A 47,985-nucleotide genomic window follows, 5' to 3' on the forward strand; every position below is an offset into this window, starting at 1 on the left:
GGTTCCCCAATTGCCCTAATACGCTTTCGGGTAAATCCAGAGGGTTTTGGGTAATGAAATAAATCCCCACGCCTTTAGAACGGATCAAACGGACCACTTGCTCAATTTTTTGTTGCAAAGCGGGACTAGCATTATCAAACAGTAAATGCGCTTCATCGAAGAAGAATACCAATTTTGGCTTGTCCATATCGCCGACTTCAGGCAACTGTTCAAATAGTTCAGACATCATCCAGAGCAGGAAGGTCGCATAAAGCTTTGGTGTGTTCATCAACTTATCAGCGGCTAGGAGATTGATATAGCCATGACCATTGGTGTCAGTTTGGATGAAATCGAGAATATTCAGGCTTGGTTCGCCAAAAAACTGTTCGCCACCTTGATCACCTAATGCCAGCAAGTTACGTTGTATTGCACCCAGACTGGCAGGAGAAAGATTGCCGTATTCAGCCTTGAGACTGGCTGCATTTTCACTGACATAGGTCAGCATTGCTTTTAGGTCTTTAAAGTCAATCAGGAGCAGACCTTGATCATCGGCAACACGAAACACCGCGGATAGCACACCTTCTTGGGTGTCATTCAGATTCAGCATTTGTGCTAATAATAATGGGCCAATTTCCGAAATGGTGGTACGAATTGGGTGGCCTTGTTGCCCAAATAAATCCCAGAAAATAACAGGGGATGCGGCAAAAGGAACTGCATCCAGTTGTAAGCTTTTTAGGCGCTCATCAAATTTTGGATTACTGCTACCAGCTTTGGCCAAACTGGAAACATCACCTTTGGCATCGGCAAGAAACACAGGTACACCAATACGGGAAAAACTCTCGGCCATCACTTTGAGGGTGACGGTTTTACCTGTTCCAGTTGCACCGGCAATCAAGCCGTGTCGGTTGGCAAATTTAGAATGTAAAACAATCTCTTGTGTTGTATCTGTGGTTTTTTTAGCAATAACGATTGGCGTACTCATTCTTCACCTGTTTTTAATCTCAATCGAGCTGTTTTAATCCGTTTTGGATATCTTGAATTAAATCTTCTGGATGTTCTAGTCCTATACAGAAGCGAACCAATAAACCTTGTTGTAAATGTGTATTTTCCAGTGCACGCATTTGTTTGAGGTCATACAGCATGACCAAGCTGACGGGACCACCCCAACTAAAGCCTAGTTTAAACAGGTTAAGACTATCGCAGAATTTGCGAACCGCATTGAGATCATATTCAGGTTTGAAAATAACGCTGACTAAGCCTGCACTTTTTCCTGTGCTACAAATTTCTGACCAAAATGAATGACCAGCAGCATCAGGATCGCTTGGATGCAGAACTTGGGTAAATTGAGGTTGTTGTTTGAGCCAGTCGAGTAGGGTCAGGGCGCTTTGTGCTTGTTGCTCATAGCGTAAAGACATATGCGCCAAACTACGTTGAATTTGCGCTGCATCATCACCCGAAATTGAAATGCCTTGAATCGCATGCATACGGAACAATTTGTGATGTAAGGCTTGCTCGTGGGTCACCACTGACCCCATGAGGATATCACCACCACCGCTTGGGTATTTGGTGAGTGCATGTACCGTGATGTCGACGGCCAAATGTTCATCTGAAAAATCAAAGGCATTAAACGCCAAGCCAGCACCCCATGTGTTATCCAATGCAGTGAGTACGTTGGCTTGCTGGGCTTTTTTAACCAAATTCTTGAGATCAGGAAACTCGAGTGTGACCGAGCCTGCTGCTTCGAGCCAGATCAGTTTGGCTTTTTCAGTGGGCTGAAAGCTGTTGGCATCAATTGGATTATAAATTTCAACGGTAATGCCATAGCGATCTTGTAGATTGTTTAAGTGTTCTAGATTGGGACCATAAATATTATCGGCGACCCAGACCTCATCACCTGAGCTTAAAAGTGCACTATTCACGAGATTAATCGCGGATAAGCCGCTTGGTGCAAGCAGGCAATAACGGCCGCCTTCAATTTGGGCAATATTATCGCCTAAGGTAAAGGTGGTCGGTGTACCATGCGTGCCATAGCTATAATCGTAAGCATCGCTCCAATGGCGATCAAAAAGGTGCGCAGTGCTTTTAAAAATAATCGTCGATGCACGAAATAAGGGAGGTTGGATGGTTTCAATATATTGAGGGGCTTGTCGTGGTGCATGAATCAGATTGGTCTGTGCTTTATTGTGTGTTGTCATAGGGCAAAATCAAATCAATATAATAAGTTAGGTTAAGAGAAAAGCGCGAAAGCTGCTAGCGCTTTGCTGTTTTTGTACAGAATCGGTACAGATTAAAGTCATTGGTCAAAACTGGCTTTATTTTTGCTAAGACTAAGTATCATTCTAACGATAATAGGTTTTAGCGCATGAAGTCGCATTTAAGAGTACATTATTTTCAGCATATTGCTGGTGAAGGTTTTGGCAGTTGCTATGATTATTTGAAAGCACACAAAGCAAAAATTACCGCAACGGAGTTTTTTGCCTTGCCTGTTGATTTACCTTTGGAATTAGAAGCCCTACCACGTGTAGATGAGGTTGATCTACTGATCATTATGGGGGGCACCATGAGTGTCAATGATGAGGCAAATTATCCTTGGTTAAGGCTGGAAAAAAGATGGTTACGCCGTTATCTGGCTGCTGGAAAACCTGCGATTGGTCTATGTTTAGGTGGACAGTTGATTGCCAATGCCTTGGGGGCTGCTGTGAGTCGCAATCAGTATCAGGAGTTGGGGTGGATGGATGTTGGGCGTGCTTCGCATGTACCCGAAGAGTATTTTCAGATCCCAGAGCAGTTAAATATTTTACAATGGCATAGTGAGACCTTTGAAATCCCGAAAGGTGGGATTCGTTTGGCTGAGAATAAGGTATGTCGGAATCAGATGTATCAAATTGGACGTAATGTTTTAGGATTTCAATTTCATCCTGAAATGACACCGCATGCACTAGCCCTGCTGATTGAAAATGAAGAGGATATGGCAGTATTCAAGGGAGAGTACGTCCAGCCGATGTCCGAATTAAAAAGAACCTTAAAGAGTAAATTTGAACAAGGAAATCGTTTGCTCAATCAGGCAATTGATTATGTGGTGAGCGCTTAGTAAACAGGAATTTTATTAAAAAAAGAAAAGAAGAATTGCATAAGACTTAAACAATCGTTATAATGGGCGACCCTCAAATGGAGGGCGTTCACTACGAAGAAAGTAGTCAACGCATTACAGTCGTGGCATCGATCACGACCATAGTGATTTTCACTGCCCTTGACACTTACCAAAAGGTGAGGTGCGTCATGGGTGATTCTTTATATATTTGGCTTGGAGTTTACTGGTATGTCTAACCAGAGAATTCGTATCCGTTTGAAGTCTTTTGATCATCGTCTGATTGATCAATCTGCTCAAGAGATCGTAGAAACCGCTAAGCGTACTGGCGCACAAGTGTGTGGTCCAATCCCGATGCCTACTCGCATCGAACGCTTCAACGTTCTTACTTCACCACACGTCAACAAAGACGCTCGTGACCAGTATGAAATCCGCACTTATAAACGTTTGATCGACATCGTTCAACCAACAGATAAAACTGTTGATGCATTGATGAAGTTAGATCTTGCTGCTGGTGTAGATGTTCAGATCGCTTTGGGTTAAGGCTTTCGGTTAATTAGCTTAATTTATAAGTTAATTAGGCCGCTTTATTAGAGGTTTATGCACATGGCTATTGGTTTAGTCGGTCGCAAATGTGGTATGACTCGCGTCTTTACAGATGCTGGTGTATCTGTACCTGTTACAGTTATCGAAGTCGATCCAAACCGCATTACGCAAATCAAAACACTTGAAACTGATGGTTATCAAGCAATTCAAGTAACTACTGGTGAACGTCGCGAATCGCGCGTAACTAACGCTCAGAAAGGTCACTTCGCGAAAGCGGGTGTTGCTGCTGGTCGTTTAGTTAAAGAGTTCCGTGTTACTGAAGCTGAGCTTGAAGGCCGTGAAGTTGGTGCTTCTATCGGTGTTGATTTGTTCACAGTTGGTCAAATTGTTGACGTAACTGGTCAATCAAAAGGTAAAGGCTTCCAAGGTGGTGTTAAGCGTTGGAATTTCCGTACGCAAGATGCTACTCATGGTAACTCTGTATCTCACCGTGTATTAGGTTCTACAGGTCAAAACCAGACTCCTGGTCGCGTGTTCAAAGGCAAGAAAATGGCTGGTCACTTAGGTGACGAACGCGTAACAGTTCAAGGTCTTGAAATCGTATCTATTGACGCTGAACGTTCTGTTTTAGTTGTTAAGGGTGCTATTCCTGGTTCAACTGGCGGTGACGTTATCGTACGTCCTACCATCAAGGCCTGAGGGGAAATACTGTGAATTTAAAAACTGTTTCCGGCTCTGCTGTTGAATTGTCTGAAGTTGCTTTCGGACGTGAATTTAACGAAGCTCTTGTACACCAAGTTGTTACAGCTTACTTAGCTGGTGGTCGTCAAGGTACTCGTGCTCACAAATCACGTGCAGATGTTTCTGGCGGTGGTAAAAAGCCATTCCGTCAAAAAGGTACTGGTCGCGCTCGTGCGGGTTCTATTCGTAGCCCGATCTGGGTTGGTGGTGGTAAAACTTTTGCTGCTCGTCCACAAGATTGGTCTCAAAAAGTAAACCGTAAGATGTATCGCGGTGCAATGCAATGTATCTTAGCTGAACTTGTTCGCCAAGATCGTCTTGTATTAGTTGAAGAGTTTGCTGTTGCAGCTCCAAAAACTAAAGACTTGCTTGCAAAACTTACAGACTTGAATGCAACTCGCGCATTGATCATTACAGATGCTGTAGATGAGAACTTGTATCTCGCAGCTCGCAACCTTCCACACGTTGATGTGGTTGATGCTACTGCTATTGATCCTGTTAGCTTGATCGCATTTGATAAAGTTGTAATGTCTGTAGCTGCTGCTAAGAAAATTGAGGTAGAACTCGGATGAACAACGAACGTATCTATCAAGTCCTATTAGGACCAGTATTCTCAGAAAAAGCACAAGTTTTAGGTGATACTGCTGGTGTTCAAGTGTTCAAAGTTGCATTAAATGCAAACAAACTTGAAATCAAAAAGGCAGTTGAGCAACTCTTCGGTGTTGAAGTTGTAAAAATCAATACAACGATCACTAAAGGTAAAACAAAACGCTTTGGTAAAACATTAGGACGTCGTTCTGATGTGAAAAAAGCATACGTCACCCTGAAAGCTGGCCAAGATGTAGAAATGGCTGACTTGGGCGATACCGCTGAAAACGCAGCGGAATAAGGACGAGAATTATGCCAATTCAAAAATGTAAGCCAACGTCTCCAGGACGTCGCTTTGTAGAGAAAGTGGTTCATGACCATCTTCACAAAGGCGCGCCTTATGCACCGTTGGTAGAAGCTAAAAAACGTACTGGTGGTCGTAATAACAATGGTCACATCACTACACGTCACGTGGGTGGTGGTCATAAGCAAAACTACCGTATTGTTGACTTTAAACGTAACAAAGATGGTATTCCAGCGACTGTAGAGCGCATCGAATACGATCCTAACCGTACAGCTCATATTGCTTTATTGAAATATGCTGACGGTGAACGTCGTTACATCATTGCACCTAAAGGCTTACGCGCTGGTGATAAAGTTCAATCTGGTAACGATGCTCCAATTCGTCCAGGTAACTGCTTGCCACTTCGCAACATGCCAATCGGTTCTACCCTTCATAACCTTGAACTTAAAATCGGTAAAGGTGCTCAATTAGCACGTTCTGCTGGTACTTCAGTTCAGTTATTGGGTCGTGATGGTTCTTACGCTATCGTTCGTTTACGTTCTGGTGAAATGCGTAAAGTCCATGTTGAATGTCGCGCTGTAATTGGTGAAGTTTCTAACCAAGAAAGCAACCTTCGTTCATTGGGTAAAGCTGGTGCTGCGCGCTGGCGTGGTGTTCGTCCTACCGTTCGTGGTATGGCGATGAACCCAGTAGATCACCCGCATGGTGGTGGTGAAGGGCGTAGCAAAGGTATTCAACCTGTAAGCCCATGGGGTCAAAAAGCTAAAGGGTACAAGACACGTACCAATAAGCGTACGACTAAGATGATTATTCGCGACCGTCGCGTCAAGTAAGGGAATCTGAATAATGCCTCGTTCATTAAAAAAAGGTCCATTCGTCGACGCGCATTTGTTCGCTAAGGTTGAAGCTGCGATTGCTGCTAACAACCGTAAGCCGATCAAAACATGGTCACGTCGTTCAATGATCCTTCCAGACTTTGTTGGTTTAACAATTTCTGTTCACAATGGCCGTAACCACGTTCCAGTAATTGTTACTGAACACATGGTTGGTCATAAATTGGGTGAATTCGCGCCAACTCGTACCTATCGTGGTCACGGTGTTGATAAGAAGTCTAAACGTTAATAGGTGCTATGATGGAAGTAACTGCTAAATTACGCGGTGCCGCTATCTCGGCACAAAAAGCACGTTTAGTTGCTGATTTGATCCGTGGTAAGTCGGTTGCACGTGCGATAGACATTTTAAACTTCAGCAACAAGAAAGCAGCTGTGCTTGTTAAAAAAGCACTTGAATCTGCAATCGCGAATGCTGAACACAACAACAGCTTAGATGTTGATGACCTTAAAGTAACTACGATTTACGTTGATGAAGGCATGAGCCTTAAACGTATCATGCCACGTGCTAAAGGCCGTGCAGATCGTATTACTAAGCGTACTTGTCACATCACCGTTAAGGTAGGGGTTTGATATGGGTCAGAAGGTTCATCCAATCGGTATCCGCCTAGGTGTTGTGAAACGCCATAACGCTAACTGGTATGCGAGTCCGAAACAATACGCTGAATACTTGCTTAAAGATCTTCAAGTTCGTGAGTTTTTAATCAAAAAACTTAAAAACGCGATGATCAGCAATATTCTTATCGAACGTCCTACAGGCGCTGCTAAAGTAACAATTAGCACTGCTCGTCCTGGTATCGTTATCGGTAAAAAAGGCGAAGATATTGAGAAATTACAGCGCGAACTCACCAACATTATGGGTGTTCCAGCTCAAGTTAGCATCAATGAAATTGATCGCCCTGACTTGGACGCACGTTTAGTTGCTGAAGCAATTGCTTCTCAATTAGAAAAGCGTGTTATGTTCCGTCGTGCTATGAAGCGTGCGGTTCAAAACACAATGCGTGCTGGCGCTAAAGGTATCAAAGTTGAAGTTTCTGGCCGTTTAGGTGGTGCAGAGATCGCTCGTACTGAGTGGTATCGTGAAGGTCGTGTACCTTTGCATACACTTCGTGCTGACATCGACTATGCTACTATGCGTGCAGAAACAACATACGGTACGATCGGTGTTAAAGTTTGGATTTTCCGTGGCGAGATCTTAGGTGGCATGAAACAAGTCATGAACCCTGCTCCTGCTGAAGAGCGTCCAGCTAAACGCGGTCGTGGTCGTGGTGAAGGTCAAGAGCGTCGTGGTCGTCGCGGTGACCGTGCTGCTGACAAGGGAGAATAATCCATGTTGCAACCTAAACGTACCAAATTCCGTAAAGTGCACAAAGGCCGTAACACTGGTCTAGCGCATCGTGGTAGTACAGTATCATTTGGTTCGATTGCAATTAAAGCAACTGAACGTGGTCGTATGACTGCGCGTCAGATTGAAGCTGCACGTCGTACCATTAGCCGTCGTATCAAACGTGGTGGTAAAATCTTCATCCGCGTATTCCCAGACAAACCAATTACCGAAAAACCATTAGAAGTTCGTATGGGTAAAGGTAAGGGTAGCGTGGAATACTGGGTTTGTCAGATCCAGCCAGGTAAGATCCTGTACGAAATTGAAGGTGTTAGCGATGAGTTAGCGCGTGAAGCTTTTGCTTTAGCTGCTGCTAAACTCCCGTTTAAAACCACTATCGTGACTCGGACGGTGATGTAATGAAAACTAAAGATCTACGTGAAAAGTCGGTAGAAGAGTTGAAAGCTTTGCTTGATGAGCAACAGCTTAACCAATTCCGTCTTCGTATGGCGAAAGCAACTGGTCAATTAGGCAAATCGCATGAAGTGCAAATTGCTCGTAAGACAATTGCTCGTATTAAGACACTCCTTACCGAAAAACAGGGGAACGGACAATGAGTGAAAAAACAGTCCGCACGTTAACCGGCAAAGTCGTAAGCGACAAAATGGACAAGTCTATTGTTGTGCTTATTGAACGCCGCGTTCAACACCCGTTGTATGGCAAATCAATCCGCCGTTCAACTAAATTACACGCTCATGATGAGAACAATGTTGCTAAATTAGGCGACTTGGTAACCATCAAAGAAAGCCGCCCAATTTCTAAAACTAAAGCTTGGACTTTAGTGGAAGTAGTTGAAGCTGCTGCTGAGTAATTAGACGTTCTTGTTGCATCATCGGACAATTTCGAGTACTCTTTGAGCCTTTCGAAATTGTGACCGGTGATGCTCGGTTTTGGAGTAGGGCAATGATTCAAACCGAAAGTATGCTCGACGTAGCAGACAACAGTGGTGCACGCCGCGTACAATGTATTAAAGTACTTGGTGGTTCACACCGTCGTTATGCTTCAGTTGGCGATATTATTAAAGTTACTGTAAAAGAAGCAATTCCACGCGCACGTGTTAAAAAAGGTGACGTGATGAATGCTGTAGTTGTTCGTACAAAATTCGGCATCCGTCGTCCAGACGGTTCAGTTATTCGTTTCGACGATAACGCAGCTGTTATTTTGAACAACAACAAAGCTCCGATTGCGACTCGTATCTTCGGACCAGTGACTCGTGAACTTCGTACTGAACAGTTCATGAAAATCATTTCATTGGCTCCTGAAGTTCTATAAGAGGCAATCATGGCTAAGATTAAAAAAGGCGATCAAGTAATTGTGATCGCAGGTAAAGAAAAAGGCAAACAAGGTATCGTTTTGTCTGTTTCTGAAGATCGAGTTAAGGTCGAAGGCCTTAACTTAGTGAAGAAGCATCAAAAGCCAAACCGTGTAACTGGCGCTGAAGGCGGTATCGTTACTCAAGAGGCTACGCTTCATATTTCAAACGTGGCAATTTTTAATGCTACAACCCAAAAGGCTGACCGTATTGGTTACCAAGTGATTGATGGCGCGAAAACTCGTGTTTATAAATCAAATGGTGAATCAGTGGCGGTAGCGAAGTAATAGGTTGAATAGGCAATGGCCAGACTTAAAGCACGTTACAACGACGAACTTAAAGCAAAGTTACAAGAAGAACTTGGCGTTAAGAATGTGATGGATATTCCTCGCATCACAAAAATCACTCTTAACATGGGTGTAGGCGCAGCTGCAACTGATAAGAAATTATTAGATGGCGCTGTTGCTGATATGCAACTCATTGCTGGTCAAAAACCAGTTGTGACACTTGCTCGTAAATCAATCGCTGGTTTCAAAATCCGTGATGGTTGGCCGATTGGTTGTAAAGTTACTTTACGCGGCGACCAAATGTACGAATTCTTGGATCGTTTGATCTCGATCGCAATCCCTCGTATCCGTGACTTCCGTGGTTTCTCTGCGAAATCATTTGATGGTCGTGGTAACTACTCTATGGGTTTAAAAGAGCAAATCGTTTTCCCTGAAATCGATTTTGACAAGATTGATCGTATCCGTGGTTTAGACATCACGATTACGACAACTGCTCGTAGCGATGACGAAGGCCGTGCGCTTATGCGTGCATTCGGCTTCCCGTTCAAATAAGAGGTCGATATGGCTAAGAAAGGTATGATTAATCGCGAATTGAAACGCGAAAAGACAGTTGCTAAATACGCTGCAAAACGTGCTGAATTAAAAGCAACGATTGCAAATGTAAACGCAAGTGACGAAGAACGTTTCGAAGCGACATTAAAGTTACAGGCATTGCCACGTAACGCATCTCCAGTACGTCTTCGTAACCGTTGTGGTTTAACTGGTCGTCCTCATGGTTACTTCCGTAAGTTCGGTTTAAGCCGTAACAAATTACGTGACACAGTAATGCAGGGTGATGTACCAGGCGTTGTTAAGGCAAGCTGGTAAGGAGCGACTAAATGAGTATGCAAGATACCGTTGCCGACATGTTAACACGTGTTCGTAACGCACAAATGGCGAAGAAACAAACTGTTTCTATGCCTTCTTCTAAGTTGAAAGTTGCAATTGCAAACGTACTTCAACAAGAAGGTTATATTTCAGATGTAGCAGTTGCTCAAGAAGAGACAAAAGCTACTCTGACAATTACTTTAAAATATTTCGAAGGCAAGCCTGTTATCGAAACCGTTAAGCGCGTAAGCCGTCCAGGTCTACGTCAATATCGCGGTAAAGATAAAATTCCTAGCGTTAAGCAAGGTTTAGGTATTGCAATTGTTTCTACAAGCAAAGGCATCATGACTGATCGCGCTGCACGTGCTGCGGGCATCGGTGGTGAAGTTATTGCTTTTGTTTCTTAATAGGTGATTCCTCATGTCTCGTGTGGCTAAAGCCCCAGTAGCTGTACCTAACGGTGTAACAGTTACTCAGAACGGCCGGCAGGTCGAAGTGAAAGGCAGCAAAGGTACATTGTCTTTCAACCTGCATGCGCTGGTCGAGCTAAAACAGGAAGAAGGTAAACTTCAACTTGCTCCAGCTAAAGAGTCGAAAGACGCTTGGATGCAGGCTGGTACTGCTCGCGCTGTATTGAACAACCTTGTAAAAGGTGTTAGCGAAGGCTTCGAACGTAAGTTACAGCTTGTTGGTGTTGGTTATAAAGCTGCGGTTAAGGGTACTTCTGTAAACCTTAACCTTGGTTACTCACACCCGATTGACTACGCTTTACCTGAAGGTGTAACAGCGGAAACTCCAACTGCTACTGAAATCATTTTGAAATCAGCAAACAAGCAGTTGTTAGGTCAAGTGGCAGCGGAAATCCGTGCATACCGTGCTCCTGAACCATATAAAGGTAAAGGTGTTCGTTATTCGGATGAAGTTATTCTTCGTAAAGAAGCTAAGAAGAAATAAGGCGCGAGGTTCTTATGAACGAAAAGAAACAAACCCGTTTGCGTCGTGCGAAAAGCACACGCTTGCACATTCGTGCATTGGGTGCGACTCGTTTGTGTGTAAACCGCACGCCGCGTCACATCTATGCGCAAGTTATTTCAGCAGATGGTGGCAAAGTTTTAGCGCAAGCTTCAACTTTAGATGCATCTTTGCGTAGTGGTACTACTGGTAACGTGGAAGCGGCTACGAAAGTTGGTGCTTTGATCGCAGAACGTGCTAAAGCAGCTGGTGTTACCAAAGTTGCATTTGACCGTTCTGGTTTTAAATATCATGGTCGTATCAAAGCCTTGGCTGATGCTGCTCGTGAAGGCGGCTTGGAGTTCTAATCATGGCGAAAGTTGAACAAAACGAAGGTCTCGTTGAAAAGCTGGTTGCCGTTGATCGTGTAGCCAAGGTTGTTAAAGGTGGTCGTATCTTCTCTTTCACAGCATTAACTGTTGTGGGCGATGGTAATGGTCGTGTAGGTTTTGGTCGTGGTAAAGCACGTGAAGTTCCAGCTGCTATTTCTAAAGCACTTGAAGCTGCTCGTCGTAACATGATCACTGTAGACCTTGCTGGTACTACTTTACAACACCCTGTGAATGCTCGTCATGGCGCAAGCCGTGTATACATGCAACCTGCTTCAGAAGGTACTGGCGTAATTGCTGGTGGCGCTATGCGTGCTGTTCTTGAAGCTGCAGGTGTACATAACGTACTTGCTAAATGTTATGGTTCTACAAATGCTGCTAACGTAGTAAACGCAACTTTCAAAGGTTTGCGTGATATGACTTCTCCTGAGAAAGTCGCTGCGAAACGTGGTCTTTCAGTAGAACAAATTCAAGGGTAATCAATCATGAAAACGATTAAAGTTACCCAGACTAAATCTTCATCGCATCGTTTAAAAAATCATAAACTTTGCCTTCAAGGTTTAGGTCTGCGTCGTATTGGTCATACTGTAGAAGTGCAAGATACGCCTTCTAACCGTGGTATGGTCAACAAAGTTTACTATATGGTTAGTGTAGAGGAATAAGCCATGACTCTGCGTTTAAATGAACTTGCACCTGCAGAAGGTGCTAAGCGTGAACACCGTCGTTTAGGCCGTGGTATCGGTTCTGGCGTTGGTAAGACTGGTGGCCGTGGTGTCAAAGGTCAAAACTCACGTAAAAGTGGTGGTACTCGTCCAGGCTTTGAAGGCGGTCAAACTGCGTTATATCGTCGTTTGCCTAAATTCGGTTTCACTAGCCAAATCGCTTTGAAAACTGCTGAAGTACGTTTGTCTGAGCTCAATAAAGTTGAAGGTGATGTTGTTAGCCTTGAAACTTTAAAAGCTGCGAATGTTGTTCGTCGTGACCAAATTCGTGCTCGCATCGTTCTTTCTGGTGAAATCACTCGCGCATTCACTGTTAAAGGTGTTGTGTTGACTAAAGGCGCTAAAGCTGCTGTTGAAGCTGCTGGCGGTAAAGTCGAGGAGTAATCTCGAGTGTCTATGACTCCTAGTTCTTCAGGTCATGTCAACATGATGAAAGGCCAACCGTTTCATGTGAAATACCGTGAAATTATTCGTCGATTAATGTTCTTGATTGGCGCGTTATTGGTCTTTCGACTAGGAGCGCATATTCCGTTGCCGGGGATTGATAACGTAGCGCTAGCACAGTTTTTTAAAGCTAATGAAGGTACCTTCTTAGGTTTATTTAACATGTTCTCTGGTGGTGCGTTAGAACGCATGTCGATTCTAGCGTTAGGGATTATGCCGTACATTTCTGCATCGATTATCGTGCAGTTAATGTCGACCGTCGTTCCTTCGCTAGAAGCTTTGAAAAAAGAAGGCGAGCAAGGCAAACGTAAGATCAATCAATATACGCGTTACGGCACCTTATTTCTTGCACTCGTGCAAGGCGTAGGGATGTGTGCTGGCTTGATCAGTCAAGGTATTACCTTAACTTCAGGCTTGGCATTCTACGTTCCAGCAGTAACTTCGTTAGTTGCAGGAACAATGTTCTTGATGTGGTTGGGCGAGCAAATTACCGAACGTGGTGTTGGTAATGGTATCTCGATGATCATTTTCGCAGGGATCGTGGCAGGTTTGCCAAATCTTGTGATTCAGTCGTTTACGTCTGTACAGAATGGTCAGGGTAGTTTAATTGGTTTAGCTGTATTCGGTTTACTCTCATTAGCCGTTTTAGCTGCGATCGTGTTTATTGAAAAAGCACAACGTCGTATTCCAGTGAACTACGCACAAAAACAGCAAGGTCGTCGTGTATTTACTGCACAGCAAACACATTTGCCGTTAAAAATTAACATGGCAGGTGTTATTCCAGCGATTTTTGCAAGCTCATTGTTATTATTTCCAGCGAGCTTGGGACAATGGTTAGGAAGTGCTGATCCAAATGCAGGGATTGTGAAGCGCAGCCTACAAGATCTGGCATTGGTGTTATCGCCTGGACAGCCGTTGTATCTAATGCTCTTTGGCGCGTTAATTATCTTCTTCTGTTATTTCTATACGGCGCTTGTATTTAGCCCGAAAGAAGTCTCAGAGAATTTAAAACGTAGCGGGGCATATGTACCTGGTATCCGTCCAGGTGAGCAAACGGCTCGTTATTTAGATCACATCCTTAACCGTTTGACCTTCATCGGTGCAATCTACATTACCGTGGTATGTTTAATGCCTATGGTGCTACAAAGTTCGTTTGGTATTCCATTCCATTTGGGTGGAACATCTTTACTGATTGTAGTGGTAGTGGTAATGGACTTTATGGCGCAACTCCAAGCGCACCTTACTTCGCATCAATATGATAATCAAACGTTAATGAGAAAAACGACTGCTCATCCTAAGGGATAAGCGCACTTAGAAGGTTTCATCATGAAAGTACAAGCTTCTGTAAAGAAAATTTGTGGTAGCTGTAAAGTTATCCGTCGTAATGGGGTTATTCGCGTAATTTGTAGCGCAGAACCTCGTCATAAGCAGCGTCAAGGTTAATTTAATTAAGACCTGTTGATTTCAGTAGGCTAATTAGGTTATTATCCGCCCCTCAAGATTTTTGTGGGGCGGTTGATTATCTTGACTGCCTTTTTGGAGAAAATTGAATGGCTCGTATTGCCGGTGTAAACATTCCGGATAACAAGCATGCTGTTATCTCTCTCACGTATATTTTTGGTGTAGGTCGCCACACTGCTAAGAACATCTTGGCTGCTGTAGGTATCACTGAAACTACTAAAATCCGTGAATTAGATGATGCTCAGCTTGATGCGATTCGTGCAGAAGTTGCTAAGGTTCCGACCGAAGGTGATTTACGTCGCGAAATTTCCATGAACATTAAACGTTTAATGGATTTAGGCTGCTACCGCGGTCTTCGTCATCGTCGCAGCTTGCCTGTTCGCGGACAACGCACCAAAACTAACGCACGTACCCGTAAAGGTCCGCGCAAACCGATTAAGAAATAAGATTTCTGGAAGCTAAAAGATGGCTAAAGATACTCGCGCACGCAAGAAGGTCACTCGTACCGTCTCTGAAGGTGTCGCACACATTCACGCTTCTTTTAATAACACCATTGTTACGATTACCGATCGTCAAGGTAATGCATTGGCTTGGGCTACCTCAGGTGGACAAGGCTTCCGTGGATCACGTAAATCAACACCGTTTGCTGCTCAGGTAGCTGCTGAAGTTGCTGGTAAAGCTGCTTTAGATTACGGTTTGAAAAACTTGGACGTCCTTGTAAAAGGTCCTGGTCCTGGTCGTGAATCTGCGGTTCGTGCATTAGGTGCAGTGGGTTATAAAATTAACAGCATTACCGATGTGACTCCAATTCCGCACAACGGTTGCCGTCCACCTAAAAAACGTCGCGTGTAAGGAGAAACATTCATGGCTCGTTATATTGGTCCAAAATGCAAACTCTCTCGCCGCGAAGGGACAGACCTGCAATTAAAATCTGGCGTTAAACCGTTTGACGTTAAGACTAAAAAACATGCTAAAGCTCCTGGCCAACATGGCGGAGCTCGTGGTAGCAAACAATCAGAGTACTCACTACAATTACGTGAAAAACAAAAAGTACGTCGTATGTACGGTGTGTTAGAGCGTCAATTTAGTAACTACTACAAAGAAGCTGCTCGTGTGAAAGGCGCAACAGGTGAAAACTTGTTGAAATTGCTTGAAAGCCGTCTTGATAACGTTGTTTATCGCATGGGTTTTGGTTCTACACGTGCAGAAGCTCGTCAGTTAGTATCTCACCGTAGCATCACTTTGAACGGTCGTCGTGTTAACATTGCATCTATCCAAGTTAAAGCTGGTGATGTAATTGCAGTACACGAAGGCGCTAAACAACAATTACGTATTAAAAACGCAATTGAATTAGCTGCTCAACGTGGTATCCCTGCTTGGATGGAAATTGACCATTCTAAGTTAGAAGGTACGTTTAAAGCTGCGCCAGATCGTTCTGATTTACCTGCTGAAATCAACGAAAGCTTGATTGTAGAATTGTATTCTAAATAATCCTTGAGGTAGCAATAAATGACGCGTACTGCAAACGAGTTTCTAACTCCGCAAGCGATCAAGGTCGAAGCGGTGAGCGGGACCTCGGCAAAAGTGATTCTGGAACCTTTAGAGCGTGGCTTTGGTCATACTCTAGGTAATGCTTTACGTCGCATTCTATTGTCTTCTTTACCTGGCGCTGCTGTGGTTGAAGTAGAAATAGAAGGTGTCGAGCACGAGTACAGTACTTTAGAAGGCTTGCAGCAGGACATCGTCGAGCTCTTGCTGAACCTAAAAGGATTGTCTATTAAGCTGTTCGATCAAAATGAAGCATATTTGACATTAGAGAAACAAGGGGCGGGTGACGTAACTGCAGCTGACCTTCGTTTACCTCATAATGTTGAAGTGGTTAACCCTGATCATTTAATCGGTACTTTGAGTTCTACAGGTTCATTGAAAATGCGCCTGAAAGTTGCTCAAGGTCGTGGTTATGAAACATCTGACTCACGTTTCCCTGAAGGTGAAACACGTCCAGTAGGTCGTTTACAGTTAGATGCTTCTTATAGCCCAATCAAGCGTGTTTCATACACAGTAGAAAATGCTCGTGTTGAACAACGTACCGATCTTGATAAGTTAGTGATCGATCTTGAGACTAACGGAACTGTTGATCCAGAAGAAGCAATCCGCAAAGCGGCAACAATCTTGCAACAACAAATTGCAATTTTTGTTGATCTTCAGAAAGATCAAACTCCAGTTGCTCAAGAACCTCGCGAAGAAGTTGACCCAATCTTGCTTCGTCCAGTAGATGATCTCGAGCTTACTGTTCGTTCTGCTAACTGTTTGAAGGCAGAAAATATTTACTACATTGGTGATCTTGTTCAACGTACTGAAGTTGAGTTGTTAAAAACTCCTAACTTAGGTAAAAAATCGTTAACAGAGATCAAAGATGTTTTGGCATCGAAAGGTTTACAACTCGGCATGCGTTTAGAGAACTGGCCACCAGCTAGTCTCCGTATGGATGACCGTTTTGCCTATCGTAGCCGTTAATTAAGTAGGACTATCACCATGCGTCATCGTAATAGTGGTGTGAAATTAGGCCGTACAAGCAGCCATCGTAAGGCGTTGTTCCAAAATTTAACAAATGCTTTAGTAGAGCACGAGTTAATTAAAACAACTTTACCTAAAGCGAAAGAACTTCGCCGCGTTGCTGAGCCTTTAATCACTTTAGCTAAAAACGATACAGTAGCAAACCGTCGTTTAGCGTTTGCTCGTACTCGTTCTGCAGCAACTGTTGGTAAATTATTTACCGTTCTTGGCCCTCGTTACAAAGAACGTAACGGCGGTTATCTTCGTGTTCTTAAAGCGGGCTTCCGTGCAGGTGATGCTGCACCGATGGCTTACGTTGAACTCGTTGACCGTGAAGTAAAATAATACTTCTACGTGTAGAACAGTCAGTTGTTCCAAAAAAGACCGGTGTAATAACCGGTCTTTTTTATTGTCTGGTTTTAATCAGCATTTGAAATAGAAGACTTTTAAAGCATGATTCGCTGATCAATTGTCGTTTGTGGATCAGGCTAATGTGCTAAATTAAGCCGTGTTACTATAAAAAATTAAAATAGACCAATATGTTTGATGTTGAGATTAAAATTCTAAGTGTCAATGAGCTGAATGATTTTAGAGTAATCAGACTTTCAGCATTAGCAAAAGCCCCAGCAATGTTTGGTTCTTCTTATGCTGTAGAAGTGCTAAAACCACTAACGTTTTTTGAAAGCTGCTTATCAAATTCAACCATCTTTGGTGTTTATCACAACAATAGCATTATCGGTTTAGCGACTTTGACACGAGAGATTGGAGTAAAGCTTTGTCATAAAGCTCATTTATCCAGTGTATTTATTGAACCTGAATTTCAAAGGCAAGGGATAGCAAGTAAATTGCTGGATGCGGTCATTGAATATAGCAAAGACTATGTCGAACAAATTTTACTCGTTGTCGCTGATGATAATCAGCCAGCTATTGATTTCTACCAAAAACGAGGTTTTCAAACTTATGGGGTAGAGTCAAAAGCATTAAAAAATAACACAGAATATACGGATGAGCTGTTAATGAAGCTTTTCTTGCCCTAGCATTTATTTGCAACTGACCAGTTGTTGGATCTATTCTTTCAAATTGCTAACTTGTCCATCGCTACAAATTTTTCGCCCTTTCATTCATCTCTTTGTTTAAAGAGATCCGATCAAAAACTCAGGATTTTGTAGTCTTCAATTTCTTTAAAATGTCCCGAAGTGATATGAAAAAACCGATGAATGACCAAACTTGACATTGCGTATTGTCAAATTTGTGCTTTAATAAAGTCATGGTTTATACAGGGTATAAAAAAAATGGAAAAGCAAGTTGATGTATTAATTATTGGTGCAGGTATCTCTGGGATTGGGTTAGCTGTGCATCTCTCTAAGAACTGTCCACAACGTAAATTCGAAATCTTAGAACGTCGTGATAGCTTTGGTGGGACTTGGGATTTATTCCGTTACCCTGGTATTCGTTCTGACTCAGATATGTCAACTTTTGGTTTTAATTTTAAACCATGGGCAAAAGACAAAGTATTGGCGAGTGGTGCTGAGATCAAGGGCTATTTAAGTGATGTGATCAGCGAAAATCAGTTAAAAGATAAAATTCATTTTGGTCATCGTGTCCTTTCTGCAAACTACGATTCTGCAAAGAAAAAATGGGCTGTTGAAATTGAAGACAGTAACAAGAAGAAGCAAACTTGGTCAGCAAACTTTGTGATGGGTTGTACGGGTTACTATAACTATGACCAAGGTTATGCACCGAAATTTCCAAAGCAAGAAGACTTTAAAGGTCAATTGATCCATCCACAACATTGGCCTGAGAATTTAGATTACACAGGCAAGAAAGTGGTGATTATTGGTAGTGGTGCAACTGCAATTACCCTCGTACCTTCTATGGTGAAAGGTGGAGCAGGACATGTCACCATGTTACAGCGTTCACCTTCGTATATTGCGACAATTCCTTCAATTGACTTTATTTATGAAAAAACCCGTAAATTTATGTCTGAAGAAACGGCCTATAAATTTACCCGCGCACGTAATATTGGTATGCAACGTGGTATCTATGCATTGGCACAGAAATATCCGAAAACAGTGCGTCGCTTATTGTTGAAAGGTATTGAGTTGCAGTTGAAAGGTAAAGTGGATATGAAACACTTTACGCCGAGCTATAATCCTTGGGATCAACGTTTATGTGTGGTGCCAGATGGTGACTTATTCAAGGCATTACGTGAAGGCCATGCCAATGTTGAAACAGATCAAATTGAAAAGTTCACTGCCAATGGTATTCAGCTGAAATCAGGAAAACACCTTGAAGCAGATATCGTGATTTCAGCGACAGGTTTGGAAATTCAAATCCTGGGTGGAGTGAAAGGCACGATCGATGGTAAGCCAATGGATACTTCTCAGCATATGCTCTATCAAGGGGTGATGGTCAGTGATGTTCCGAATATGGCGATGATCATTGGCTATATCAACGCGTCTTGGACCTTAAAGGTTGATATTGCAGCGGATTATATCTGTCGTTTACTCAATCACATGGACAAAAATGGCTATGATGAAGTGATTGCACATGCCGATCCAGCATTGCGTGAACACGATACCATTATGGGTAAAATGTCTTCGGGTTATATCGCACGTGCAGCGAATGTGATGCCGAAGCAAGGTAAAAAAGCACCGTGGAAAATTACCAATAACTATCTTGCTGACCGTAAGGAATTGAAAGATGCATCATTCAGTGATGAGGTTTTACAATTCCATAAACGTGGTGAACAAGCAGATCGTAAGCCAAAATTAGTGTCGTAATGATCTACTAAAATGATGAAAACCCTATGTAGATACATAGGGTTTTTTTATTGGTGCTGGGTTTTAATCTGATGAATATCGCGTATATTGGGCAGATTATAAAACGTAGATTAAGGATAATCCGGTGAAACAAATATTCATCTTAGGGACCTTGTTGCTCAGTACATTAGCATGTGCTGATGAGCTAAAACAAAAACAAATCATTGCACAAAAGCTGGTGTCAGTTGATGGTACTGAACAAGGTTTGCAAAACACGGATAAGATGATTTTAGAACAAATGCGTATGCGTTTGCCCAAAGATCTGCCTGAAAGCTTTTATACCGATTTAAGCAAGAATTTGAATAGTGAACAGCGTAAGCAATTTATTGTGCAACGCTATGCTGAGAGCTTTAGTGAAAAAGAATTACAGGCAGCGTTGAATTTCTATCAATCTACTGAAGGTAAGGCGTGGGCAAAGAAAGCCAGTGATGTCGGCAGTGAAGTCGCACATTTCACCACCCAAAATGCCCGTACAGCGTTGAATACCACCATGCAGCAACATCTTGATCATCCAACGGTGAAACAACTGATGGCAAGAATGAATCCACAGCCTGTTCCTGCGGTTGAAAAAAAAGAGTAGAAATAAAAAAATCGTGCATTTAGCACGATCTTTTTTTATGGTTGGAGAGATTAGAGCGTACGTGAAATCAGTTCTTTCATGATTTCATTGGTGCCCGCATAGATACGATTGGCACGGTTGTCGATATAGGCACGGGCAATTGGATATTCCAGCATATAACCATAACCTCCATGCAGTTGTAAGCAGTCATCAACCACTTTTGAGAACATATCTGAGATCTTGTATTTCGCAGCAGCTGCGGCATCCACGCCTAAGCTTTCTTCGAGCTGTAGTTCCATACAACGATCCAGATAGGTGCGACAGAAATCAATTTCAGTACGCAATTCCGCCAGTTTAAAGCGAGTATTTTGGAAGGTGCTAATGGCTTTGCCGAATGCTTTACGGTCTTTGGTGTATTGCACGGTATGTGCAAAGGCTGCTTCAGCACCTGCTTGACAGATAATCGCGACCAGCATACGTTCCCAAGCGAGCTCTTTCATCAACATGATAAAGCCCATGCCTTCCATACCTAATAGGTTTTCTTTGGGTACACGTACATTGTCAAAGAACAATTCGCAGGTATCTTGGCCTTTCATCCCGATTTTATTCAAAGGTTTACCTTTGCTAAAACCAGCACGATCCGCTTCAACAATCAATAAGGATAAATTGGCTGAACCTTTTTCATTGTTGCCTGTCTTGCAGACCACAATCGCCATATCGCAGAGATAACCATTGGTAATAAAGATTTTTGAACCATTGATGACATATTCATCGCCATCTAGTACCGCAGTCGTCCGAACAGCTTGTAAGTCTGAGCCTGTGCCAGGTTCAGTCATGGCAATGGCCGTAACCGCTTCGCCTGTGGCCATTTTTGGTAGCCAATGTTGTTTCTGTACTTCATTACCAAAGTTATTGATGTAATTGGCAACGATGTCTGAATGCAGTGAGAAACCCGTACTGGAGTCCATGGCATAAGCTTGTTCTTCAATCAGGATCATACTATAAAGACGATCCACCCCTGATCCTCCATATTGCTCTGGCATGGTGGTACAAAGCAAGCCAAGTGCACCTGCTTTATTCCATAAATCACGATCAACATGCTGTTGTTTCTCATATTTTTCAATATTAGGAACCACTTCCTTTTCATAGAATTTGCGCACGGTTTCGCGGAATGCTTCGTGGTCTGAAGTAAACAGTTTGCGTGGCAGCATGTTTGGAACTGGACGAATAGCACCTGATTGCATTTGTTATTTTTCCCTAGTGTATTGAATTTAAATCATCTTGATCACCATACAAGAAATTGAAAATAGTGAACAATGTGATCAATGCTCAATTTGCTTGATGTATTTGGTCACTTGAGAAAAATCTCTAAGAACTTCATTGGGGAGATCAGGTACACTATGGAAAAATTGTTGCATTGCGGAGCCCATAATGTCTGATGAAATGACACTGGAAGAGCGTAAGGTCGTGTATCGTGCACGCCGTGGTTTAAAAGAAATTGATGTGTATTTTGACCCGTACGTTAAAAACTACTATTTGACTGCCGATGCTGCGGAAAAAGCTTTATTTGCTGAGCTTGTTGATCAAGAAGACCCAGATTTATTGGATTGGTTTATGGAAGTAGGTGAACCACCGCGTATTGAGTTAAAAGAGTTTATTCTCAAACTCAAACATTATGTCCATGGCTAATCTTGTTTTTGAGTTGCAATACAGTCGTTTTGCGTTTGTACTGCAACTCTTGTTGTTTCTCTTCATTGTTGGCTTAGTTTATCCTTTACTCACATTTTGGTGGTGGTTACTGAGTGTCGTGATGATGAGCATCGCGTGGTTATTATTTTTGCAGCAACCACAAATTAAACGTTTTCAATACTTAGATCATCAAGACTATTCATTCGAATTTTCAGATCCGACATTGAAAATTCAGCGTAGGCAGATTGTCAAAATATTGGATCACCAGCTTTATATCGCGCTGTATTTTTCTCATAAAAAGCATAAACCCTGCATTATCTGGTGGGATCAATTGTCACATTCACAATGGAAAAAGCTAAAAGTTCAGGCAAAACTAGGCTGATTGTTTGACAATTCTACAACTGTATAAAATTAATAAAAATATATATTTCAATAGCTTGATGTTTTTTGATTATCATTTTTTTTAAATTGTTAGATTAAATACTCTAAAAAATCGTGAAAATTATGATTGTCAGACAATCTGGCGATCAAGTCAGATTTATTTTCGTTAAAGTACAAACACCAACGTAAAGGGTGGTGGAGGTCCTAAATGGAAATTCCAACATGGTCGTTTCTGGTGATCGCAATCATTTTTGCGATTGTAGTAGGAAGAGCAGGAACTTTACTCAGGGAATTTCTTGAATCACGTCAATCACAAGTTGCAGTGATCAAGAGAAAGAGATTGAAAGTGTCGTCAATATATCACTCTCCCGTGAATATCGATGATGAACGCCAATCTAGTATCTATCAAAAGTAGATACACAAGTGTAGGAGGTCTCTATGGAGATTTCAATGTGGATGTTTCTAGTAATTGCAATCGTTATGGCGATCGTAGTAGGAAGAGCTGGAACATTACTCAAGGATTATTTTCAACAAAACTAAAATATAAAGAGTTTCACGATTTTACCAGTTAATAAGTAGCATGTGCTGAACCGTCGCAATGCTACTTTTTTTTGCCTGAAATTTCTGTTACCCCGCCCAAGTGTCAATTCATTCCTTTGTGATTTGTGTCAAAATGTCCAGGTTGAAATTAGAGCAATTACTCTTTAATTCAGGTTTTGCATCTGATAATGTACAGCTAAAAGGAAAAAACAAATTATTAGAGGGACAGGAAGTATGTCTAAACTCCAGAAAATTGGACAAGGTGTGGCGGTTGCCGTATTGACAACATCAATGCTATCAGGATGTTCATATGTGATTAAAACAGGTGCCAATGTGGCACTTGGTTTTGGTGAAAAGCATATTGTTCCACCGATTTTGTCGATGGATGATGCTGAAATGGTATGTAACTCAGGAAATGCCTTAACCCCTGCCGTGATGTCCACCAAAGATATGGGTGCTGATCCGACTCGTATGGCGGTCTTACTTTATACCGCAGCAGGTGTATGTGCTGAGAACCAAGCCTTGGAAGCTGAATTACGTTATTTACGTGCTTCTAAAGCAGGACAAGTATCTGAAGCGCAAGATGCACGTATTGAACAGAAACGTTGGGCGGCGATTGCGGCTGAACGTCAATATGCGGGCTATCAGCTGTTTGCTAATCGTTGGGAAACTAAATACAAATATAAGTTAGGCGACTCATGCCCAACCATGCGGAATGATCTAGACCAAACCGTTTATCTACTCGGCATGGTTAGTGGTTTGCAAGCTATGACCAACGATATTAATTCAGGTGGTGCGATCAATGTACCGAAGGATATTGCAGGGATCGTTGAGCGTGGTATGGCGTGTTTAGATAATGAAAAATTCTGGGGTGCGCCAATGGCGACCCGCGCTGTGATCTGGACCTTATTACCAGGCGCAGGTGACGGTAAACCTGAACCCTATGCCACCATGAAGCAGTCTATGGCCATTGGTGAGAAGAAAGGTGTCCGTTTAGCACATGCACTCTATGCGGTTGCTGCGCAAGCCAGTGGTGATGATGCCAAACTACGTGACGCGTTCCGTTCATATGCCGCAGCGACTGGGGACGATAAACCTGCAAATCCACAGTTCAGATTGATTGATAAAATGGCCGGCTTAATGGTTCGTGGTATCGCAGACCGTTATTGGACTGAGAACACGGGTGTCAGAGCCAGCGATGAAGGCTTAACCACATTCTGGGATGACAAACAAGAAAGCTCGGCAGAGTTAGACTCATTGTTTGATGGTGGTGGTGACGCTCCAGCACAGGATCAAGCTGCCCCAGCACAAGACCAAGCTACGCCAGCACAAGAAACCCCTGCTGAGTAACCTGAATTAAACGACCTTTTACGGGTGAAACAACTAAACTTGTAAAAGGTTCGTTTTTTAAAGAGGTAAGCGCTAGATGAAAGATCAAATATGGATAAGGAAAATCATTTTGATCGCGATATGTATTTCCATATCGGCTTGTCTACAGGTATTTGCGGATCATTTTATTTATTGGCGACCAACGTTATTCACAGAGTTTTGGCGTATCTGGACTGCACATTGGGTGCATGTGGGATGGATTCATTTTTTACTGAATATGATGGCCTTTGCCTGTTTACCTTTTATTTTTCCGCATGTACGTAACTGGCATTTAGGTGCATTACTATTAATTCTGCCACCATTCATTAGTTTAACTTTTTATTTTTATTTACCTTATATTGATGCCTATGCAGGTCTGTCTGGCGTTTTGCACGGCCTTTATACTGCGGTTGGTGTGGTGTATTTGCAATATAAAAACGAGCGAAAATTTGCAATCTTGGTGTTGGCATTAATTGCTGGAAAATTGATTTGGGAAAATACCTTTGGGCAAACGGGAACAGCCCAGTTAATTGGAAGTCCAGTATTGACCGAGGCGCATTTGATTGGCGCTATTGGTGGTCTACTCTGTGGTTTGAGTTATTTATTGATAAAAAACATAAAAATTAGAACGTCATGATCATTGGATAAACCAGCTTAATAATATTTCAGTGGGTACAACGAGGGATTGGTTATAGTGAGAATAAATGTGTTCTCTATCAACCATGTACATTGAAAATTCAGCATCTTCGGAGGGATGTTGATCACAATAAACTGGAATAGATATGCAACATGATCAACAGAAAAAATCTGGATTAGGTCTACTGAGTTATATTTGGACCGAGTGGATATCAACTTTTGTTATCCTTTTCTTATTACTCATGACATTGATTATTGGCACTGGAGAAATGATCCATGGTCAATTATTACGTATGGGGGAGCGCCTATACGGTGATCCTGCAATTGGAATGCAGTACTCTTTCCTGCGTGCTGAACCAGAAAAACCCACCTGTGACCGGAACCCAAATATTGATGCGCAAGTTCAGGAACAGATGCGGATTAATGCTGCTGATGAATTTGCCAGTATGTTTGGCGTAGCTTCAGAATCGGATGTACGCGCTTCCTTGATGGCAGCACAGCAACAATGTGAAGAAAAATACCAATTTTATGATAAGGCCATGACGCATATCGAGGCTCATCCGAGTGTGCGGACCTATCGTCAGATAGAAACCAGTTTCTTTGGTATCTTTAAATTTGGTACAGAGAACCGTGCTTTATTCTTGGTGATTATGGTGGTGTTTGCGGCAATCAGTGCTACCTTAAAGACCCATCATATTGGTTTACGCAGTCCAGCAACAAAAATTGATTTCCGTATCTATAGTATTGCGATGTTGATCGGGAATGGTTTATTGACCTCATCGGTAATGAGTCAATATCGATCCGTCATGAACTCTGGTGTTCCGATCAGCCCAGAAATGACGCTGATTTATTGGTTATGGATGATTTTATTTGCGGTACTGACCTTGATCAGTCTGTATCAGTTGATCAAGTCTCCAACACCGACACGAGAGGGCGGTAGCGTCGGTTTAGCCTTCCTCAGTGTGCCACTCTATGCCTATATGGCGATTATTACTGGAGTTGCCTTTACTTTCTTTATGGCCTATCCAATGGGACAAGGGATTTATTTAGGTCAGTTGGTCGAGTTTTCGAGTATTTTCTTAAATCTGGCTCTGTTTATTTGGGCGGGGATGCTATTAAAACAGACGCGTATTGTCGATTTATTCCTGAATATCTTACGTCCGTGGAATTTAGCGCCTGAAACATTAACTTGGTTGATCTTAATTGCTGCAGCTTTGCCGACAGCCTACACTGGCGCTTCAGGTATTTTCGTTATTGCAGCGGGTGCAATTATTTATAAAGAGGTTTGGAATGCAGGGGGGCGCCGTCAATTTGCTTTGGCTGCAACGGCACTTTCGGGTTCGCTTGGTGTGGTACTGCGTCCATGTCTATTGATTGTGGTTGTGGCATCCTTAAATAAAGAAGTGACCACTGACCTGCTGTATAAATATGGCATGTACACCTTCTTGTTAACTTCAACTTTATTCTTGGTGATTGCGCTGTTTTTTGCCGAACAGAAATTTAGAATTGCACCGTTCAAAATTGCGTTGCCAAAGTCGTTACGTGCATTTGTACCTGTATCGCCTTATATCGTGATCTTTATTCTGATCTGGTTGTTCTATAAGCATGCTTTGGCCACAGATCTCAATGAATTTACCGCACCTGTAATGATGCCAGTGATTTTATTACTGATGGTGTTGTTTGATAAATTACGTAAAGAACCTGCACCTTTAGCACCTGTTGGACATTGGGATAGTACCTTGAATAATTACACTATTCCGGCAGATGGTTCCCAATCCGCTGCGCCAATCAACCCCGCAGATGATCCACGTAATCCTGTGCGCCGTGTTTCTTTTGGTAAAGCATTACATGCATCGACCAGTGAAACGGTGGGGCATATTGGGGCTTTGGTGATCCTCATGGCACTTTCAGTGAGTGTCGGTGGTTTCCTTGAACAGATCCATATCATGGAAACGTTCCCGCAAGATATTAACAGCACCTATATGGTGATTACGCTGATCGTGCTGTTGATGATTTTTGTGGGGATGATTATGGACCCATTTGGGGCGGTGATTCTCATTACTGCAACCGTTGCGCCAGTGGCTTATCAGTATGGGATTGATCCTGTGCACTTCTGGATGATTGCATTAATTGGCTTTGAGCTGGGTTATGTCACACCACCAGTTGCACTGAACCATTTATTGGCTCGACAGTCGATTGGTGATGCTGAAGTGGCTGAAGCGGATGCCGAAGTGCGTCATCTGTCTTTCTTCTATCGCTATGAGCGCTGGATTTTACCATTACTGGTGATGGTGCCTGCAATTTTGATCATTGCCTATGTTCCTTATACCTTTAAATTGTTTGGCTGGTATAGCTAGCCACGCACTTTAAAGATCAAGATAAGCACCTTTGGGTGCTTATTTTTTGTAGTTGGAGTTATGCAGATAAATTTAGGATGAAAGAACAACGAGAGATGAATTTAGGCCAGATAAGGCTATTATGTGATTAAAATAACATTTTGAGATCGAAATAGTTATGCTATAAATAGACGGAAAAGATGGAGTAGCCTGCTTTAGCGCTAATTTATCTTATGATCGAAGGAGCGGTAAAAAAGACAATTTAGTGCGCTAAATTGTTCATTAAAATAAGGATGAAAATAGAGGGCAGTCGAGAGTACATACAAATTGATAAAAACAACCAACAAAAAAGTGATTGCAGTCATTCTTTTTTCTAAAAGTTTGCTGCAAATTTAAGCGGTTTAAAAAGGGATTGGTGATTCAAAGGGTAAATTCATTTATCTATCAACCATGGACATCGCATGATTCAACATCTTTGGATGGATGTTGATAACAATAAATTGGAATAGACATGCAAAATGATCAAGAGAATAAGACTGGATTAGCCCGGTTAGGCTATATCTGGAATGACTGGATATCAACCTTCATTATTCTTGCTTTGTTGCTAATGACTTTGCTTATTGGTACAGGCGAAATGATTCACGGTCAGATGCTTCGTATGGGGGAGCGTTTATACGGTGATCAAACAACAGGGATGCAATACTCGTTTTTACGTGCTGAACCTGAAAAACCATCTTGTGATCGACATCCAAACATTGATGCACAAGTTCAAGAGCAGATGAAAGCCAATGCTGCCGATGAATTTGCAAGCATGTTTGGTGCAGCTTCTGAAGCTGATGTACGTGCGTCTTTATTGGCAGCACAACAACAGTGTGAAGAAAAATACCAATTCTACGATAAAGCAATGAAGCATTTGGAAGCGCATCCAAGTATTCGTACCTATCGTAAAGTTGAAACCACCTTCTTTGGTATCTTTAAACTCGGTTCTGAAAACCAAACTGTTATTTTGTTGGTGATGGTACTATTCGCTTCAATTACAGCGTCTTTACGTTACCACCACATTGGTTTGCGTGCACCAAAAACCAAAATCGACTTCCGTGTTTATTCGGCGTTAATGGTTGCGGGTAATGCTTTACTCAGCTACTCCGTCATCAGTCAATATCATTCAGTCTTGAATTCTGGGGTTGAGGTTGCAGGTAAAACAGCAGTCTTATATTGGCTGTGGATTACACTGTTTGTGTCTCTGACCATTATCAGTATTTTCCAGTTCATCTTTATTCCAAAAACAGCACAACCGAAAGGTAACTTTGGTCTAGCCTTACTCAGCGTACCGCTGTATGCCTTCATGTCTTTGGTGACAGGGATTGTATTTACCTTCTTCATGGATTATCCAATGGGGCAAGGGATTTACTTGGGTATCTTGGTTGAATTCTCGGGTATTTTCTTAAATCTGGCATTGTTCATCTGGGCAGGTATGTTGCTGACCCAAACCCGTGTCATGGATTTATTCTTAAATATCTTACGTCCATGGAACTTGGCACCTGAGACCTTAACCTGGTTAATCTTGATTGCAGCTGCGATTCCAACAGCCTATACGGGTGCTTCGGGGATTTTCGTTATTGCAGCGGGTGCAATCATCTATAAAGAAGTCTGGAACTCTGGTGCACGTCGTCAATACGCATTAGCTGTATCGGCTATGTCAGGTTCTTTAGGTGTGGTGATTCGTCCATGTTTACTCGTCATCCTGATCTCGATGCTGGACAGCCGTCATGTGACATCGACAGAATTATTTGATCACGGTATCTATGTCTTCTGGTTAACAGCGTTCATCTTCTTGGGTGTTTCTCTGATTCTTGCCGAAGAAAAATTCCGTGTGAACTCACCTAAAATCGCGGTTCCTGGCATGTTACGCGCCTGTGTACCTGTGATTCCTTATGTGATCATTGGTTTTGCTGTGGTGATGTTCTATAAGCTTGCTTTAGATACGTCAATCAACGAATTTACGGCGCCAATGATTTTACCGTTGGTGTTGATTGCAATGATCTTGTTTGACAAGTTGTTTGCATCAAAACTTGCACCTGCGCCAGTAGTGGATGCGAAGCATGAAGCTTTGGTTCGTGAACATGAGAAAAAATCTGAGTTCTTGAAGAGCCATGATCCTCATGGTAGCAAGAGTTTTGGATTTGGTGGAGCACTTCGTTTTGCAACCTCAGAAACAGTGGGGCACATCGGTGCATTAATCCTGTTGATGGCCTTGTCTGCAAGCGTGGGTGGTTTAATCGAACGTGCTGAAGTGGTTGAGTTATTACCGACACACTTGGGCAATATCTATATTTCACTTGCCTTCATTGCGTTGTTACTTGCGATTATTGGGATGACAACCGATCCATTTGGAGCGGTGATTCTGGTTGCTGCAACGGTTGCGCCTGTCGCCTACGAGAATGGTATCCATCCGATCCACTTCTGGATGATCGTATTGGTGGCATTCGAGTTCGGTTATGTCACACCGCCGGTTGCCTTGAACCACTTGCTGACGCGACTCTCCGTCGGGGATGAGGAGGTTTCGGCCGCCGATAAGGAGGCGAAAGAGAAATACACCAGTTTCTACTTCCGTTATGAACGTTGGATTTTACCGATTATTGTATTGTTCTCATCGTTGGTGTTGGTGACGTATGCACCATATATCTTCCAGATGTTTGGTTGGTATAAGCACTAACAGTTGAAACTAAAAAAGCACCTTCGGGTGCTTTTTTAGTTTCTGTATATAGAACAGGAACTGTTATAAGGAGATGAAAACTACTTTAATACATGTGCAATATTTTCCCACCCCATTTTATGCGCTAGGTCTAAGGCAGTCATAGATTGATTATTTTGGGTGGATTGATCTAGCTTGAGTTCGAGTAATGCTTGAATGAATAAGCAATTACCTGCAATCGCTTCACGGTGGAATAGCTGATTACCACTTTCATCTTTTTCATGAAGCATGGTTGGGTTGCTTTGAATAAAGTTTAAAAAACTCTCCAACATTTTTCCGCACATGGGATGCTCAATTAAGTTCTCTGGGTGAGCCTCTTGATCATAGACATATAAGATTTTATTGGGATCACCAAAATTTATTCCCCAAGCATCATCATATTCTTTTCGCTCAGCGTCATTTAATTGCTTACGATATTCTTGAATTGTAAAGCCGCCATAGACTTGATCTTGAGTTAGAAACATCCAGTCCACGATAGCTTCAAAGGGGCATTCTACATTTTCACCTGCCTGCACATTGTTGATATGGTTTGGTTGATTCATCAACTGACCCGAAATAGTCGTTCCATCAAAATCAATTTGGTCGATCCACATATACTCAACTAGAGCTGAGTCGGGCGCATCAATCTGTTCTTGTGTAAATGCACATTTAACATAAGCAAGATCAAAAGCAGGGACGATTCTGCGATATTCCCAATATAACTCCCGCCAAAAGTATTTAAAGGTCTCTTGAGCTTTTTCGAAGGCTAAGATCATTTCAGGGGATTCATTTGCAAAAATAGTATTTGTTATCTTCATCTATTTGAATTTTCTGCATTGTGATTGTTGTGAGTTTATCAAAAAGAGCGACGTATTCTTAACCTTTGAAACGCCATTTCTTATCTCTTTGTGTCAGAGGGCTACATAATAAAATTGCTGAGAGAATAATGCCAAAACCAATCACGCTATATAGATCTGGCACTTCATTCCACAGTAAAAAGCCCCAAAGGCCTGCGAAGATAATCGCAATATAATTGACGGGTGCAATCTGTCCAGCAGGGGCAAGACGGTAGGCATGCGACATAAAAATTTGGCTGACATTGGCCAGTACGCCCGCACCAATCAAAAACAGTAATTCCTGTAAATGATAAGGTCGCCATACCCAAAACATCGGAATCACTGACAACAAAGAGCCAATCAAGCAGAAATAAAACACGATCCGTTCAGGCGGTTCAGTTTGGGTGAGGGCACGCACGGTGACAAAGGCCATCGAGGCTAACAGGCTAGAACTGATCCCGACAATAGAAATCCAGTTTAACAAGCCTTGATCAGGCTTGGCGACACAGAACACCCCAATAAAACCCAAGCCTGCAGCACAGAGCATTGCCGTGGTGATTTTTTCTTTGAGAAATAGCCAAGCAATCAATGGAATAAAAATCGGGGAAGAGTAGGTAAAGACCATCGCATTGGAGAGTTTTAAATGTGCAATCGCGTAGAAAAAGCCATACATGGCCGCCAATCCAACAATACTGCGCCAAGTATGCATCCACAGTTTTTCTGTTTTTACAAAACGGGTTCCTTGCTTGAAGATAAAAGGCAAAAACAGGATCAACCCAACCACATTGCGGAAAAATACAATGGTGTAATTATCAACTGTATGTGAAGCATAACGAATACAAATGCCCATCACGGAGAAAAGCAGCGCAGAAAGGGTAAGGCAACCAATCGCCAGCATCAGGTTGCGATTGGTGGGTTGAGCATCCATAGCGATTCGGGTATTGGAAGATTACGCTTATTTTATGCTGCTGTAAGGATGAAAGGAATGAGGTTCTTCACTCAATCTATGCTTAGGACGCTCAACTCAATGCGTCAGAGAATTGTTTAAGATAATCACTTGGGGTCATGCTGGTTTCACGCTTAAACATGGCACTAAAGGCACTTGGACTGTCATAGCCCAAGTCTAAGGCCACATTTAAAACGGGTTTGTTCAGGGATAAATCAATCATGGCTTGCATCAGTTTGGCTTGACGTACCCAGTGCGAGAAATGCAGTCCAGTTTCTTTTTGAAAATGTCGTGCCAGTGTTTTACTGCTGATATGCAGTTGCTGCGCCGTATCTTCGAGTCCCCAGTCCAAGGCCAAGTTGTCTTTAATCCTTTGGCACAGTTGCAAAAGCTTGGGGCTTTGAGGGTCGGGTAAATTAAAAGCCAAAGCAGGTAATAAGCGCACTTCATCCAGAATGAGTTGCAGCAGTCTTTCATCACGACTTTCAGACTGGATGGCTGTTTTGATCTGCATTGCACTACTCATCAGCTCTCGTAGCAAAGCAGGAATGGCAACAACACGGCATTCTGAATTGAGATAGGTGTGTGCTGAGGTTTCTATAAAAATTCCTCGGGCTTTGACATCTCCACTGCTGAGTAAGGCATGCGGTTTATGCGCAGGAATCCATACGCCACGTCCAGGTGGGGTAATCCAGATCCCTTCATGGGTTTGTACTCGAATCACGCCTGATAGGGTATGAATCAACTGGATTCGATCGTGGCTATGCCAATCTTCAATATGTCCATGCGGATAGTTTTCTGAAAAAGCATAGACTGGATAATCTAAGAATCCATGTTCAAAGTTTTTTCCCATCTTGAAACATATCCTGTATAGATTGTCTTTTTTACGATAGTAATCGTCTTATTGTCGAGAAACAACGAATTGATTATTTTTTAGCATGATCTATCTCGCAATGTATAGGTCTAGCGTATGTTTCAGAAAGCTTATTTTTATCCCTTATTTGCCATTTTGTTCTGGGCGGGCAATGTGGTGGTGTCTAAAATGGCCAGCCATGCCATTTCGCCTGTCGCGATTACGTTCTATCGTCTGGTGTTGGCGCTCGCTGTGATGAGTACCTTTGTGCTGATTCCGGTCTGGAACAATCGACACACCATCAAGCAGTATTGGAAACAGTTGGCATTGGGTGGTTTTCTGTCCGTGTCTCTATTCCAGTTCTTGTCTTATCAGGCAGCATCCACCACCACAGCCACCAATATGGCGATTGTCACCGCACTGATTCCTTTGCTTACGATGATTTTAAGTAGTGCGATGCTGAAAGATCGGCTGAGCTATGGCATGTTGTTTGGCGGTGCTTTATCTTTTTATGGCATCTTGTATTTGCTGAGCCATGGTTCAATTACCGATATCTGGAAGCAAGGCGTACATTTGGGTGATGGTTTGATGCTCATTGCAGCAGCAGGCTATGCCTTATATGGTGTCTTACTGAAACGCTGGAAAATGCCGATCCCTGCTTGGCAATCGAATTTTGTCCAATCCAGTTTTGCCATTGTTTATGTGTTGCCTTTCTTTATTTTTTTACCTGCTTCACAGATGCAACTAAACCAACAGACCATTCCACTGATTGTTTACGCCAGTATTTTTTCTTCGGTATTGTTGTCTTATTTATGGATAGAAGGGGTGAGACATTTAGGGCCGAATCGTAATAGTATTTTTATGAATCTATTACCCTTATTTACGGCGCTGATTGCAGTGGCTTTGCTGGGAGAGCATTTGCAGATGTTTCACTACATTGGTGGGGGCCTGACCTTGATTGGAATTCTGATAGCACAAACTATTCAGAAACCGATTCAATTCAAACCAGCATCAAAGCAAATTTTAGATTAAACAGACCCCTAACAAAAAAGCTTTAACCGAGGTTAAAGCTTTTCTTATTAAGATTTACTCTGGGCAGCAATCTGAGCTTCCAAGAGCTTAATTTGATCTTCTTTTAGCTTGAGCAAAGTATCTACATCGCTATTTTGCTGTTTTAGATCATGTTGCTGGTCTTGCAGTTGTTGATGAATATCATCCAGTTTGGCTATCTCTTCTTTCGCTAGGCTATCATTTGCAGGCAGCGGTGCTTTCACAATCGACTCTTCAACCAACTGAATCGGAGCAGCGACATCACTGCTCGCCGTCGTCACTTCATCTACTGGAGTCGTTGCTTCAGTGGATGCTGGAGCAACGGTTTTTTCAGCAACAGGCTGAGCAGGTACAGAGATTGTGGCTTGCTGATCTTTTTGAGCTAAAAACCATTGCACAGCAAGGAACAGCACCACGACAACACTTATTCCACCAATTATCATCCATAATAATTTGGAATTTTCTGTTTGGTATGTGGACATCATTTTTAACCTTCTAGTCAAAATGACGAGGTTTGAATTGTATCACCCCAATTTCATCTGGCTCAGCAGGTTGCGCCGGTTCCACGTGGGTTGGGCGTTTTTCACTATAAGCACATTCGATACATTCAATCCACTCGTCATCCACAGTGATGATTTTAACGACACGATCTAAGGCCCCGCATTTCGGGCATTTTGCGCCCGCGATGAACTGTCTTTTCATGTCAGTTAATTACACCCTGTGAACAATAATGACGTAGTTTAAGCGGTTTTATCGGTGTTCGTCCAACCTTGATGACGTAATAATGCATCTATTTTTGGTTCTCTTTTTCGGAAATTGCGAAACGCATCAAGCGCTGTATCTTTTCCGCCAACTGCTAGAATAAACTTTCTAAACTCTTTTCCAGTCTCGGTATTAAAAATACCTTCGCTTTCGAAACGATCAAAAGCATCACTGGCTAAAACTTCTGCCCATTTATAAGAGTAGTAACCAGCAGCATAACCACCTGCAAAAATGTGGCTGAAGCTGTGTTGGAAACGGTTATAGGGTACAGCAGGAACCACGGCAAATTTATCGCGAATATCGTCCAGTGTGGCTTGGATTTGCTGGCTGTTTAAGGCCGGTGCTTGACGGTGAATACTCAGGTCAAATAACGCAAATTCAATCTGACGTAAGGTTTGCATGCCTGATTGGAAGAAACGTGCATTCAATAATGCAGATAGCAATTCTTGCGGTAAGGTCTGTTTGGTTTCAGTGTGCTCGCTGAGTACATCTAAACTTTCATTGTCCCAGGCCCAGAATTCCATAAATTGACTTGGTAATTCCACCGCATCCCATGCCACGCCGTGCGTACCTGCAACCGAGATGTTATCTACTTCAGTCAGCATATGATGTAGGCCGTGACCAAACTCATGGAACAAAGTAATCACTTCATCATGAGTCAGTAGCGCAGGTTGATCGCCAATTGGTGGGGTAAAGTTACACACCATATAGCAAATTGGTTTTTGTAGACCTGTGGCCGTTTGTACACGAGAACGGAAACCGCTCATCCATGCACCACCACGTTTGCCGTTACGGGCATATAAATCAAAGTAAAAACCACCGACTACTTGACCTTGGTCTTCAATTTCGAAATAGCGCACATCATTCTGCCACACAGGAGCTTGGCGTTCGATGATCTGAATACCATAAAGACGTTGTACGATCTGGAATAAACCTTGTACCACTTTTGGTGCAGGGAAGTATGGTTTAAGCTCTTCTTGAGAAAGATTGAACTGTTGCTGTTTTAACTTTTCAGAATAGTAGGTCGCATCCCAAGGTTTGAGTTCATCAATACCTTCTTGTTGTGCAATCGCTTTGAGTTCTGCAATTTCAGCCAGTGCTGGGGTACGGGCATGTTCTGCCAGATCAACCAAGAATTTATCTACGGTTTCAACATCAGGTGCCATTTTGCTGGCAAGGGAATATTCAGCGAAGTTGTTGAAACCAAGCAGTTGCGCCATTTCTTGACGTAAGCTCAGGATTTCCTCCATCACTGGGGTATTGTCAAATTCAGTTTTATCAGATTGTTCTGAGGCACGAGTGACATAGGCCTTATACAGCTCTTCTCTCAACTCACGATCTTCAGCATAGGTCATAATCGCAAAATAAGCAGGGAAGTCGAGTGTGGCAACGGCTTGCTCAAGCTCACGCTGTTGTCCGTATTGTTTTAACAGTTCAACACTGCTTTGTGGCAGGCCTTTGAGTTGCGCTTCCGTTAAAGGTTTAAAGTAGGCTTGGGTTGCATCGAGTACATGGTTTGAGAAGTCCGAAGACAGCTGTGATAAACGTGCCGAGATTTCGGCATAACGCTTTTTGGCTTCACCTTGGAGTGCAACGCCCGACAGTTTAAAGTCACGTAACGCCAGTTTAATCGCACTTTGTTGTGCTTCGCTCAGCGTTTGTAAGACTGTACTGTCATGAATCTGTTGATAGGTTTGATACAGCGGCGTATGTTGGCCAAGCTGGGTATAGTACTCACTTAAACTCGGTAACAGGGCCTGATACACTTCACGGGTTTCCGCATTGTTCATCACGGCATTGAGATGCGACAAAATGCCCCATGACTCGCTCATGTTGTTTTCAAGTTGATCCACTTCCGCCAAGGTTGTCAGTTGGGCTTCAGAGCCCTGCGGAACTTCATTGAGTTGATTTAAGAAGTTTTGACCGTTTTGAATGGTCTGTTCAATCTGTTGTTTTAAATCGGCAAGTTGAATTTGATCAAATTGAGGAACGGGAAGTGTCGCTTGTTGGAGTGTCATTGTATTTTTGCCATATTCATCTTTAAACATAGTTATAGATGTAGGGGTTTGAGATGGGGAAATCAAGGTTGATTATACAAATCTCGTTGGATTAATCCATTTCTTCAATTGATGCAAACTGTGCATCAATGTGGACTGGTTCATACATGACCTTGGCAAAATTTTTAGTCACGCATTCTGTTGCAATGATTTCGCCACTTTTATATTTTTCTTTTTTATGTCGCCAGATTTCATTTTGGCGGTAAAAGTTGGCTCCGACCTTAATAAAACGATGCTTTTGTTCAAAGACATGATAAATATAGCCGAGATCATGTGAGCAACGTAATTCACCCTCAAGGCATTTTGAGGAAAACCAAAGGTTGATCTGAAAAGTATATTCTGTTGGATTATAAAACTGATAATCAATATAGTTATAAAAAATAGCAGCACCACTTCCAAAAGGAAGAACTCGCCCTTGATCTGGAAATGGGTCAAAAGAATGCTGTGAGCGCTGTATGACTTGCAATGGGCTATGTAGTACCAACCAATGAATTAAATTCGCAATTTGACAGATTCCTCCCCCAATCCCGCCACGAGCTTGCCCAAAACTAAGCTCCATACCCTCAACATAACCTTGTTGGATAGTTGGTAAACCGACGAGTTGGCAGAAGGAAAAGGTTTCTTGGGGTTTGATCAAAATGGTAGAAATTTTTTCGCTTGCGATTTTTAAATTAATCACTTTATTTTTCTGCCAATGCTGTTCAGTGTCCCCTAGTTTACGAATTAGGACAGATTGGTGTTTCTTTACTCTAAACGTTAAGGGAGTTGAGTCAAAACTTTGAGCGTATTGGCGACGATTTGTTTTCCATTGCACATAACGAAGGCCTCGCCTTATCCAAATCATGATGAAATAGAGGGCAGGGTGATATTGGCTGACTGGTTTTTTAAATAACAGGCGAATGAATTGCATTTTTAAAGGAGAGCAAGTTCATGACTGAACTTGCCCTTACCTGAATTAGTCTTGTTTAGCTTTCGCATTCGACTTTTTCTTTTTCACTTTTTTCTTGGCTTTCTCTTTGCTTTCAGGCTTGGCCGAGGCTTTCTTCGCAGGCTTTTTGCTATAAGAACTTGGTTTGCTCTTATCCTTTTTCTTACGCACAGGTTTTTCGCCATCTTCACTGACTTTAGATTGAGTAGAGGGCTGTTTGCCAAATACTTCTTCAGTTGTTGAAGCACGATGCGAGCTAGAAGGGTTCGCAGTACGAGGTGCTTTCTGGCGAATGACACGACCTAAATGTGTTAATTGCTGAACCAACTGGAAGTCAATTTTACGCTCTTCCAGATTCACGCCTGCCACTTGGATCTTCACCTCATCGCCAAGGCTGAATGACTGTCCACGATTCTGACCAATCAAACTTTGGCTGGCTTGATCATACAGGAAGAAGTCTTCACCGAGCTGGCTGACATGAATCATGCCATCGACATACAGGTCTTTGAGCGTTACGAATAGACCAAATTCTGTCACCGCACTAATGATACCAACAAACTCATCGCCTAAATGTTGTTGCATATAATGGCATTTCAACCAAGTCGTCACGCTGCGTGAAGCTTCGTCGGCACGACGTTCAGTTTGAGAGAAATGCTCGCCCGCATCATCTAAAGCAGCACCAGACAATGGGTAAGGTTTCTTAGCGAGATAGGCTTTAATGGCACGGTGTAACAATAAATCTGGGTAACGACGAATTGGTGAAGTGAAATGCGTATAGGCTTCATAAGCAAGACCGTAATGTCCAGCATTGTTCGCACCATAATAGGCTTGCATCATTGAACGTAACAGCACCGCATGGATACTTGGCGCATCTAAACGATCTTTGGTCGCTTCAATCACCGCTTGATAATCGGCTTGAGTAGGTTGTTCTGGGAATGGCAAACCGAGCAATTTGACAAAATCACGCACTTTTTGAATACGTGAGAATTCAGGTGCCTCATGCACACGATATAACATTGGAATATCATGTTCTAACGAGTATTCAGCTGCGGCAACGTTGGCCAACAACATGCATTCTTCAATGAGTTTATGCGCATCATTACGAGTACGTGGCAAGATTTCTTTGATGCCGCCTAACTCATCAAAGGTCATGTAGGTTTCAATGGTTTCAAATTCCATTGCATGACGTTTGGCGCGCAATTCTTTTAGCGTTTGATACAGTTGGAATAAGGTATTCAGTGATTTATGAATGGTCTTATCTTCAGGGATGGCATGGGTTGCCCCCTCAAAATATTGTCCTACTTGAGTATAGGTCAAACGTGCCTTTGAATGCATCACCGCAGGGTAGAACTCATAGCCTGTGACTTTACCTGCACGTGACAGTTTTAAATCGCAGACCATACACAAGCGATCAACATGTGGATTGAGAGAACACAACCCATTCGACAATGCTTCTGGCAGCATTGGCAAAACAAAGTGTGGGAAATAAACCGATGTGCCACGTTCTTCAGCTTCCTCATTTAAAGGTGAGTCTAAACGAACATAATGGCTTACATCTGCAATCGCAACCACGACACGGTAACCACCGCCTGCGCGTTTTTCTGCGAATACGGCATCGTCAAAGTCTCGCGCATCTTCACCATCAATGGTGACCAATGGCAAGTCCCGTAAATCGACACGGCCTTTAAGATCTTTCGCCGAAGGTTCTTTAAAACTTTCAGCTTCTTTAATGACGGCCTCAGGGAATTCATAAGGTAGACCAAACTCTAAGATGGTCTGTGGAATAATAATCTCGGTATCGGCTTTGTCTGCCATCGATTGAACGATGTGACCTGTCGCCAGCTCTTCGCGGGTCGGATAGTCATCAATCGCAACACGCAGCATATCGCCCACTTTGGCATTGGCGTGTTGAATTAATTCTTTTTCGAGGGTAATCGGTTGATGCTGATTCGGATTGCTCGGCTGAATAAAGTATTCACCTTCATGTTCCGCAACTTTACCTATAATCTGTTTGACGCGACGTTGTACCACCTCAGTAATAAAGCCCCAAGCTTTACCTTTACGGTCTACAGAGGTTTGACGGACTTTAACGCGATCGCCATTAAACACCAGACGTAACTCACGTTCAGGTAACAAGATATCATCCTGACCTGAGATATTGGCTGTACCTAGACCTTTACTATTGATATAGACCGTTGCTTCATGGCTCGGTAAATCGGTTGCAGGCTGGTATTTAAAACCATCCTTCATCAATTGTCCGTCGCGAACCATGGCACTTAAGCGATGATTCAAGGCATCAATACTTTTTTGATCGGGGATATTAAAGTGGTCAACCAGCTCTGCATGAGATTGTGCAGTTTTTAATTGTTCTAGTGTAGTTAGAATAAGAGTTCGGCTAGGAATAGGATTATCGTAACGTTGCGCTTCTGCTTTTGCTTCGGGATCGGCCCAATTTTTAGTCATATCGTTTCATTTCACATCTGGCAGATCGGTTTAGCATAAGTCATCCAAACTCTAACTGCACGTCAAAGATTGCAAGATTCTGTTTATTGTGCCGATCTAAATAAAGGAGATAAGCCTATATTAACAAGCGTAGCGCTAAAAAATGCTGAAAATATGCGGAAATTGATTAAAAAGTATTTGATTGAACTGAAAAAGCAGAAAAAAACAGGAACATCCCTTGTGTAATGCGGTTTTAGTTTGTATTATTGCGCTCGTGTTACGGTGAGATGGGTGAGTGGCTGAAACCACATCCCTGCTAAGGATGCATACGGGTAACTGTATCGAGGGTTCGAATCCCTCTCTCACCGCCACTTTACTTAAAGCGCTCATAGCTCAGCTGGATAGAGCACTTGGCTACGAACTAAGGGGTCGGGAGTTCGAATCTCTCTGAGCGCACCAAGTAAAGATTAATGTAACACACGCCTGAATAGGCACATAAGTAATGCGCTCATAGCTCAGCTGGATAGAGCACTTGGCTACGAACTAAGGGGTCGGGAGTTCGAATCTCTCTGAGCGCACCAACTTAATAGAAGAAACCGCTTAATTGCGGTTTTTTTGTGCCTGAATTTTAGGAGATGTAAATCATTAAGCTTTGATAAAGGGTTGAAATAAAATACAGACCAAGTAAAGCAATCAGCGTAACTTTTATTTTCTTTGAACATATCTTTAATAAAATAGAAATCATAAAAACAATCAATAAACATAGCCAAGCACTAATGAATGTGATGATCCACAGCTTCCAGTTGTGCTTTTGCATTGCAATTGGATCATTGGGTGCTATTTTATTGTAATTTAGATGAATTAAATCTCCTTTTAGATCCAGATAGTCAATGGCTTTGAGTTGATATTCGGGCGGGTTGTTTTGCATCGGTAGGGTTTGATAATAATAGATGGTTTGAATTGCCTGAGTGGGCTGTTTCAGCTCTTGTTGGCATAACTTCATTAATTTGACATCACACTGCAGGATCAAAGCGTTATTGTGGCTCGTCGGAAGGATGAGTGATGCGCCCACTCGTTCACGACGGATGTAAGCTTCGTTGCTCGAGTCGATGTGTTGGCTTGAGACTTGCCATGTGTGGTTTCTGGCAAGATCGGCTTGGTGTAAGGCGGTTTGATGCGCTGAACTAAAAATTAATAAAATGATGAAAGAAAAAAGAAAACAGAGGTAGGCATATTTAAAGTGGTCTGTAATGCTGTCTTCTTCGGTATTGCTTTCGAAAATCGTTCTTTGCATTTGTTTCCTTGTGTTTGAGCTATTTGAACTAGATTTTACCTTTCTGTTTTGTGCTCAAATAAGCGATAAAGATAACCGACCGTCCCGAGTACACCCACCATACGGACTACATGAAATGCGGTTACTATTGGCACGCCAAGCTGTAATACATTGGCGGTTAATGCCATTTCGGCTACACCTCCTGGGGAAAGGCCTAAACCGAGTGTGGGCAAGGGAATATCGGTCCAGAAGCTGATGCCATAGGCGAGCAAGGCGGTCAGTAACAGCGCACCTAGATTACTTAAAGCCACAACAGTTAAATAATGAGGTGCAGTCTTGAAAAAGTCAGGCTTAAATTTATTTCCTAATGACCAACCCAGTAACACTTGGCCTAAATGCAAGATTGGTGTCGGTATTGCCGAGAGGTGAATATCTTGCATTGTCAGTAAAATTGCAACCAATAATGCACCAAAGGTCCAGGGATTGGGAAGTTTGTAGTATTGAAAAATACGACTGGCTACATAAGCTAAAAAGGCTAACAGTACAAGGCCGTAACCATCAACATCACTGTGGCGACTCATGGTGCTATGATCAATACCGTGCCATCCCATAAATTGATAAAAAAAGGGAATGCTGACCACCACCATTAATACCCGTAAGGTATGAGCAGAGGCGACTTTATCGACACGCGCCTGATAGTGTTCGGCTAAATTCGACATCTCATTTGCGCCACCAATAGCCGAAGCAAACCAGGCTGTTTTAAAGTCTACCTTGCCCCAGCGATATAAGATGACAGAACCTACACCACCTAAACCGAGGGCAAACAGAAGACCCAACAATAAGATATGCCATTGGCTTGCAATGAGCTGGATCATTTGCGGGGTAAAGTAGAGGCCGAGGGTGAGCCCTAAAATGGACAGGCCAATATTGCGTGCGCTGTGATGACATTCAATAGGCGCATGATTAATTTTGAGTAAGGCCGTAATAAATAAAGGTCCGAGTAGCCAAGGCAGGGGGAGATGTAACCATTCGGCAAGATGTGCACCGATGAAGGCAATGGCTAGACTCGAAATATATTTGAGGTAGATCATGAGCACAGTCGCTGATAAAGGATGGATAGAACGTGGCTAGAAGCCAATAGCTACGTATGATCGCTATTGGCTGAATGCATGACTATGAGTTCACTTGCTTACGACTGCGTAACCAGCGGATGAGTGGTAAAACAATCATGATCCCCGCAAGAATCCAGAGCGTTTTAGTGATGTAACCGTCAAAGAGAATAGAGAGTTCGCCTTGGGAAATAGAAAGCGCTCGACGTAAACTCGACTCCATGAGTTCGCCAAGTACAAAGCCGAGAATAAGTGCTGAAAGCGGGAAGTTGAGCTTACGTAAAATATAGCCAAACACACCGAGTGCGACCATCAGGATTAGATCGAACATAGTGCTATGAATGGCATAGACACCCACAAAACTCACTGCTGCGATTGCAGGAAGTAAAATAAAATTGGGTACACTGAGCAGCTTGGCAAAGTATCGAACCAGTGAAATATTCATCAACAGCAATAACACACTGGCAATGAAGAGCGAGGCAATCAAGCCCCACACAATCGTTGGCTGTTCGGTAAATAGTTGTGGTCCAGGCGTGATGTTATACAAGGTTAAGGCCCCTAGCATTACCGCGGTTGTGCCAGAACCAGGTACTCCCAAGGTCAGCATTGGAATAAATGAACCACAGGCAGATGCATTATTTGCAGCTTCAGGGGCGGCAATACCACGTAAGTCACCATCACCAAATTTACTGTCTTTGCCTGCAAGTTTACGTTCGCTGGTATATGCCATAGCACTGGCAATGGTTGCGCCAGCGCCAGGTAAAATGCCAACAATGAAGCCCAGAAATGAACTGCGAATGGTTGAGCCGAGGGTGAAACTAAACTCTTTGAGATTAAATAGACTACGCTTGCCTTGACCTAAGGCTTTCTGCCCAATGCTGGTTTTTTCGAGCATGATCAGGATTTCACTGATACTGAAAAAGCCGATCACGATCGTGGTAAATTGAATGCCATCACTGAGACTAACGGAATCAAAAGTAAAGCGGTACACGCCAGTAACAGCATCTACACCAACCGTGGCCAAGAGTAAGCCGATTAAGGCAGAAACAGCTGTTTTAATTGGCTGATCACTGACAAGGCCGCTTAAGCAAGTCAAGGCAAAAACCATTAGTACGAAATATTCTGCTGGACCAAACACGATGGCCCATTTAGCCAATAGAGGAGCAAATAAAATAATACCGAAAATGGCAATCATACTACCAATGAATGAACTCATGGCTGAAAGTGAAAGTGCAATCCCTGCTTTGCCTTGTTTGGCGAGTGGATAGTCATCAATAGTCGACATGATAGCTGCGGCATCTCCAGGCACATTAATCAAAATTGCAGAAATTCGTCCACCAAACTCACAACCTAAATAGACAGCCGCAAGCAGAATTAGTGCACTTTCAGGTGGTAAGCCAAGCGCATAAGCAAAAGGGAGAAGCAAGGCTACGCCGTTAATTGGCCCCAGTCCTGGCAATAAACCCACAATAGTTCCAATAAATGCGCCGATCAGCGCGATCAATAGGTTTTGTGGTGTCAGTGCGACTTGGAAACCATAGATTAAATATTCAAAAACATCCATTTATTCTTCCTTGATTAACTCAAAAATCCGAGTGGTAATGGCACATCTAAGATGTAATCAAATAAACCGTAGAATAGGCCGCCAAAAATAAGGCCAGAGATGGCGGAGGCCTTTGGACTCCCTCCAAACAGCATGCCGACAGTGAAGAACATCAATGCAGTTGCAATTGGAAAGCCTAACCATTCAAAAGTCAGGGCATACATCAGCATCAATAACATCATGACCCCGATTTTCTTTAGTACAGCGACGGTATAGCCGAGATCGATCTGCTCAGTTAGTTTTTGAGGCCTAAAGGTTAGATAAAGACAAGATAAAATTAAAAGTATTAAGAGCAGGACAGGATAGGGTCTCGGACCTAGTGGGTCATAAGCGATTGGGGCAACATAGCTCCAAGCCAAATATAGAAGACCAAGGCTGACGAGGCCTAAAGTCCCTGCAAAAATCCTTTCCACGGACATAAAATATTCCTTTTTGCATTCAGATTTAGGCGTATTTCGATCCGATCTTGTTGCCATAGAAGATGCGTGATCAAAATACTTTTATTGTTTTCAGATTATTTGGTGATGAGATCGAATTCTTTAGATAAGACACGTAATTGATTGGTTTGCTGCATAACAAATTGATCGAGTTCTTCACCTGTCATGGAGAGCGGGAGTAAATCGAATTGCTCTCTGGATTTGGCAAATTTAGGGTCGGCCATCATTTTTTCAAAAGCGGTTTTCCACCATTGATAGGCTTCATCACTGACTTTAGGGCCGACATAGTAACCTCGTACCACTGGCCATTGGATGTCATAGCCTTGTTCTTTTGCGGTCGGGATATCAGCCAGTGCATTGGGTAAGCGTTCAGGTGCAAATACAGCCAGTGCGCGTAATTTTCCAGATTTGACATGTGGAATCACTTCTGCAATTCCAGCACTGACCACTTGGATATGATTACCTAAAACAGAGGTTACCGCTTCACCACCACCTTCTAGTGCAATATAGGTCATCTCTTTAGGGTTAACACCTGCTGCTTTGGCAAGCATCGCTGTCTGCATCCAGTCTTGACCACCGACACTACCGCCAGCACCAAAACTGACAGATTTTGGATCTTTTTTGAGGGATGCAACCAAGTCATTTAAATTCTGATACGGCGATTCTGCATTGACGGCAATGACCCCATAATCTGTTCCAACTACAGCTAACCAGCGAACATCTTTTTCGTTGTATTGTCCGAATTTTCCTTGGGCTAGATTTAGGAGTGAGCCAGTTGAAAAAGCGACAATGGCATTGTTATTGGCAGGATCATTGGCAACAATTTTATTGTATGCAACAGCCCCAACACCACCCGGCATATAAGTGACACGCATAGGAGAGCTTAAGAGCTCAGTTTCCTTAAATGCATTTTGAGTGAGTTTGCAGGTGAGATCAAAACCCCCACCAGGTTTCGCAGGCGCAATGCATTCAGGGCGTTTGGGTTCTCCAGTAACCGTTTTATTCTTTGTACATGCTGTAAGACTTAAGCCTAAAATGATTAAGGTGCTAGAAAAGGTAACTCTTCTTAACATGCTCAGTATGTCTCCATTCATCATTGTTTTAATATGCAAAATGCATATATTTTATCTAAGCGTCATTGCTTGATTATTGGGGTTGATATAAGAAGATTTAAAAATAGCTCTTCTCTATTTTTAATGCATTAAAAGGTGCGTAAAAAGGTTAGCATTATTGCTTGGGTTGTAGAGATTCTTTTTTTAAATATAATTTTTTGAATAATTTATTTTTGAAATAAATATTGTTTTTATTGGTTAAATTAAAATATTTTAATTTCTTATTTATCAATATAGGACGCTGTGTTTGATATTTTAGGTTATTCGTTCTTATTATATTACAAATAATTTTCTGTGGATGTAAAAAGCCTAAAGTTTATGGGCTTTAGACTTGTTGGAGGGATTATATTTTTGTTCTAAAATTTAAATTCTAAACCAGTCCCAATGACAGGTTGCTTATCTTCTAAATCTGCCTGTTTGAAGGTTGCATAAGCTGTGTAGCCATATGCCTTGACTTGTTTGTTAAACAGATAATCAACTCCTGCCATAATTTGTTTAGCATCATAGTTTGCATCGTCATTTTTAAAACGGGTTGAATTCTGGCTATATTGGGCTTTTACATTCCATTTCGAATCGTTTGACAAGCGATACTCAGCACCTACGAGCCAGCCGACCGATTGATCAATATTGGCTGCACCTGCTTGATTACCACTGGCTTCTTCAACTTCTGATGTTTGTATCAATGCTTTTAATGCCATTCCTTCGATGGGTTTAATTAGGCTTGTTAGACGAATCGTATTTGCTGCAGCAAATACACGATTAATATCAATATGAGGATCAGCAGCATTCAAGAAACCACGACCTAGGAAGTTGCTTGGAATCGCTTTGTCGTAGGCAATTCCAGCTAAAAACATTGGACTGGTATAGGTTAGGGAGGTTGACCATGCATCACCTAAACCATTTCCGTCTACAGTAACGCCTCCTTGACTACTGGCAATGCCTTGGGCCTCTCCTGTCGCAAGTAAAACACTGAACGCAAGATTGGCTTCATCACTGACTGTGATTTTGGGTGAATCATAAACCACGGAATTATTGATCCGATTTTCACCTGGCATAATACCTCTCACATCGGCAGTGTTGCGCATATAATTATTAAAACTATCTACTGCACTCGACATTTTTTTTAAAGGAGAATTATTTTTACCCACTTTCAACGTACCAAATTTTTCATCTTTTAAGCCAATATATCGATCTCGATGAGACCAGTCCGTTCCATCTCCATCGGCATTAAATGCCCATTCGATTAAATAGAGTGCACTTAAGCGATTGGTTAATTTTTCCTCACCTTTAATTCCGAGAAATGAACTATTGCTATTCATTTTCCAGGTATCACGGTCAGCAGAATTCGCATTTTTTTCGGGGATATAATCGATACTGGTATCAATCTCACCATAGAATTTAGGTGATGAAAATGCTGAACTGGTTGCCATGCAAAGTATACTGGCGATAAAAAAATTAATTTTCATTGATGTCATCCTAACAAATTAAAAATTATGCGTAATTAATCCCTGTCTCTTTTTACTTGAGGTTTAAGGGGGTAATCGAGCCTAATTTAAAAGGCTCTTGGGGGATTTTATTTAGTTTTTGTGGTTTTTGGTATTTAATTGTCTTATGTTGTTTTGATTAGTATTTTTATAATTTTATAAATATTTAAATCTATGGCTTTAAGTAATTTTTATTTTTAAATTAATAAACATTTTGTGCCGTAATTATAAACATAATGTGTTGGGTTGAAAAAATATAAGTACTAAATTTAACTGAAAAATAGAATTCATAAATGTTTTAAAAATAAAAAGCCGCTGATATCAGCGGCTTTTTGAATCGATCTATTTAGAAATGATTCACGGAACTGAAGAGTTGATCTGTCAGGTTGTTGAGAGGAGCTTGCAGAGACACGAGATCTGTTAAAGAGCCGCCATTTGGATTTGGTTCACCGACTGCAATACCAGAAGTGACTGTGCCTGTGAGCGCATCTAAAATTCCATCTACGCTGCCATGAAGACTGTAATCTCCATTGCCAACACTGACACTGATTAGGTTATTGATACTATCTAGTGAAGCATCGCTGAATAAACTGCTGACATGATCTTGTAAGGTATCCACCGCGATATTGCCATTGCTTATGACAGTTTGTATAGGTTGTGCGATTCCAGCAAGAACATCTCCACTGTTCACACCATTGCTAATGGTTCCAAGAATATCTGTAATCACACTTAGGCCACCTTCGCCGCCACCGATAATACCTGTGATCGCACCAAGAGGGCCACCTTCGCCGCCACCAATTCCACCTGTAATACCGCCAACGATTGTACCTAAAAGACTGCCTTCACCAGTAATAGCACCAAGGGTGCTACCGACATCAGCCAGATCGCCTGCAATATGCTGAACCAGATCTGAAGCGGTTGAACCATTATTAACCAGTGTGCCGACAACACCAGTCAGCGAACCTGCAGCGCCACTGATATCAGCACCTGCTAGGTCAGAAATTGCTTCAAGTGTGCCGTTAACGGTATCACGAGAAGTTTCAAAGGTGAGGGTACCAAGATTAGTCAAATCAGTGATTGGATGCACGTTCGGAAGTACGCTGCTAATTGCACCACCTACCGTAGTAATACCTGTGTTGATAATATCGGTTTTCAGGCTTTCAACACCTTGAAGCACATCAATTCCTGTTTGAATCACACTTGTAACAGGGTTATTGCTCAGAGTAATCCCACCAATGATATCTGTGATTGCACCCAAAGGACCGCCACCGCCAATACCGCCAGTGATTCCACCAATGATACCAGTGATCGCACCAAGCGGACCGCCTTCACCACCGTCGATACCGCCGGTGATGCCACCGATGATGCCAGTAATTGCACCCAGAGGACCGCCTTCGCCGCCACCAATACCACCAGTTACGCCACCGATAATGCCACCCACATCAGTCAGATCGCCAGCAATATGCTGAACCAGACCAGAAGCGGTTGAACCATTATTAATCAGTGTGCCGACAACACC

General features: G+C 42.5%; 57 protein-coding genes, 3 tRNA genes and 1 pseudogene (1 of these 61 running past the window's edge). 43 read left to right on the plus strand and 18 right to left on the minus strand.

The window, feature by feature from the left end; translation table 11 throughout:
• Both F957_RS17985 and F957_RS17980 read right to left on the minus strand, forming a co-directional pair.
• Positions 1-961, minus strand: partial view of a helicase HerA-like domain-containing protein gene (locus F957_RS17985; protein ID WP_016542832.1) — the 5' portion only. 587 nt of this gene lie to the left of the window's left edge; the window shows 961 of its 1,548 coding nt (coding positions 1-961); its start codon is at positions 959-961; its stop codon lies off the left edge, out of view.
• Between the two features lie 19 nt (positions 962-980).
• The gene (locus F957_RS17980; RefSeq protein WP_016542833.1) at positions 981-2,174 is read right to left on the minus strand and encodes a PLP-dependent transferase; all 1,194 of its coding nucleotides are present in this window, start codon (positions 2,172-2,174) and stop codon (positions 981-983) included.
• Between the two features lie 167 nt (positions 2,175-2,341).
• Between F957_RS17980 and F957_RS17975 the strand changes: the two genes are divergently transcribed.
• The 32 genes and pseudogenes from F957_RS17975 (at position 2,342) to F957_RS17825 (ending at position 19,911) form a co-directional block, all read left to right on the plus strand.
• Entirely contained in the window at positions 2,342-3,070 is a 729-nt protein-coding gene (locus tag F957_RS17975; RefSeq protein ID WP_016542834.1) for a type 1 glutamine amidotransferase, read from the plus strand.
• 228 nt (positions 3,071-3,298) lie between these two features.
• Positions 3,299-3,610 carry a 30S ribosomal protein S10 gene (rpsJ, locus tag F957_RS17970; protein WP_000070912.1) on the plus strand — a complete coding sequence of 104 codons (312 nt, stop codon included), beginning with the start codon at positions 3,299-3,301 and terminating at the stop codon, positions 3,608-3,610.
• 63 nt (positions 3,611-3,673) lie between these two features.
• Entirely contained in the window at positions 3,674-4,312 is a 639-nt protein-coding gene (gene rplC, locus F957_RS17965) for a 50S ribosomal protein L3 (protein WP_004657674.1), read from the plus strand.
• 11 nt (positions 4,313-4,323) lie between these two features.
• Positions 4,324-4,926, plus strand: a complete 603-nt coding sequence (gene rplD / locus F957_RS17960; protein WP_004804113.1) for a 50S ribosomal protein L4 — start codon at positions 4,324-4,326, stop codon at positions 4,924-4,926.
• A complete protein-coding gene (gene rplW, locus F957_RS17955) occupies positions 4,923-5,243 on the plus strand; it encodes a 50S ribosomal protein L23 (protein WP_004641070.1) in 321 nt (106 codons plus the stop codon). The genes rplD and rplW overlap by 4 nt, the downstream gene beginning before the upstream one ends.
• A gap of 11 nt (positions 5,244-5,254) precedes the next feature.
• Positions 5,255-6,079: a 50S ribosomal protein L2 gene (gene rplB / locus F957_RS17950; protein ID WP_004657675.1), complete on the plus strand. Its 825-nt coding sequence runs from the start codon at positions 5,255-5,257 to the stop codon at positions 6,077-6,079.
• Between the two features lie 13 nt (positions 6,080-6,092).
• Positions 6,093-6,368 carry a 30S ribosomal protein S19 gene (rpsS, locus tag F957_RS17945; protein WP_004641066.1) on the plus strand — a complete coding sequence of 92 codons (276 nt, stop codon included), beginning with the start codon at positions 6,093-6,095 and terminating at the stop codon, positions 6,366-6,368.
• Positions 6,369-6,379: 11 nt separating this feature from the next.
• Positions 6,380-6,709, plus strand: a complete 330-nt coding sequence (gene rplV, locus F957_RS17940) for a 50S ribosomal protein L22 (protein ID WP_004657676.1) — start codon at positions 6,380-6,382, stop codon at positions 6,707-6,709.
• A 1-nt stretch (position 6,710) separates the two neighbouring features.
• Positions 6,711-7,527: pseudogene (gene rpsC / locus F957_RS17935) on the plus strand (30S ribosomal protein S3).
• Positions 7,467-7,880 (plus strand): 50S ribosomal protein L16, encoded by a 414-nt coding sequence (rplP, locus tag F957_RS17930; RefSeq protein ID WP_004657678.1) that lies wholly within the window; start codon positions 7,467-7,469, stop codon positions 7,878-7,880. The pseudogene rpsC and the gene rplP overlap by 61 nt, the downstream one beginning before the upstream one ends.
• Entirely contained in the window at positions 7,880-8,077 is a 198-nt protein-coding gene (rpmC, locus tag F957_RS17925; RefSeq protein WP_000849927.1) for a 50S ribosomal protein L29, read from the plus strand. Before rplP ends, rpmC begins: the two co-directional genes overlap by 1 nt.
• The gene (rpsQ, locus tag F957_RS17920; RefSeq protein ID WP_004657679.1) at positions 8,074-8,331 is read left to right on the plus strand and encodes a 30S ribosomal protein S17; all 258 of its coding nucleotides are present in this window, start codon (positions 8,074-8,076) and stop codon (positions 8,329-8,331) included. Before rpmC ends, rpsQ begins: the two co-directional genes overlap by 4 nt.
• A 92-nt stretch (positions 8,332-8,423) precedes the next feature.
• On the plus strand, positions 8,424-8,792 hold the full coding sequence (rplN, locus tag F957_RS17915) for a 50S ribosomal protein L14 (protein WP_004657680.1): 369 nt from the start codon (positions 8,424-8,426) through the stop codon (positions 8,790-8,792).
• A gap of 9 nt (positions 8,793-8,801) precedes the next feature.
• A complete protein-coding gene (gene rplX / locus F957_RS17910; RefSeq protein WP_004804115.1) occupies positions 8,802-9,119 on the plus strand; it encodes a 50S ribosomal protein L24 in 318 nt (105 codons plus the stop codon).
• Positions 9,120-9,134: 15 nt separating this feature from the next.
• Entirely contained in the window at positions 9,135-9,671 is a 537-nt protein-coding gene (gene rplE / locus F957_RS17905) for a 50S ribosomal protein L5 (protein ID WP_004641052.1), read from the plus strand.
• Positions 9,672-9,680: 9 nt separating this feature from the next.
• Entirely contained in the window at positions 9,681-9,986 is a 306-nt protein-coding gene (gene rpsN, locus F957_RS17900) for a 30S ribosomal protein S14 (RefSeq protein ID WP_004641050.1), read from the plus strand.
• Positions 9,987-9,997: 11 nt separating this feature from the next.
• A complete protein-coding gene (gene rpsH / locus F957_RS17895) occupies positions 9,998-10,393 on the plus strand; it encodes a 30S ribosomal protein S8 (protein ID WP_004775883.1) in 396 nt (131 codons plus the stop codon).
• A gap of 13 nt (positions 10,394-10,406) precedes the next feature.
• Positions 10,407-10,940 (plus strand): 50S ribosomal protein L6, encoded by a 534-nt coding sequence (gene rplF / locus F957_RS17890; RefSeq protein WP_016542838.1) that lies wholly within the window; start codon positions 10,407-10,409, stop codon positions 10,938-10,940.
• A 14-nt stretch (positions 10,941-10,954) separates the two neighbouring features.
• Positions 10,955-11,305: a 50S ribosomal protein L18 gene (gene rplR, locus F957_RS17885; protein WP_004641044.1), complete on the plus strand. Its 351-nt coding sequence runs from the start codon at positions 10,955-10,957 to the stop codon at positions 11,303-11,305.
• 2 nt (positions 11,306-11,307) lie between these two features.
• The gene (gene rpsE / locus F957_RS17880) at positions 11,308-11,805 is read left to right on the plus strand and encodes a 30S ribosomal protein S5 (RefSeq protein WP_004657688.1); all 498 of its coding nucleotides are present in this window, start codon (positions 11,308-11,310) and stop codon (positions 11,803-11,805) included.
• A gap of 6 nt (positions 11,806-11,811) precedes the next feature.
• Positions 11,812-11,988 (plus strand): 50S ribosomal protein L30, encoded by a 177-nt coding sequence (gene rpmD, locus F957_RS17875; RefSeq protein WP_003653652.1) that lies wholly within the window; start codon positions 11,812-11,814, stop codon positions 11,986-11,988.
• Positions 11,989-11,991: 3 nt separating this feature from the next.
• Positions 11,992-12,432 carry a 50S ribosomal protein L15 gene (rplO, locus tag F957_RS17870; RefSeq protein ID WP_016542839.1) on the plus strand — a complete coding sequence of 147 codons (441 nt, stop codon included), beginning with the start codon at positions 11,992-11,994 and terminating at the stop codon, positions 12,430-12,432.
• A 45-nt stretch (positions 12,433-12,477) separates the two neighbouring features.
• Complete coding sequence (gene secY / locus F957_RS17865; protein ID WP_171061115.1) at positions 12,478-13,797, plus strand: preprotein translocase subunit SecY; 1,320 nt, start codon at positions 12,478-12,480, stop codon at positions 13,795-13,797.
• Positions 13,798-13,818: 21 nt separating this feature from the next.
• Entirely contained in the window at positions 13,819-13,935 is a 117-nt protein-coding gene (rpmJ, locus tag F957_RS21040; RefSeq protein ID WP_000867907.1) for a 50S ribosomal protein L36, read from the plus strand.
• A 107-nt stretch (positions 13,936-14,042) separates the two neighbouring features.
• Entirely contained in the window at positions 14,043-14,399 is a 357-nt protein-coding gene (gene rpsM / locus F957_RS17860) for a 30S ribosomal protein S13 (protein WP_004657696.1), read from the plus strand.
• 19 nt (positions 14,400-14,418) lie between these two features.
• On the plus strand, positions 14,419-14,805 hold the full coding sequence (gene rpsK / locus F957_RS17855) for a 30S ribosomal protein S11 (RefSeq protein WP_004281491.1): 387 nt from the start codon (positions 14,419-14,421) through the stop codon (positions 14,803-14,805).
• Between the two features lie 12 nt (positions 14,806-14,817).
• A complete protein-coding gene (gene rpsD, locus F957_RS17850) occupies positions 14,818-15,444 on the plus strand; it encodes a 30S ribosomal protein S4 (RefSeq protein ID WP_004657698.1) in 627 nt (208 codons plus the stop codon).
• 18 nt (positions 15,445-15,462) lie between these two features.
• Positions 15,463-16,470, plus strand: coding sequence for a DNA-directed RNA polymerase subunit alpha (locus tag F957_RS17845; RefSeq protein ID WP_004657700.1), 1,008 nt, complete (start codon positions 15,463-15,465; stop codon positions 16,468-16,470).
• An 18-nt stretch (positions 16,471-16,488) separates the two neighbouring features.
• Positions 16,489-16,854 carry a 50S ribosomal protein L17 gene (gene rplQ, locus F957_RS17840; protein WP_004641032.1) on the plus strand — a complete coding sequence of 122 codons (366 nt, stop codon included), beginning with the start codon at positions 16,489-16,491 and terminating at the stop codon, positions 16,852-16,854.
• A gap of 194 nt (positions 16,855-17,048) precedes the next feature.
• Positions 17,049-17,546: a GNAT family N-acetyltransferase gene (locus tag F957_RS17835; protein ID WP_016542840.1), complete on the plus strand. Its 498-nt coding sequence runs from the start codon at positions 17,049-17,051 to the stop codon at positions 17,544-17,546.
• 255 nt (positions 17,547-17,801) lie between these two features.
• On the plus strand, positions 17,802-19,292 hold the full coding sequence (locus tag F957_RS17830; RefSeq protein WP_016542841.1) for a flavin-containing monooxygenase: 1,491 nt from the start codon (positions 17,802-17,804) through the stop codon (positions 19,290-19,292).
• A gap of 124 nt (positions 19,293-19,416) precedes the next feature.
• Complete coding sequence (locus F957_RS17825) at positions 19,417-19,911, plus strand: DUF2059 domain-containing protein (protein WP_016660139.1); 495 nt, start codon at positions 19,417-19,419, stop codon at positions 19,909-19,911.
• A 50-nt stretch (positions 19,912-19,961) separates the two neighbouring features.
• Here the strand turns inward: F957_RS17825 and F957_RS17820 are convergent, their stop codons facing one another.
• Complete coding sequence (locus F957_RS17820; RefSeq protein ID WP_016542843.1) at positions 19,962-21,134, minus strand: acyl-CoA dehydrogenase family protein; 1,173 nt, start codon at positions 21,132-21,134, stop codon at positions 19,962-19,964.
• A 187-nt stretch (positions 21,135-21,321) separates the two neighbouring features.
• On the opposite strand from F957_RS17820, the gene F957_RS17815 reads away from it, so the two are divergent.
• The 7 genes from F957_RS17815 to F957_RS17785 all read left to right on the plus strand — a co-directional run bounded on the left by F957_RS17815 (position 21,322) and on the right by F957_RS17785 (position 29,556).
• Positions 21,322-21,579 (plus strand): FAD assembly factor SdhE, encoded by a 258-nt coding sequence (locus F957_RS17815; protein WP_004657712.1) that lies wholly within the window; start codon positions 21,322-21,324, stop codon positions 21,577-21,579.
• Positions 21,572-21,961: a protein YgfX gene (locus F957_RS17810; protein ID WP_016660140.1), complete on the plus strand. Its 390-nt coding sequence runs from the start codon at positions 21,572-21,574 to the stop codon at positions 21,959-21,961. The genes F957_RS17815 and F957_RS17810 overlap by 8 nt, the downstream gene beginning before the upstream one ends.
• 207 nt (positions 21,962-22,168) lie before the next feature.
• Positions 22,169-22,375, plus strand: a complete 207-nt coding sequence (locus F957_RS17805) for a hypothetical protein (RefSeq protein ID WP_016660141.1) — start codon at positions 22,169-22,171, stop codon at positions 22,373-22,375.
• Between the two features lie 359 nt (positions 22,376-22,734).
• Positions 22,735-23,850: a hypothetical protein gene (locus tag F957_RS17800; protein WP_016542845.1), complete on the plus strand. Its 1,116-nt coding sequence runs from the start codon at positions 22,735-22,737 to the stop codon at positions 23,848-23,850.
• A 76-nt stretch (positions 23,851-23,926) separates the two neighbouring features.
• Positions 23,927-24,505, plus strand: a complete 579-nt coding sequence (gene rrtA / locus F957_RS17795) for a rhombosortase (RefSeq protein WP_016542846.1) — start codon at positions 23,927-23,929, stop codon at positions 24,503-24,505.
• 145 nt (positions 24,506-24,650) lie between these two features.
• Positions 24,651-26,861, plus strand: coding sequence for a TRAP transporter large permease subunit (locus tag F957_RS17790; protein ID WP_016542847.1), 2,211 nt, complete (start codon positions 24,651-24,653; stop codon positions 26,859-26,861).
• Positions 26,862-27,351: 490 nt separating this feature from the next.
• Positions 27,352-29,556, plus strand: coding sequence for a TRAP transporter large permease subunit (locus tag F957_RS17785; protein ID WP_016542848.1), 2,205 nt, complete (start codon positions 27,352-27,354; stop codon positions 29,554-29,556).
• A gap of 80 nt (positions 29,557-29,636) precedes the next feature.
• Here the strand turns inward: F957_RS17785 and F957_RS17780 are convergent, their stop codons facing one another.
• From F957_RS17780 to F957_RS17770, 3 genes are all read right to left on the minus strand, one after another.
• On the minus strand, positions 29,637-30,392 hold the full coding sequence (locus F957_RS17780; RefSeq protein WP_016660142.1) for a YegJ family protein: 756 nt from the start codon (positions 30,390-30,392) through the stop codon (positions 29,637-29,639).
• A 58-nt stretch (positions 30,393-30,450) separates the two neighbouring features.
• A complete protein-coding gene (locus F957_RS17775) occupies positions 30,451-31,338 on the minus strand; it encodes a DMT family transporter (RefSeq protein WP_016542850.1) in 888 nt (295 codons plus the stop codon).
• 91 nt (positions 31,339-31,429) lie between these two features.
• The gene (locus F957_RS17770; RefSeq protein WP_016542851.1) at positions 31,430-32,209 is read right to left on the minus strand and encodes an AraC family transcriptional regulator; all 780 of its coding nucleotides are present in this window, start codon (positions 32,207-32,209) and stop codon (positions 31,430-31,432) included.
• Positions 32,210-32,326: 117 nt separating this feature from the next.
• On the opposite strand from F957_RS17770, the gene F957_RS17765 reads away from it, so the two are divergent.
• Positions 32,327-33,241, plus strand: a complete 915-nt coding sequence (locus F957_RS17765; protein ID WP_016542852.1) for a DMT family transporter — start codon at positions 32,327-32,329, stop codon at positions 33,239-33,241.
• Positions 33,242-33,288: 47 nt separating this feature from the next.
• On the opposite strand, the gene F957_RS17760 is transcribed toward F957_RS17765, so the two are convergent.
• From F957_RS17760 to rnr, 5 genes are all read right to left on the minus strand, one after another.
• Positions 33,289-33,744 (minus strand): hypothetical protein, encoded by a 456-nt coding sequence (locus F957_RS17760; protein ID WP_016660143.1) that lies wholly within the window; start codon positions 33,742-33,744, stop codon positions 33,289-33,291.
• A 10-nt stretch (positions 33,745-33,754) separates the two neighbouring features.
• Positions 33,755-33,961 (minus strand): YheV family putative metal-binding protein, encoded by a 207-nt coding sequence (locus F957_RS17755; RefSeq protein ID WP_016542854.1) that lies wholly within the window; start codon positions 33,959-33,961, stop codon positions 33,755-33,757.
• 38 nt (positions 33,962-33,999) lie between these two features.
• Positions 34,000-36,039, minus strand: a complete 2,040-nt coding sequence (locus F957_RS17750; protein WP_032861146.1) for a M3 family metallopeptidase — start codon at positions 36,037-36,039, stop codon at positions 34,000-34,002.
• A 91-nt stretch (positions 36,040-36,130) separates the two neighbouring features.
• Complete coding sequence (locus tag F957_RS17745; RefSeq protein WP_228129656.1) at positions 36,131-36,892, minus strand: VanW family protein; 762 nt, start codon at positions 36,890-36,892, stop codon at positions 36,131-36,133.
• 141 nt (positions 36,893-37,033) lie between these two features.
• Entirely contained in the window at positions 37,034-39,469 is a 2,436-nt protein-coding gene (gene rnr / locus F957_RS17740; RefSeq protein WP_016542857.1) for a ribonuclease R, read from the minus strand.
• 260 nt (positions 39,470-39,729) lie between these two features.
• Between rnr and F957_RS17735 the strand changes: the two genes are divergently transcribed.
• From F957_RS17735 to F957_RS17725, 3 genes are all read left to right on the plus strand, one after another.
• Positions 39,730-39,819 (plus strand) — tRNA-Ser (locus F957_RS17735).
• Positions 39,820-39,830: 11 nt separating this feature from the next.
• A tRNA-Arg gene (locus F957_RS17730) sits at positions 39,831-39,907 on the plus strand.
• 45 nt (positions 39,908-39,952) lie between these two features.
• A tRNA-Arg gene (locus tag F957_RS17725) sits at positions 39,953-40,029 on the plus strand.
• A 47-nt stretch (positions 40,030-40,076) separates the two neighbouring features.
• On the opposite strand, the gene F957_RS17720 is transcribed toward F957_RS17725, so the two are convergent.
• From F957_RS17720 to F957_RS21580, 7 genes are all read right to left on the minus strand, one after another.
• On the minus strand, positions 40,077-40,742 hold the full coding sequence (locus F957_RS17720; RefSeq protein ID WP_016542859.1) for a hypothetical protein: 666 nt from the start codon (positions 40,740-40,742) through the stop codon (positions 40,077-40,079).
• A 35-nt stretch (positions 40,743-40,777) separates the two neighbouring features.
• The gene (locus F957_RS17715; protein ID WP_016542860.1) at positions 40,778-41,812 is read right to left on the minus strand and encodes an AbrB family transcriptional regulator; all 1,035 of its coding nucleotides are present in this window, start codon (positions 41,810-41,812) and stop codon (positions 40,778-40,780) included.
• 82 nt (positions 41,813-41,894) lie between these two features.
• Entirely contained in the window at positions 41,895-43,394 is a 1,500-nt protein-coding gene (locus F957_RS17710) for a tripartite tricarboxylate transporter permease (protein WP_016542861.1), read from the minus strand.
• 14 nt (positions 43,395-43,408) lie between these two features.
• The gene (locus tag F957_RS17705; protein WP_016542862.1) at positions 43,409-43,852 is read right to left on the minus strand and encodes a tripartite tricarboxylate transporter TctB family protein; all 444 of its coding nucleotides are present in this window, start codon (positions 43,850-43,852) and stop codon (positions 43,409-43,411) included.
• A 95-nt stretch (positions 43,853-43,947) separates the two neighbouring features.
• On the minus strand, positions 43,948-44,943 hold the full coding sequence (locus F957_RS17700; RefSeq protein WP_016542863.1) for a tripartite tricarboxylate transporter substrate binding protein: 996 nt from the start codon (positions 44,941-44,943) through the stop codon (positions 43,948-43,950).
• A gap of 395 nt (positions 44,944-45,338) precedes the next feature.
• Positions 45,339-46,448, minus strand: coding sequence for a porin (locus F957_RS17695; RefSeq protein WP_016542864.1), 1,110 nt, complete (start codon positions 46,446-46,448; stop codon positions 45,339-45,341).
• Positions 46,449-46,812: 364 nt separating this feature from the next.
• Positions 46,813-47,985, minus strand: a 1,173-nt coding sequence (locus tag F957_RS21580; protein WP_016660144.1) for a hypothetical protein, incomplete at its 5' end; no start/stop codon positions are given.

Source organism: Acinetobacter gyllenbergii CIP 110306 = MTCC 11365 (assembly GCF_000413855.1).
Lineage (GTDB): Bacteria > Pseudomonadota > Gammaproteobacteria > Pseudomonadales > Moraxellaceae > Acinetobacter > Acinetobacter gyllenbergii.

Excerpts from the sequence above, each read along its gene's own strand:
- F957_RS17980 (WP_016542833.1), bottom strand. The coding sequence starts at position 2,174 with ATGACAACACACAATAAAGCACAGACCAATCTGATTCATGCACCACGA.
- F957_RS17975 (WP_016542834.1), top strand. The coding sequence starts at position 2,342 with ATGAAGTCGCATTTAAGAGTACATTATTTTCAGCATATTGCTGGTGAA.
- rpsJ (WP_000070912.1), top strand. The coding sequence starts at position 3,299 with ATGTCTAACCAGAGAATTCGTATCCGTTTGAAGTCTTTTGATCATCGT.
- rplC (WP_004657674.1), top strand. The coding sequence starts at position 3,674 with ATGGCTATTGGTTTAGTCGGTCGCAAATGTGGTATGACTCGCGTCTTT.
- rplW (WP_004641070.1), top strand. The coding sequence starts at position 4,923 with ATGAACAACGAACGTATCTATCAAGTCCTATTAGGACCAGTATTCTCA.
- rplB (WP_004657675.1), top strand. The coding sequence starts at position 5,255 with ATGCCAATTCAAAAATGTAAGCCAACGTCTCCAGGACGTCGCTTTGTA.
- rpsS (WP_004641066.1), top strand. The coding sequence starts at position 6,093 with ATGCCTCGTTCATTAAAAAAAGGTCCATTCGTCGACGCGCATTTGTTC.
- rplV (WP_004657676.1), top strand. The coding sequence starts at position 6,380 with ATGGAAGTAACTGCTAAATTACGCGGTGCCGCTATCTCGGCACAAAAA.
- rplP (WP_004657678.1), top strand. The coding sequence starts at position 7,467 with ATGTTGCAACCTAAACGTACCAAATTCCGTAAAGTGCACAAAGGCCGT.
- rpmC (WP_000849927.1), top strand. The coding sequence starts at position 7,880 with ATGAAAACTAAAGATCTACGTGAAAAGTCGGTAGAAGAGTTGAAAGCT.
- rpsQ (WP_004657679.1), top strand. The coding sequence starts at position 8,074 with ATGAGTGAAAAAACAGTCCGCACGTTAACCGGCAAAGTCGTAAGCGAC.
- rplN (WP_004657680.1), top strand. The coding sequence starts at position 8,424 with ATGATTCAAACCGAAAGTATGCTCGACGTAGCAGACAACAGTGGTGCA.
- rplX (WP_004804115.1), top strand. The coding sequence starts at position 8,802 with ATGGCTAAGATTAAAAAAGGCGATCAAGTAATTGTGATCGCAGGTAAA.
- rplE (WP_004641052.1), top strand. The coding sequence starts at position 9,135 with ATGGCCAGACTTAAAGCACGTTACAACGACGAACTTAAAGCAAAGTTA.
- rpsN (WP_004641050.1), top strand. The coding sequence starts at position 9,681 with ATGGCTAAGAAAGGTATGATTAATCGCGAATTGAAACGCGAAAAGACA.
- rpsH (WP_004775883.1), top strand. The coding sequence starts at position 9,998 with ATGAGTATGCAAGATACCGTTGCCGACATGTTAACACGTGTTCGTAAC.
- rplF (WP_016542838.1), top strand. The coding sequence starts at position 10,407 with ATGTCTCGTGTGGCTAAAGCCCCAGTAGCTGTACCTAACGGTGTAACA.
- rplR (WP_004641044.1), top strand. The coding sequence starts at position 10,955 with ATGAACGAAAAGAAACAAACCCGTTTGCGTCGTGCGAAAAGCACACGC.
- rpsE (WP_004657688.1), top strand. The coding sequence starts at position 11,308 with ATGGCGAAAGTTGAACAAAACGAAGGTCTCGTTGAAAAGCTGGTTGCC.
- rpmD (WP_003653652.1), top strand. The coding sequence starts at position 11,812 with ATGAAAACGATTAAAGTTACCCAGACTAAATCTTCATCGCATCGTTTA.
- rplO (WP_016542839.1), top strand. The coding sequence starts at position 11,992 with ATGACTCTGCGTTTAAATGAACTTGCACCTGCAGAAGGTGCTAAGCGT.
- secY (WP_171061115.1), top strand. The coding sequence starts at position 12,478 with ATGAAAGGCCAACCGTTTCATGTGAAATACCGTGAAATTATTCGTCGA.
- rpmJ (WP_000867907.1), top strand. The coding sequence starts at position 13,819 with ATGAAAGTACAAGCTTCTGTAAAGAAAATTTGTGGTAGCTGTAAAGTT.
- rpsM (WP_004657696.1), top strand. The coding sequence starts at position 14,043 with ATGGCTCGTATTGCCGGTGTAAACATTCCGGATAACAAGCATGCTGTT.
- rpsK (WP_004281491.1), top strand. The coding sequence starts at position 14,419 with ATGGCTAAAGATACTCGCGCACGCAAGAAGGTCACTCGTACCGTCTCT.
- rpsD (WP_004657698.1), top strand. The coding sequence starts at position 14,818 with ATGGCTCGTTATATTGGTCCAAAATGCAAACTCTCTCGCCGCGAAGGG.
- F957_RS17845 (WP_004657700.1), top strand. The coding sequence starts at position 15,463 with ATGACGCGTACTGCAAACGAGTTTCTAACTCCGCAAGCGATCAAGGTC.
- rplQ (WP_004641032.1), top strand. The coding sequence starts at position 16,489 with ATGCGTCATCGTAATAGTGGTGTGAAATTAGGCCGTACAAGCAGCCAT.
- F957_RS17835 (WP_016542840.1), top strand. The coding sequence starts at position 17,049 with ATGTTTGATGTTGAGATTAAAATTCTAAGTGTCAATGAGCTGAATGAT.
- F957_RS17830 (WP_016542841.1), top strand. The coding sequence starts at position 17,802 with ATGGAAAAGCAAGTTGATGTATTAATTATTGGTGCAGGTATCTCTGGG.
- F957_RS17820 (WP_016542843.1), bottom strand. The coding sequence starts at position 21,134 with ATGCAATCAGGTGCTATTCGTCCAGTTCCAAACATGCTGCCACGCAAA.
- F957_RS17815 (WP_004657712.1), top strand. The coding sequence starts at position 21,322 with ATGTCTGATGAAATGACACTGGAAGAGCGTAAGGTCGTGTATCGTGCA.
- F957_RS17810 (WP_016660140.1), top strand. The coding sequence starts at position 21,572 with ATGGCTAATCTTGTTTTTGAGTTGCAATACAGTCGTTTTGCGTTTGTA.
- F957_RS17805 (WP_016660141.1), top strand. The coding sequence starts at position 22,169 with ATGGAAATTCCAACATGGTCGTTTCTGGTGATCGCAATCATTTTTGCG.
- F957_RS17800 (WP_016542845.1), top strand. The coding sequence starts at position 22,735 with ATGTCTAAACTCCAGAAAATTGGACAAGGTGTGGCGGTTGCCGTATTG.
- rrtA (WP_016542846.1), top strand. The coding sequence starts at position 23,927 with ATGAAAGATCAAATATGGATAAGGAAAATCATTTTGATCGCGATATGT.
- F957_RS17790 (WP_016542847.1), top strand. The coding sequence starts at position 24,651 with ATGCAACATGATCAACAGAAAAAATCTGGATTAGGTCTACTGAGTTAT.
- F957_RS17785 (WP_016542848.1), top strand. The coding sequence starts at position 27,352 with ATGCAAAATGATCAAGAGAATAAGACTGGATTAGCCCGGTTAGGCTAT.
- F957_RS17780 (WP_016660142.1), bottom strand. The coding sequence starts at position 30,392 with ATGAAGATAACAAATACTATTTTTGCAAATGAATCCCCTGAAATGATC.
- F957_RS17775 (WP_016542850.1), bottom strand. The coding sequence starts at position 31,338 with ATGGATGCTCAACCCACCAATCGCAACCTGATGCTGGCGATTGGTTGC.
- F957_RS17770 (WP_016542851.1), bottom strand. The coding sequence starts at position 32,209 with ATGGGAAAAAACTTTGAACATGGATTCTTAGATTATCCAGTCTATGCT.
- F957_RS17765 (WP_016542852.1), top strand. The coding sequence starts at position 32,327 with ATGTTTCAGAAAGCTTATTTTTATCCCTTATTTGCCATTTTGTTCTGG.
- F957_RS17760 (WP_016660143.1), bottom strand. The coding sequence starts at position 33,744 with ATGATGTCCACATACCAAACAGAAAATTCCAAATTATTATGGATGATA.
- F957_RS17755 (WP_016542854.1), bottom strand. The coding sequence starts at position 33,961 with ATGAAAAGACAGTTCATCGCGGGCGCAAAATGCCCGAAATGCGGGGCC.
- F957_RS17750 (WP_032861146.1), bottom strand. The coding sequence starts at position 36,039 with ATGACACTCCAACAAGCGACACTTCCCGTTCCTCAATTTGATCAAATT.
- rnr (WP_016542857.1), bottom strand. The coding sequence starts at position 39,469 with ATGACTAAAAATTGGGCCGATCCCGAAGCAAAAGCAGAAGCGCAACGT.
- F957_RS17720 (WP_016542859.1), bottom strand. The coding sequence starts at position 40,742 with ATGCAAAGAACGATTTTCGAAAGCAATACCGAAGAAGACAGCATTACA.
- F957_RS17715 (WP_016542860.1), bottom strand. The coding sequence starts at position 41,812 with ATGATCTACCTCAAATATATTTCGAGTCTAGCCATTGCCTTCATCGGT.
- F957_RS17710 (WP_016542861.1), bottom strand. The coding sequence starts at position 43,394 with ATGGATGTTTTTGAATATTTAATCTATGGTTTCCAAGTCGCACTGACA.
- F957_RS17705 (WP_016542862.1), bottom strand. The coding sequence starts at position 43,852 with ATGTCCGTGGAAAGGATTTTTGCAGGGACTTTAGGCCTCGTCAGCCTT.
- F957_RS17700 (WP_016542863.1), bottom strand. The coding sequence starts at position 44,943 with ATGTTAAGAAGAGTTACCTTTTCTAGCACCTTAATCATTTTAGGCTTA.
- F957_RS17695 (WP_016542864.1), bottom strand. The coding sequence starts at position 46,448 with ATGAAAATTAATTTTTTTATCGCCAGTATACTTTGCATGGCAACCAGT.